The organism is Variovorax sp. CCNWLW235 (assembly GCF_037204085.1).
GTDB lineage: Bacteria > Pseudomonadota > Gammaproteobacteria > Burkholderiales > Burkholderiaceae_C > Variovorax.
The window spans coordinates 57,672-112,330 of sequence record NZ_JBBCBW010000017.1 but is presented as its reverse complement, the minus strand read 5'-3'; the positions used below and the strand labels follow the sequence as shown (position 1 = coordinate 112,330).

Annotated in this window: 54 protein-coding genes (2 of these 54 cut by a window edge); 29 read left to right on the top strand and 25 right to left on the bottom strand. The window is 67.4% G+C overall.

All coding sequences use genetic code 11. From position 1 onward, the window contains the following. A protein-coding gene (locus V9L21_RS18715; RefSeq protein ID WP_337314426.1) for an enoyl-CoA hydratase/isomerase family protein crosses the window boundary here: on the top strand, positions 1-832 show its 3' portion. Its footprint begins 284 nt before the window's first position; the window shows 832 of its 1,116 coding nt (coding positions 285-1,116); its start codon lies beyond the left edge, outside the window; it ends in the stop codon at positions 830-832. Between the two features lie 32 nt (positions 833-864). Then, positions 865-1,758 carry a 3-hydroxyisobutyrate dehydrogenase gene (mmsB, locus tag V9L21_RS18710; protein ID WP_337314424.1) on the top strand — a complete coding sequence of 298 codons (894 nt, stop codon included), beginning with the start codon at positions 865-867 and terminating at the stop codon, positions 1,756-1,758. 56 nt (positions 1,759-1,814) lie between these two features. On the opposite strand, the gene V9L21_RS18705 is transcribed toward mmsB, so the two are convergent. Continuing rightward, positions 1,815-2,741, bottom strand: a complete 927-nt coding sequence (locus V9L21_RS18705) for a LysR family transcriptional regulator (RefSeq protein WP_337314422.1) — start codon at positions 2,739-2,741, stop codon at positions 1,815-1,817. A gap of 102 nt (positions 2,742-2,843) precedes the next feature. On the opposite strand from V9L21_RS18705, the gene metE reads away from it, so the two are divergent. After that, on the top strand, positions 2,844-5,198 hold the full coding sequence (gene metE / locus V9L21_RS18700) for a 5-methyltetrahydropteroyltriglutamate--homocysteine S-methyltransferase (protein WP_337314420.1): 2,355 nt from the start codon (positions 2,844-2,846) through the stop codon (positions 5,196-5,198). Between the two features lie 38 nt (positions 5,199-5,236). Continuing rightward, a complete protein-coding gene (locus V9L21_RS18695) occupies positions 5,237-6,106 on the top strand; it encodes a hypothetical protein (protein WP_337314417.1) in 870 nt (289 codons plus the stop codon). On the opposite strand, the gene V9L21_RS18690 is transcribed toward V9L21_RS18695, so the two are convergent. Further along, complete coding sequence (locus tag V9L21_RS18690) at positions 6,048-7,559, bottom strand: short-chain fatty acyl-CoA regulator family protein (RefSeq protein ID WP_337314415.1); 1,512 nt, start codon at positions 7,557-7,559, stop codon at positions 6,048-6,050. The genes V9L21_RS18695 and V9L21_RS18690 overlap by 59 nt on opposite strands. A 106-nt stretch (positions 7,560-7,665) precedes the next feature. Between V9L21_RS18690 and V9L21_RS18685 the strand changes: the two genes are divergently transcribed. From V9L21_RS18685 to V9L21_RS18660, 6 genes are all read left to right on the top strand, one after another. Continuing rightward, positions 7,666-8,079, top strand: a complete 414-nt coding sequence (locus tag V9L21_RS18685) for an acyl-CoA thioesterase (RefSeq protein ID WP_126746838.1) — start codon at positions 7,666-7,668, stop codon at positions 8,077-8,079. After that, positions 8,076-9,242, top strand: coding sequence for a bifunctional 2-methylcitrate synthase/citrate synthase (prpC, locus tag V9L21_RS18680; protein WP_337314413.1), 1,167 nt, complete (start codon positions 8,076-8,078; stop codon positions 9,240-9,242). Before V9L21_RS18685 ends, prpC begins: the two co-directional genes overlap by 4 nt. A gap of 48 nt (positions 9,243-9,290) precedes the next feature. Further along, the gene (locus tag V9L21_RS18675; RefSeq protein ID WP_337314411.1) at positions 9,291-10,745 is read left to right on the top strand and encodes a bifunctional 2-methylcitrate dehydratase/aconitate hydratase; all 1,455 of its coding nucleotides are present in this window, start codon (positions 9,291-9,293) and stop codon (positions 10,743-10,745) included. 4 nt (positions 10,746-10,749) lie between these two features. Then, entirely contained in the window at positions 10,750-11,628 is an 879-nt protein-coding gene (locus V9L21_RS18670; RefSeq protein WP_337314409.1) for an isocitrate lyase/PEP mutase family protein, read from the top strand. 163 nt (positions 11,629-11,791) lie between these two features. Further along, on the top strand, positions 11,792-12,133 hold the full coding sequence (locus V9L21_RS18665; protein ID WP_337314407.1) for an alpha/beta hydrolase: 342 nt from the start codon (positions 11,792-11,794) through the stop codon (positions 12,131-12,133). Positions 12,134-12,351: 218 nt separating this feature from the next. After that, a complete protein-coding gene (locus tag V9L21_RS18660; protein ID WP_258507437.1) occupies positions 12,352-12,627 on the top strand; it encodes a DUF4242 domain-containing protein in 276 nt (91 codons plus the stop codon). Between the two features lie 9 nt (positions 12,628-12,636). Here the strand turns inward: V9L21_RS18660 and V9L21_RS18655 are convergent, their stop codons facing one another. The 3 genes from V9L21_RS18655 to V9L21_RS18645 all read right to left on the bottom strand — a co-directional run bounded on the left by V9L21_RS18655 (position 12,637) and on the right by V9L21_RS18645 (position 16,736). Next, the gene (locus V9L21_RS18655; RefSeq protein WP_337314405.1) at positions 12,637-13,107 is read right to left on the bottom strand and encodes a cupin domain-containing protein; all 471 of its coding nucleotides are present in this window, start codon (positions 13,105-13,107) and stop codon (positions 12,637-12,639) included. Between the two features lie 66 nt (positions 13,108-13,173). Then, positions 13,174-13,533: a group I truncated hemoglobin gene (locus V9L21_RS18650; RefSeq protein WP_337314403.1), complete on the bottom strand. Its 360-nt coding sequence runs from the start codon at positions 13,531-13,533 to the stop codon at positions 13,174-13,176. Between the two features lie 110 nt (positions 13,534-13,643). Next, positions 13,644-16,736 (bottom strand): helix-turn-helix transcriptional regulator, encoded by a 3,093-nt coding sequence (locus tag V9L21_RS18645; protein WP_337314401.1) that lies wholly within the window; start codon positions 16,734-16,736, stop codon positions 13,644-13,646. Between the two features lie 256 nt (positions 16,737-16,992). Here V9L21_RS18645 and V9L21_RS18640 point away from each other — a divergent pair, with 256 nt between their 5' ends. From V9L21_RS18640 to V9L21_RS18625, 4 genes are read left to right on the top strand one after another with little or no spacing between them, the layout of a single operon-like run. Beyond that, the gene (locus V9L21_RS18640; protein WP_337314399.1) at positions 16,993-17,679 is read left to right on the top strand and encodes a DUF3348 domain-containing protein; all 687 of its coding nucleotides are present in this window, start codon (positions 16,993-16,995) and stop codon (positions 17,677-17,679) included. Then, positions 17,676-19,769, top strand: a complete 2,094-nt coding sequence (locus V9L21_RS18635; RefSeq protein WP_337314397.1) for a DUF802 domain-containing protein — start codon at positions 17,676-17,678, stop codon at positions 19,767-19,769. The genes V9L21_RS18640 and V9L21_RS18635 overlap by 4 nt, the downstream gene beginning before the upstream one ends. Further along, positions 19,769-20,422 (top strand): OmpA family protein, encoded by a 654-nt coding sequence (locus V9L21_RS18630; protein ID WP_337314395.1) that lies wholly within the window; start codon positions 19,769-19,771, stop codon positions 20,420-20,422. Before V9L21_RS18635 ends, V9L21_RS18630 begins: the two co-directional genes overlap by 1 nt. A gap of 23 nt (positions 20,423-20,445) precedes the next feature. Continuing rightward, complete coding sequence (locus V9L21_RS18625) at positions 20,446-21,090, top strand: DUF2894 domain-containing protein (protein ID WP_443305173.1); 645 nt, start codon at positions 20,446-20,448, stop codon at positions 21,088-21,090. Between the two features lie 30 nt (positions 21,091-21,120). Here V9L21_RS18625 and V9L21_RS18620 read toward each other — a convergent pair whose 3' ends face one another. The 7 genes from V9L21_RS18620 to V9L21_RS18590 form a co-directional block, all read right to left on the bottom strand. Next, complete coding sequence (locus V9L21_RS18620; RefSeq protein WP_258507422.1) at positions 21,121-21,432, bottom strand: chaperone modulator CbpM; 312 nt, start codon at positions 21,430-21,432, stop codon at positions 21,121-21,123. A 2-nt stretch (positions 21,433-21,434) separates the two neighbouring features. Beyond that, positions 21,435-22,397, bottom strand: a complete 963-nt coding sequence (locus V9L21_RS18615; protein ID WP_337314391.1) for a DnaJ C-terminal domain-containing protein — start codon at positions 22,395-22,397, stop codon at positions 21,435-21,437. A gap of 44 nt (positions 22,398-22,441) precedes the next feature. Next, positions 22,442-23,083: a histidine phosphatase family protein gene (locus V9L21_RS18610; RefSeq protein WP_258507418.1), complete on the bottom strand. Its 642-nt coding sequence runs from the start codon at positions 23,081-23,083 to the stop codon at positions 22,442-22,444. A gap of 16 nt (positions 23,084-23,099) precedes the next feature. Continuing rightward, on the bottom strand, positions 23,100-23,678 hold the full coding sequence (locus V9L21_RS18605) for a glutathione S-transferase family protein (RefSeq protein WP_337314388.1): 579 nt from the start codon (positions 23,676-23,678) through the stop codon (positions 23,100-23,102). Between the two features lie 29 nt (positions 23,679-23,707). Continuing rightward, the gene (locus V9L21_RS18600) at positions 23,708-24,346 is read right to left on the bottom strand and encodes a CDP-alcohol phosphatidyltransferase family protein (protein ID WP_337314386.1); all 639 of its coding nucleotides are present in this window, start codon (positions 24,344-24,346) and stop codon (positions 23,708-23,710) included. Positions 24,347-24,427: 81 nt separating this feature from the next. Continuing rightward, the gene (locus V9L21_RS18595) at positions 24,428-24,964 is read right to left on the bottom strand and encodes an SRPBCC family protein (RefSeq protein ID WP_337314383.1); all 537 of its coding nucleotides are present in this window, start codon (positions 24,962-24,964) and stop codon (positions 24,428-24,430) included. A 34-nt stretch (positions 24,965-24,998) separates the two neighbouring features. Beyond that, entirely contained in the window at positions 24,999-25,340 is a 342-nt protein-coding gene (locus V9L21_RS18590) for an ArsR/SmtB family transcription factor (protein WP_126746849.1), read from the bottom strand. A gap of 169 nt (positions 25,341-25,509) precedes the next feature. Between V9L21_RS18590 and bla the strand changes: the two genes are divergently transcribed. After that, on the top strand, positions 25,510-26,400 hold the full coding sequence (gene bla, locus V9L21_RS18585; RefSeq protein ID WP_337314381.1) for a class A beta-lactamase: 891 nt from the start codon (positions 25,510-25,512) through the stop codon (positions 26,398-26,400). A gap of 21 nt (positions 26,401-26,421) precedes the next feature. Here the strand turns inward: bla and V9L21_RS18580 are convergent, their stop codons facing one another. The 4 genes from V9L21_RS18580 to V9L21_RS18565 all read right to left on the bottom strand — a co-directional run bounded on the left by V9L21_RS18580 (position 26,422) and on the right by V9L21_RS18565 (position 29,943). Further along, positions 26,422-27,723: a UDP-N-acetylglucosamine 1-carboxyvinyltransferase gene (locus tag V9L21_RS18580; protein ID WP_337314379.1), complete on the bottom strand. Its 1,302-nt coding sequence runs from the start codon at positions 27,721-27,723 to the stop codon at positions 26,422-26,424. 86 nt (positions 27,724-27,809) lie between these two features. Continuing rightward, a complete protein-coding gene (locus V9L21_RS18575; protein WP_337314447.1) occupies positions 27,810-28,250 on the bottom strand; it encodes a helix-turn-helix domain-containing protein in 441 nt (146 codons plus the stop codon). 66 nt (positions 28,251-28,316) lie between these two features. Continuing rightward, positions 28,317-28,937 carry a PAQR family membrane homeostasis protein TrhA gene (gene trhA / locus V9L21_RS18570; RefSeq protein ID WP_337314377.1) on the bottom strand — a complete coding sequence of 207 codons (621 nt, stop codon included), beginning with the start codon at positions 28,935-28,937 and terminating at the stop codon, positions 28,317-28,319. A 97-nt stretch (positions 28,938-29,034) separates the two neighbouring features. Then, positions 29,035-29,943: a LysR family transcriptional regulator gene (locus tag V9L21_RS18565; protein WP_337314375.1), complete on the bottom strand. Its 909-nt coding sequence runs from the start codon at positions 29,941-29,943 to the stop codon at positions 29,035-29,037. Positions 29,944-30,061: 118 nt separating this feature from the next. On the opposite strand from V9L21_RS18565, the gene V9L21_RS18560 reads away from it, so the two are divergent. Genes V9L21_RS18560 through V9L21_RS18545 form a run of 4 tightly spaced genes read left to right on the top strand, consistent with a single transcriptional unit; the run spans position 30,062 to position 34,450 of the window. Next, positions 30,062-30,517 carry a DoxX family protein gene (locus V9L21_RS18560; protein ID WP_337314373.1) on the top strand — a complete coding sequence of 152 codons (456 nt, stop codon included), beginning with the start codon at positions 30,062-30,064 and terminating at the stop codon, positions 30,515-30,517. 24 nt (positions 30,518-30,541) lie between these two features. Continuing rightward, positions 30,542-31,210, top strand: a complete 669-nt coding sequence (locus V9L21_RS18555; RefSeq protein ID WP_337314371.1) for a (2Fe-2S)-binding protein — start codon at positions 30,542-30,544, stop codon at positions 31,208-31,210. Further along, positions 31,203-32,198 (top strand): FAD binding domain-containing protein, encoded by a 996-nt coding sequence (locus V9L21_RS18550; protein ID WP_337314369.1) that lies wholly within the window; start codon positions 31,203-31,205, stop codon positions 32,196-32,198. The genes V9L21_RS18555 and V9L21_RS18550 overlap by 8 nt, the downstream gene beginning before the upstream one ends. 2 nt (positions 32,199-32,200) lie before the next feature. Then, entirely contained in the window at positions 32,201-34,450 is a 2,250-nt protein-coding gene (locus V9L21_RS18545) for a xanthine dehydrogenase family protein molybdopterin-binding subunit (RefSeq protein ID WP_337314367.1), read from the top strand. Between the two features lie 19 nt (positions 34,451-34,469). Here V9L21_RS18545 and V9L21_RS18540 read toward each other — a convergent pair whose 3' ends face one another. The 4 genes from V9L21_RS18540 to V9L21_RS18525 all read right to left on the bottom strand — a co-directional run bounded on the left by V9L21_RS18540 (position 34,470) and on the right by V9L21_RS18525 (position 38,829). Further along, positions 34,470-34,829: a hypothetical protein gene (locus V9L21_RS18540; protein WP_337314365.1), complete on the bottom strand. Its 360-nt coding sequence runs from the start codon at positions 34,827-34,829 to the stop codon at positions 34,470-34,472. A 146-nt stretch (positions 34,830-34,975) separates the two neighbouring features. After that, on the bottom strand, positions 34,976-36,385 hold the full coding sequence (locus V9L21_RS18535) for a GTPase/DUF3482 domain-containing protein (protein WP_337314363.1): 1,410 nt from the start codon (positions 36,383-36,385) through the stop codon (positions 34,976-34,978). Continuing rightward, on the bottom strand, positions 36,382-37,782 hold the full coding sequence (locus V9L21_RS18530) for a DUF2868 domain-containing protein (protein ID WP_337314360.1): 1,401 nt from the start codon (positions 37,780-37,782) through the stop codon (positions 36,382-36,384). The genes V9L21_RS18535 and V9L21_RS18530 overlap by 4 nt, the downstream gene beginning before the upstream one ends. A 426-nt stretch (positions 37,783-38,208) precedes the next feature. Next, positions 38,209-38,829 carry a TetR/AcrR family transcriptional regulator gene (locus V9L21_RS18525; RefSeq protein WP_337314358.1) on the bottom strand — a complete coding sequence of 207 codons (621 nt, stop codon included), beginning with the start codon at positions 38,827-38,829 and terminating at the stop codon, positions 38,209-38,211. A 73-nt stretch (positions 38,830-38,902) separates the two neighbouring features. Here V9L21_RS18525 and V9L21_RS18520 point away from each other — a divergent pair, with 73 nt between their 5' ends. After that, complete coding sequence (locus V9L21_RS18520; protein WP_126746862.1) at positions 38,903-39,331, top strand: VOC family protein; 429 nt, start codon at positions 38,903-38,905, stop codon at positions 39,329-39,331. 7 nt (positions 39,332-39,338) lie between these two features. Here the strand turns inward: V9L21_RS18520 and V9L21_RS18515 are convergent, their stop codons facing one another. The 3 genes from V9L21_RS18515 to V9L21_RS18505 all read right to left on the bottom strand — a co-directional run bounded on the left by V9L21_RS18515 (position 39,339) and on the right by V9L21_RS18505 (position 43,019). Next, complete coding sequence (locus V9L21_RS18515; RefSeq protein ID WP_337314355.1) at positions 39,339-41,198, bottom strand: ABC transporter ATP-binding protein; 1,860 nt, start codon at positions 41,196-41,198, stop codon at positions 39,339-39,341. 99 nt (positions 41,199-41,297) lie between these two features. Beyond that, positions 41,298-41,738 carry a hypothetical protein gene (locus tag V9L21_RS18510; RefSeq protein ID WP_337314353.1) on the bottom strand — a complete coding sequence of 147 codons (441 nt, stop codon included), beginning with the start codon at positions 41,736-41,738 and terminating at the stop codon, positions 41,298-41,300. Positions 41,739-41,861: 123 nt separating this feature from the next. Then, a complete protein-coding gene (locus tag V9L21_RS18505) occupies positions 41,862-43,019 on the bottom strand; it encodes a helix-turn-helix transcriptional regulator (protein WP_337314351.1) in 1,158 nt (385 codons plus the stop codon). A 168-nt stretch (positions 43,020-43,187) separates the two neighbouring features. Here V9L21_RS18505 and V9L21_RS18500 point away from each other — a divergent pair, with 168 nt between their 5' ends. Genes V9L21_RS18500 through V9L21_RS18490 form a run of 3 tightly spaced genes read left to right on the top strand, consistent with a single transcriptional unit; the run spans position 43,188 to position 45,781 of the window. Continuing rightward, positions 43,188-43,973 (top strand): helix-turn-helix transcriptional regulator, encoded by a 786-nt coding sequence (locus V9L21_RS18500; RefSeq protein WP_337314349.1) that lies wholly within the window; start codon positions 43,188-43,190, stop codon positions 43,971-43,973. Between the two features lie 58 nt (positions 43,974-44,031). Beyond that, positions 44,032-44,862, top strand: a complete 831-nt coding sequence (locus V9L21_RS18495; RefSeq protein ID WP_337314347.1) for a DODA-type extradiol aromatic ring-opening family dioxygenase — start codon at positions 44,032-44,034, stop codon at positions 44,860-44,862. Positions 44,863-44,890: 28 nt separating this feature from the next. Then, positions 44,891-45,781 (top strand): alpha/beta fold hydrolase, encoded by an 891-nt coding sequence (locus V9L21_RS18490; protein WP_337314345.1) that lies wholly within the window; start codon positions 44,891-44,893, stop codon positions 45,779-45,781. Positions 45,782-45,802: 21 nt separating this feature from the next. Here the strand turns inward: V9L21_RS18490 and V9L21_RS18485 are convergent, their stop codons facing one another. Both V9L21_RS18485 and V9L21_RS18480 read right to left on the bottom strand, forming a co-directional pair. Continuing rightward, positions 45,803-46,819 (bottom strand): Bug family tripartite tricarboxylate transporter substrate binding protein, encoded by a 1,017-nt coding sequence (locus V9L21_RS18485; RefSeq protein WP_337314343.1) that lies wholly within the window; start codon positions 46,817-46,819, stop codon positions 45,803-45,805. Further along, positions 46,816-47,814 (bottom strand): Bug family tripartite tricarboxylate transporter substrate binding protein, encoded by a 999-nt coding sequence (locus tag V9L21_RS18480; RefSeq protein ID WP_337314341.1) that lies wholly within the window; start codon positions 47,812-47,814, stop codon positions 46,816-46,818. The genes V9L21_RS18485 and V9L21_RS18480 overlap by 4 nt, the downstream gene beginning before the upstream one ends. 166 nt (positions 47,815-47,980) lie before the next feature. Here V9L21_RS18480 and V9L21_RS18475 point away from each other — a divergent pair, with 166 nt between their 5' ends. From V9L21_RS18475 to V9L21_RS18450, 6 genes are all read left to right on the top strand, one after another. After that, on the top strand, positions 47,981-49,435 hold the full coding sequence (locus tag V9L21_RS18475; protein ID WP_337314339.1) for an FAD-dependent oxidoreductase: 1,455 nt from the start codon (positions 47,981-47,983) through the stop codon (positions 49,433-49,435). 79 nt (positions 49,436-49,514) lie between these two features. Beyond that, positions 49,515-50,366 (top strand): IclR family transcriptional regulator, encoded by an 852-nt coding sequence (locus tag V9L21_RS18470; protein ID WP_337314337.1) that lies wholly within the window; start codon positions 49,515-49,517, stop codon positions 50,364-50,366. A gap of 54 nt (positions 50,367-50,420) precedes the next feature. After that, a complete protein-coding gene (locus V9L21_RS18465; protein ID WP_337314335.1) occupies positions 50,421-51,716 on the top strand; it encodes an aconitase X catalytic domain-containing protein in 1,296 nt (431 codons plus the stop codon). Then, positions 51,713-52,168 carry an aconitase X swivel domain-containing protein gene (locus V9L21_RS18460; protein ID WP_337314333.1) on the top strand — a complete coding sequence of 152 codons (456 nt, stop codon included), beginning with the start codon at positions 51,713-51,715 and terminating at the stop codon, positions 52,166-52,168. Before V9L21_RS18465 ends, V9L21_RS18460 begins: the two co-directional genes overlap by 4 nt. Beyond that, a complete protein-coding gene (ilvD, locus tag V9L21_RS18455) occupies positions 52,165-53,868 on the top strand; it encodes a dihydroxy-acid dehydratase (RefSeq protein ID WP_337314331.1) in 1,704 nt (567 codons plus the stop codon). The genes V9L21_RS18460 and ilvD overlap by 4 nt, the downstream gene beginning before the upstream one ends. A 119-nt stretch (positions 53,869-53,987) precedes the next feature. Continuing rightward, positions 53,988-54,659, top strand: partial view of a porin gene (locus tag V9L21_RS18450; protein ID WP_337314329.1) — the 5' portion only. The gene runs 456 nt beyond the window's last position; 672 of the gene's 1,128 nt are visible here — the first part of the coding sequence; it begins with the start codon at positions 53,988-53,990; its stop codon lies off the right edge, out of view.

The window sequence follows — 54,659 nt, the reverse complement described above, 5'->3', positions numbered from 1 at the left end:
CCGCGAAGAGTACGAGCTCGACTACCTGATCCACACCTTTCCCAAGCCGTTTCTCTGCTGGGGCCATGGCATCGTGATGGGCGGCGGCGTGGGGCTGATGTCGGGCTGCTCGCACCGCGTGGTTACGGCGCAAAGCCGCATCGCCATGCCCGAGATCAGCATCGGCCTCTACCCCGATGTGGGCGGCAGCTGGTTCCTGCGGCGCACGCCGGGGCGCACGGGCTTGTTCCTGGCGCTTACCGCCGCCAACCTGAATGCGGCCGACGCCATCTTCTGCGGGCTGGCCGACGTGCTGGTGCCGCATGAGCACAAGGGCCAGGTGCTCGAGGCGATTGCCGCGACGCGCTGGCACGGCGAACAGAAGGCCGATCGTGCAGAGCTTTCGCGAATCCTTGCGCGGGCGGGGGAGGGCGCGCAAATGCCACCATCCAAGGTGCGCGAGCACTACGACACCATCAACGCCCTGATGGCCGGCGACGACCTGCTCGACATTGCGAACCGCCTGCGCAACCTGCCAAGCGACGATGCGTGGCTGCAGTCCGCTTCCAAGACCTTCATGAAGGGCGCGCCGAGTTCGGCCGCGCTGAGCTTCGAGCTGTGGCAGCGCGTGCACCGCATGTCGCTGGCCGAGGTGTTCCGGCTCGAGTACTGGGCTTCGCTGGGCTTCTGTGCCCACAAGGACTTTGCCGAGGGCATCCGCGCGGTGCTGATCGACAAGGACCGCAACCCGCGCTGGAACCCGGCCACCATCGAAGAGATCACGCCCGCGTTCATCGAAGACCACCTGCGCCCGCGCGGCGAAATGCCGGCGGAGCTGGTTACGCTGGTCTGACTCTCTTCCACAAATACAACGGAGACAAAAAAATGAAGATCGCATTCATCGGCCTCGGCAACATGGGCGGCCCCATGGCCATGAACCTGAAGAAGGCGGGCCACGAGCTCAAGGCTTTCGACTTGTCGGCCGAGGCTTGCAAGAAGTACGCAGCCGAAGGCCTGGGCATTGCCTCCTCGGCTGCCGATTCGGTTGCCGGTGCCGAGGTGGTGATCAGCATGCTGCCGGCCAGCGCGCACGTGGAGGGCCTGTTCCTCGGCGGCGCCGGCAAGCCCGGCCTGCTCGAGAGCATCGCGGCCGGCACGCTCGTCATCGACAGCAGCACCATCGCGGCCGCTACGTCGCGCAAGGTGGCCGAGGTAGCCGCTGCCAAGGGCATTGCCATGATCGATGCGCCGGTTTCCGGCGGCACCGGCGGCGCCATTGCCGGCACGCTCACCTTCATGGTCGGCGGGGAAGCAAAGGATCTGGAGCGCGCGCGCCCGGTGCTCGAGAAAATGGGCGCCAACATCTTCCACGCCGGCGCAGCAGGGGCGGGCCAGACCGCGAAGATCTGCAACAACATGCTGCTCGGCATCTTGATGATCGGCACCTCCGAGGCGCTGGCGCTGGGCGTTGCCAACGGGCTCGACCCGAAGGTGCTGTCCGAAATCATGCGCCGCAGTTCCGGCGGCAACTGGGCGCTTGAAAAATACAACCCCATGCCGGGCGTGATGGAAACAGCACCCGCATCGAAGAACTATGCGGGCGGCTTCGGCACCGACCTGATGCTCAAGGACCTGGGCCTGGCGCAAGAAAACGCCACCGCCGTGCGTGCCGCGACGCCGCTGGGCGGGCTGGCGCGCAGCCTGTATGCGGCGCACAGCCTCGCGGGCCACGGTGCGCTCGATTTTTCGAGCGTGCTGAAGCTGGTGCAGAAGGCTTAGTAGCCCGTCTTTTCAGACGGCGGGCACGGCCGTAGCAGCGCGGCTTGTGCCCGTGCTCAGAGCAGCTCGATTCCGGGCAGGCTCTTGAAGCAGCTCTCGCGTGTGATGCGCACGAAGTCCGCCAGCCATGGCTGGGCCGAGGTGCCCTGCGTGCAGGCCATGTACAGCCGGCCCGTGAGGCCCCTGGCGCCCACCCGCCGTGCCGTAACGTAGCCGCGATCCAGGTAGTTCTGCACCGCCCAAAGCGGCAGCGTTGCAACGCCCCGGCCGCTCGCCACCAGCTGCAGCATCGCCACCGTGAGCTCGGTCGTGCGCCGGTGCGCCGGCTCCATACCTGCAGGGGCCAGCACCTGCCGCACGATATCGAGCATTTCGTCCGGCACTGGGTAGGTAATGAGCGTCTGGTCGGCAAAGTGGCGAGCGGTGAGATGTGGCTTGGCCGTGAGCGCGTGGTCGTTGGCCAGCAGTGCGACGATCTCGAAGCGGAACAGCGCGTGGTAGTCCACCGTTTCGTCCGGGTCCTGCTCGGAGACGATCGCCACCTCGGCGCGGTTCTGCATGACGAGCGCGATCGGGTCGGGATGAAACCCCGAGACGATGTCGAGCTCGATCTCGGGCCAGCGCTGGCGAAAGGCGTCCATTGCGGGCATCAGCCAGTCGAAGCAGGTGTGGCACTCGACCACGATACGCAATTGCCCGCTGCGCCCCAACGCAAGCCGCGCCACGTCGCGCTCCGCTTCTTCGACCAGCGGCAGCGCGGTGTCGGCCAGTTGCAGCAGCCGCAGCCCGGTGGTGCTGAACTGCGGCGGCACCGACTTGCGCTCGAACAGCTGCGCGCCGTAGCGGTCTTCGAGCAGCTTGATCTGGTGCGACAACGCGGACTGCGTGAGGTTGAGCAATTGCGCCGCGCGCACCAGGCTGCCGGTGTCGCGCAGCGCGACCAGCGTGCGCAGGTGGCGTATTTCCAGAATCGACTGCAACATGAATGAATTTCAAGTGAAAGGGCAAAACGTTTCGTTTGAATCATATGCTTCAAAGCCCGACCATTGCAGATTCTCAAGATCCAGCGACCGGAACACCTGCAAATGACCACCCGTACCCACACCCTCGGCTTTCCGCGCATGGGCGCCAACCGGGAACTGAAGTTCGCACTCGAAAAGCACTGGCGCGGCGAAATCGACCGCACCGCGCTCGAGGCCGTTGGCGAACAGCTGCGCGAGCGCCATTGGCAGGCCCAGCGCGACGCGGGGCTCGACTACGTGACCGTCGGCGACTTCGCCTATTACGACCACGTGGCCAACCACGTCCAGCTGCTCGGCTGCGAGCCGGCGCGTTTCGGCTTCAAGGGCGACGAGCCCGAACTCTCGCGTTACTTCAAGATGGCCCGCGGCGTCGAAGACGAAGCCGGCCATGTGCACGATGCGGCTTGCGGCCACGGCTGCGAAGGTACGGCGGGCACCTTTGCCCTGGAGATGACCAAGTGGTTCGACACCAACTACCACTACCTCGTGCCCGAGTTCACCGCAGCCACCCAGTTCAAGCTGGCTTCGGCGCGGCTGTTCGACGAAGTGGCGCAGGCGCAGCAGGCCGGGCATGCGGTCAAGGCCGTGCTGCTCGGTCCGCTGAGCTTTCTGTACCTCGGCAAGGAGAAAGAAGCGGGCTTCGACCGCTTCTCGCTGCTCGGTGCCTTGCTGCCCGTTTACGAACAAGTGCTGAACCGCCTGAAGCAGCAGGGCGTGGAGTGGGTGCAGATCGACGAGCCCATCCTCGGGCTGGACTTGCCCGATGCCTGGCGCAACGCCTTCGAGCGTGCCTACTGGCAACTCGCCCGCAGCGCGCCCAAGCTGCTGCTGGCCACCTACTTCTCTCCGCTTTCGGACAACCTGCGCCTTGCCTGCCAGCTGCCGGTGGCCGGCCTGCATGTGGATGCGGTGCGCTCGCCGCAGGAGTTGACGGGCGTGGCTGATTGGCTTCCGGCGCACAAGGTGCTGTCTGTCGGCATCGTCGACGGGCGCAACATCTGGCGCACCGATCCCGATGCCGCGCTTGCCACGCTGCGCCCGGTGGTCGACAAGAACCGTGGCGAACTGTGGATCGCGCCGTCGTGCTCGCTGCTGCATGTGCCGTTCAGCCTGGCGGCGGAAAACAAGCTCGACGCTGAATTGAAGTCGTGGCTCGCGTTTGCGGTCGAAAAGCTCGACGAACTGCGCGTGCTGCGCGCCGTGCTCGAAGGCCGCGAAGGCTCCGTCGCTGAGGAGCTCAAGGCCGCGCGCGCCGCAGTGGCCGCGCGGCGCGGCAGCTCGCGCGTGCACCGCGCCGATGTGGCGCTGCGGTTGGCCCGCAGCGTGGCGGGCGACGACCAGCGCGCCTCTACCTTCACTAAGCGCCAGTCGGTGCAGCGCGCGCGCTTCGCGTTTCCTGCACTGCCGACCACCACCATCGGCTCGTTCCCTCAAACTTCGGAGATCCGCGCCGCGCGCGCCGCATTCAAGCGGGGCGAGCTCGATGCGGCGGGTTACCGCGAGAAGATGCGTGCCGAGATCGCGCTGGCCGTGCGCAAGCAAGAGGCATTGGGCATCGACGTGCTGGTGCACGGAGAGGCTGAGCGCAACGACATGGTCGAGTACTTCGGCGAACAGCTCGATGGGTTTGCGTTTACCGCCAACGGCTGGGTGCAGTCATACGGATCGCGCTGCGTGAAGCCGCCGGTGATCTTCGGCGACGTGGCACGCCCGGCGCCGATGACGGTCGAGTGGACGGCCTATGCGCAGAGCCTGACCCAATTGCCGATGAAGGGCATGCTGACGGGCCCCGTCACCATCCTGCAATGGTCGTTCGTGCGCGACGACCAGCCGCGCGCCACCACCTGCGAGCAGATCGCCTGGGCAATCCGCGACGAAGTGGTCGACCTCGAGGGCGCCGGCATCGGCATCATCCAGATCGACGAGCCTGCAATCCGCGAAGGCTTGCCGCTGCGCCGTGCGGGCTGGCCTGCTTACCTGAAGTCGGCCACGCGCGCGTTCCGCATCAGCGCCTCGGGCGTGCGCGACGAGACGCAGATCCACACGCACATGTGCTATTCGGAGTTCAACGACATCCTGCCCGAGATCGCAGCAATGGATGCCGACGTGATCACCATCGAAACCAGCCGTTCCGACATGGAGCTGCTGCGAGGGTTCGGTGGCGAGAACAGTGCGGACGGCTTCCGCTACCCGAACGAGATCGGCCCCGGCGTGTACGACATCCATTCGCCGCGTGTGCCTTCGGTCGACGAGATCGTGCGCCTGATGCGCAAGGCCGCGGGCGTGGTGCCGCTGGAGAACCTCTGGATCAATCCCGACTGCGGCCTGAAGACCCGCGGCTGGCCGGAGACCGAGGCGGCGCTGTCGAACATGGTGACGGCTGCGAAGCTGCTGCGCGAGGAACTGGCCATCGCCTGAAGCAGAGGGCGGTCGTGGCAAGCGCCAATAATGGCGCCATGACCGCTCTCCCAATCGTTGCCAGACGTTTCTTCTTCGCGCCTTTTCTTGCTCTCCTGCTGGTGTTGGTGCTGGTGCCGGCAATGGCCCGTGCGCAAGACCGCGCCCAGGCTCTGCTGCAATTCGAAGGCGTGCAGGCGCGCTACCAGGCGGCCTATGCGCCGGGCGCGGTGGCGCGCGATGCACGCGAGTTGCTGGAGCCTGCCGACCAGGCCATTGCCGACAATGCACTCAAGGCGCTGGACGGAGCCGCTGCGCGGTCTTTCGATGTGGCGGCTTCCGTTGCCGCCATCCAGCAAGAGGTAGCGGCCGCGGGCAAGGGCGCAGCCGCGCCAAGCCCGCAGGCAGTGGCAGCGGTGGCTCGCTTCGCGCAGCTGCGCGCCGACTACGCCGCGAAAGACCAGGCGGCGAAGTTCGAGTTCTTCAACCGCGAGCGCGCAAAGCCGGCCGACCCTGCGCGCACCGAGTTGCTCGAGCGCATGGCCGTGGCTGACATGCGGGAAGTCGACTTCTCAAGCCAGTTGCTGCTGAGCTCCGTCGTCAAGCAGTTGGCCCGCGGCAATGCCGGCCAGTTCACGTCGTTGCCTGACCGCACGCTCGACATGGCGGTGGACACGCTGTGGTCGCGCGGCGTCACGTCGCCACGCCCGCGCAATCTGTTGACGGTGGCGCGCGAACTTGAAAAGCAGGTGACGCAGGCATTGCTCGCGGCACTGCCCGATGTGGATGTGGTTGCCTTGCTGGCCTGGCGCAACGACCCGCATGCCGCGGCCGAGCGCGAGGCACTGCTGGGTGCTTACCGCGCCGAGGTCAAGGCAAGCGGCGCCGTGGCGATCCGGACGATGGTGCGCGGCTGGCCGCGTTCTTGATCGCGGCGCGCGCGGTGCCGTATTTGTCAGGGGCCGCGGCGTAGGGCATGAAGCGGCTCTGGTTCTCGTCCACATCGAGCGGCCGGCCGACGAACGGAAAGGCGCGCTGCGGGCAGGCTTCGCGTTCGCACACCTTGCAGCCCGCGCCGATGGGTGTCGGCACATCGGGGTCGCGCAGGTCCAGGCCCTTTGAGTAGACGAGCCGCGTCGCGTGGCTGATGTCGCAGCCCAGGCCGATCGAAAAAGTCTTGTTGGGCGAGCCGTAGCCGCGGAACCCGTGCGAGACCGTGCGCGCGATCCAGAGATAGGCGCGGCCGTCGGGCATGCGTGCCAGTTGGGTGAGCACGCGCCCGGGCTGCGCAAAGGCTTCGTACACGTTCCATAGCGGGCAGGTGCCACCGGTCTTCGAAAAGTGGAAGTGCGTGGCCGATTGCCGCTTCGAGATGTTGCCCGCCCGGTCGACGCGAATCAAGAAGAAAGGCACCCCGCGCGCGTCGGGCCGCTGCAGCGAACTCAGGCGATGGCAAATGGTTTCGAAGCCCACGCCGAAGCGCCGCGCCAGCTGGTCGATGTCGTAGCGCAGCTGTTCGGCCGCTTCTAGAAAGATTCCGTAGGGAAGGAGCAGGGCGGCGGCAAAGTAGTTGGCCAGGCCTATGCGCGCCAGAGAGCGCGCGGTGTCGCTGGAGAGCGGCGCATCGGCAACGAGCTGGTCGATCAGGCTGCCCACTTCAAGGAACGCGAGCTGCGTTGCCAGCTGAAATGCATGCTGGCCCGGCTCGAGGTAGCGCGAGAGCCGCAGCACGCGCGTGGCTGGGTCGTAGCGGCGTTGCGCGCCGTCTTCGTCGTCGTCGGCCGGAATTACCTGCACGCCATGCGCTTCGAGCAGCCGCTGCGCGAGCCTGTCGCCCGGGCTGCCTTCGCGCAGCCGCCATTGTGCGGAGAAGGCCTCGGCCGCAGCATCGAGCGGTGCGATGTGATTCTGGTGTGCAAAGAAAAAGTCGCGCACCTCTTCGAAGGGCATGGGCCGCGCCTGTGGCATGCGCGCGAGGTCGCCGCGGCCGTCGCCCAGTTCGGCTGCCAGCGCTTCGAGCCGTTCGGTGGCGTCGCGGTGGCGCTGGTGCAGCGCCACCAGTGCGCGGCCCACGGCCGGCATTTGCGTGGCCACTTCGCGCAGCTCGGCAAGCGCGACGGCATCGCCGCCGGGGTTGTCGGCCAGCGCTTCGCGCAGGCTTGCGACCAGGCGCGCCTCTTCGTCTTCGGAGAAGGCCTGGATGTCGACGCCCAGCGTGGCGTGCAGGCGCAATAACACCGGCACCGTGAGCGGACGCTGGTTCTGTTCGATCTGGTTCAGGTAGCTCGGCGACAGGCCCAGCTGTTGCGCCAGTGCGAACTGGCTCAGGCCGCGCTCTTCGCGCAGGCTTCGCAGGCGCACGCCCATGAAGGTCTTCTTCATTGTCAATCCGTTCTTCGCAAGATTCGCAAAAATGCATGCGAGGTCTTCGCAATCATTCGCCAATTCAGTCCTTCATTATGGGCACGATCTTGCGTAAATTGCGAATATGCAAAGCGCACGCGGCACAGTCCGACTGATCGAGGTGGTGTTCCCTGAACACACCAACCACTACGGCACCCTGTTCGGCGGGCAGGCCTTGCAGCTGCTGTCGAAGGCGGCGTTTCTTTCCGGCCGCGGCTTCGTGCGTGGCGACGTGGTGATGGCGCGCTGCGGCGAGGTGCTGTTCCATGCGCCCGTGCGGCTGGGCAGCACGCTGGTGCTCGACACGCACGTGTCGCGCGTGGGCCGCAGTTCGCTCACCGTGCGCGTGGCCGGCAGCGTGCAAGACGTGGCCACCGATGCGCTCACCCGTGTGCTCGACGGTGAATTCGAAATGGTGGCGGTGGATGCCGCCGGACGACCGGTGCGGCTGGCGAACCCGCCGCACTTTCATGAACAGACATTCGAGGAGACGGTATGACACTGATCGCAGAGAACGCGCCCGCCGCCGGCTTCAGGCCGAAGAAATCAGTCGCGCTTTCGGGCGTGACCGCGGGCAACACCGCGCTGTGCACCGTGGGGCGTACCGGCAACGACCTGCACTACCGCGGCTACGACATTCTCGACATTGCCGACGTTTGCGAGTTCGAGGAAATTGCGCATCTGCTGGTGCACGGCAAGCTGCCGACCGCTTCGGAGCTGCGTGCCTACAAGGGCCGGCTGAAGGCCATGCGCGGCCTGCCCGCGAGCGTGAAGGAAGCGCTGGAGCGCCTGCCCGCCAGCGCGCACCCTATGGACGTGATGCGCACCGGCGTTTCCGCACTCGGCTGCGTGCTGCCCGAGAAAGACGACCACTCGCTGCCCGGTGCGCGCGACATTGCCGACCGGCTGATGGCATCGCTCGGCTCGATGCTGCTCTACTGGTATCACTGGTCCACGCAGGGCAAGCGCATCGAGGTGGAGACCGACGACGATTCGATCGGTGCGCACTTCCTGCACCTGCTGCACGGCCGCTCGCCTTCGGCAAGCTGGGAGCGCGCAATGCACACATCGCTCAACCTGTATGCCGAGCATGAGTTCAACGCATCGACCTTCACTGCGCGCGTGGTGGCGGGCACGGGCTCCGATGTGTATTCGGCCATTACCGGCGCCATTGGTGCGCTGCGCGGGCCCAAGCACGGCGGCGCCAACGAAGTGGCCTTCGAGATCCAGAAGCGCTACGACACACCCGACGAGGCCGAGGCGGACATTCGCCGCCGCGTGGAAGCCAGGGAGGTCGTCATCGGCTTCGGCCACCCGGTCTACACCGTGTCGGACCCACGCAATGCGGTCATCAAGCGGGTGGCAAAACAACTCTCGGAAGAGGTCGGCTCCACCCGCATGTTCGATATTGCCGAGCGCATCGAAAGCGCGATGTGGAACGCCAAGAAGATGTTTCCCAACCTCGACTGGTTCAGCGCCGTGAGCTATCACATGCTCGGCGTGCCCACGGCCATGTTCACGCCGCTGTTCGTGATTGCGCGCACCAGCGGTTGGGCCGCCCACATCATCGAGCAGCGGCAAGACAACAAGATCATCCGGCCCAGCGCCAACTACACCGGCCCTGAAGACCTGGCCTTCGTGCCGATTTCAGACCGCCGCTGAAGGCTTGCGCAACAGCTACGCACCGTTTACCCGCAACAGAGAAGAACCATGGCCGCTCACATCAGCAACGTCCGCCCCGAACCCGACCAGGTGCTGGTCGACATCGTCGACTACGTGCTAGACCACCAGCAGATCACCAGCGGGCTGGCCTACGAAACAGCGCGCCACTGCTTGATCGACACGCTCGGCTGCGGGCTCGAGGCGCTCGAGTACCCGGCCTGCACCAAGCTGCTCGGTCCGGTCGTGCCGGGCACGGTGGTGCCGCATGGTGCCAAGGTGCCCGGCACGCCCTACCAGCTCGACCCGATCCAGGCGGCCTTCAACATCGGCACGATGATCCGATGGCTCGACTTCAACGACACCTGGCTCGCGGCGGAGTGGGGCCATCCGAGCGACAACCTCGGCGGCATTCTTGCCACGGCCGACTGGCTCAGCCGCAACGCTGTGGCGGCGGGGCGCAAGCCGCTCGTGATGCGCGACGTGCTCACCGCAATGATCCAGGCGCACGAGATCCAGGGCTGCCTTGCGCTGGAAAATTCGTTCAACAAGGTCGGGCTCGATCACGTGGTGCTGGTAAAGGTGGCTTCGACGGCCGTGGTGGCGCGCCTGATGGGGCTCTCGCGAGGCGAGATCGTCAACGCCGTGTCGCTGGCCTGGGTCGACGGGCAAAGCCTGCGCACCTACCGCCATGCGCCCAACACGGGCAGCCGCAAGAGCTGGGCCGCGGGCGACGCCACGAGCCGCGCGGTGCGCCTTGCGCTCATCGCCAAGACCGGAGAGATGGGCTACCCCAGCGTGCTCACGGCCAAGACCTGGGGCTTCTACGACGTGCTGTTCAAGGGCCAGCCTTTCAGATTCCAGCGGCCGTATGCAAGCTATGTGATGGAGAACGTGCTGTTCAAGATCAGCTTTCCGGCCGAGTTTCACAGCCAGACGGCGGTGGAGGCGGCCATGGCGCTGCATGCGCAGCTGAAGCAGGCCGGCAAGACGGTGGAGGACATCGAGCGCGTAACCATCCGCACGCACGAGGCCTGCATTCGCATCATCGACAAGAAGGGGCCGCTCGCCAATCCTGCGGACCGCGACCATTGCATCCAGTACATGGTGGCAGTGCCGATGATCTTCGGCCGTCTTACGGCCGGCGACTACGAAGACAACGTGGCCAGTGACCCGCGCATCGATGCGCTGCGCGAGAAGATCGTGTGCGTGGAAGACCCGCGCTTCACGGCCGACTATCACGACCCCGAAAAGCGCAGCATTGCCAACGCGCTGACCGTGACCTTCAAGGACGGCACCGGCTTTTCAGAAGTGGTCGTCGAATACCCCATCGGCCACAGGCGCCGCCGTGCGGACGGCATTCCGCTGCTCGAATCCAAGTTCCGCACCAACCTGGCACGCCGCTTCGCGCACAAGCAGCAGCAGGCCATCCTCGATGTGTCGCTCGATGCGAAGAAGCTCGAGGCGATTCCGGTGCACGAGTACGTCGATCTGTACGCGGCCTGATCCGATGCAAGCGAACACTGAATCCACCAAGCGGGTGCTGCGCCGCCTGGCCGAGGCGCGCCGCGGCGTGCTGGTGCCGGGGGCGTTCAACGCGCTCTCCGCCCGCGTGATCGAAGACCTCGGCTTCGAGGCGATCTACGTCACCGGCGCCGGCGTCACCAACATGCACTTCGGCCTGCCCGACCAGGCCTTCATGGGCCTGCATGAGATAGCGGAGCACACCGCGCGCATTCGCGATGCGGTGAGCCTGCCGCTGCTGGTCGATGCCGACACCGGCTTTGGCAACGCGCTGAACGTGCGGCATGCGGTGCGTGTGCTCGAGCGGGCAGGGGCCGACTGCATCCAGCTCGAAGACCAGGTCAGCCCCAAGCGCTGCGGCCATTTCGCGGGCAAGGCGGTCATCGACACGGCCGAAATGCTCGGCAAGATCAAGGCCGCGGCCGATGCGCGCACCGATACCGACATGCTCATCATGGCCCGCACCGATGCGGCGGCGGTGCACGGCTTCGAGGCGGCTGTCGAACGCGCGCAGCTGTTCAGCGAGGCGGGCGCCGACATCCTTTTTGTGGAAGCCGTGACGCAGGCCGACGAAGTGCGCGACTTGCCGCGGCGGGTGGGCAAGCCGCAACTCATGAACATGGTGATCGGCGGCAAGACGCCGACCTTCGGTGCCGAAGAACTGGGCGCGCTCGGCTATGGGCTGGTGCTGTACGCCAATGCTGCATTGCAGGGCGCGGTGGCTGGTATGCAACGTGCGTTAACGGTTTTGCGTGATACTCGCCGCCTCGACGAAGACCCGTTGCTGGTGGCTTCGTTTGCCGAACGGCAGCGCCTGGTCCGAAAACCCGAGCTCGACCAGCTAGAGAAAAAATACGCAGGTTGAGCTAAATTTCTTAAACGAGATGTGCACTTTTGCCCTCTCGTCGGAAAGTTCCCCGTCATTGTTTCAGTTTCATGAACACTGCGATTCGATTGGCTAGGGTTTTCCCTTGTAATCGTGGTGCAAACTTCAGGGCATCCAAAGCCCAATCAAGAAGGAAATTGAAATGAAGACCTCGAACATCCTCGCCGCCGCCGCTCTCTCCCTGCTCGCCGCCGCTGGCGCCCACGCAGAAACGTACGAAGGCGTGCAGCCCCTGACGTCCGGTTACAGCCGCGCCGACGTGGCACCCCAGGCCGCCGCCGCAGCCCGCGAAGGCAACGTGTACAGCGACGCCTCTTCGGCAACCGTGGCTCCCGTGCTGTCTGCTTCGGCCGACCGCGCCGCAGTTCGCAGCGAAGCCGTTGCCGCCGCTCACGCACCCGGCCAGAACCTGCGCCGCGAAGCCTTCGCAGGCAGCGTGGTTCCCTCGCAAGCTCGCAGCTTCACGCGCCAAGCCGGCCTGTAAATCACGCCAGGCACGGAGCAGCGGCACAACGCCGCTTGCTCCCGCCAAGACAAAAAGCCGGACGATGCCTAGCGCACCGTCCGGCTTTTTGCTTTGTGGCTTTGAACGGCATGGGTAGGCCGCAGGGTAGTCCGAACGGCCAGGGCGGGGCAAACACATGCGCCGCCGGCGGCTGCCAGTTCTAGGATGGCTGTTCCATCCCCCACGAAGGAGCTGCCATGCCTCTCTACCTGATCGAACGCACCTTTGCCGATCAACTCGAGGTCTCGCCCGAGGGGGCGGCCAGCATCATGCGCATCAACGACGATGTCGGGGTTCGTTGGCTGTACTCGTTTTTGAGCGCGGACAAGAAGAAGACCTACTGCCTGTACGAGGCGCCCAGCGCCGAGATGATCCGCGAGGCGGCGCAGCGCAACGGGCTGCCCGCCGACGTGGTGATCGAGGTCGACGAATTGCGTCCGCCGGCCGTGCAGGGCCAGGCCGTTGCGGCCTGAACCCTGGGCCTACTTCGACCGCGGGTCGTCCGCCGGATTGACGTAGGTCACGCCCCAGGGGCCGGTGCCGTGAAGCTGCACCACCGTTTCTTCCTGCGTCCATGCAAAGTGGGGCGTCTTGGCCTGAAGAATCATCATGCCGCCGGCGGTCACGGGCATCGACTTCTGCATGTCGAGCTTGTCGCCCAGGCCCATGTGGAAGGTGCCCGAGAGCACGGTCACCCGCTCGACAGCCGGATGCCAGTGCGACGGAATCCGGTAGTTGGCCGGCACCCTGATGCGCACCGTAAAGGGCACGGCTTCGCTCATCGGCCCTTCGAGCACAGCGAGTTTCGCGCCCGGCGGCAGCGAGGGAACGTCGGCCCATTTCAGGTCGGCCGGTGAAATCATCCGGTGGTCGGGTGTCTGGGCCCAACTCGTCGCAATGGCGGCAAGCAGCGTGGCACCGATGGCCCAGGCGACAAATGGTTGGCGTGTCATGGTCTTTTCCTTCTCGTGTGACCGGCGAAAGCGCCGCCGGGGCGCGGACGTGGAGCGCGGCCTTGCCTACAGCCGCACCACATCGCCCTTGAGCGAATAAAGAATGGCGACCACTTCGTTCTTCTCGGCTTGGTCGTAGCCGTTCTTCGCCATCGCCTGGAGGATGTCGTCGATGGCGGCGACCAGCTCCTGCTCGTTGATGTTCATGCCCTTGTGCGCGGTCACCAGGTCCTTGCCGGTGTAGCACTGCGGGCCGCCGCTGCCGGCGCAGAGAAACTCGAACACGTGGCGCTCGACCTCGGGGCGGTTGCTGTTGGCGAAGCGGGCGCGAATGAGCGGGTTGCTGTAGTGGTTCTCGACCACGTCGGTGACGAGCCGCTGGATGCGCTCCTCACCGCCGAGCCGTTCATACAGGGTTGCGGGCATACGAAGCACTCCTTCCGGTTGTCGACCCGGCGGCGCCGGGCCTGGGACAGACCATAGGACGGGCCGGGCGTGCACGCATCGCCCGAATTGACCATTTGCGGTGCGCGCGGCTACTGGCCGGCAGGTGCCGCCGAGCCTGCGGACGCGACGCGATGGCGGTGCGCCCAGGCCGCGGCTTCGGTGCGGCTGCGGCAGTCGGTCTTGGAAAGAATGTGCCGAACATGGTGCGCCACCGTGTGCGGGCTGATGAACAGGCGCTCGGCAATGGCCTGGTTGGTGTGGCCGGCGCTGAGCAGCCGCAGCACGTCGACCTCGCGCCGGCTCAGGCCCTCGGGTGCGGCGGGCGATGCATCGGCGCCGCCTTCGAACTCCCGCTGCAGCGCTTCGCAGCGCCGGGCGAGGCCGGCCATGCCGAGTTCGCGCGCTATCGCCAGCGCCGCGTCGAGCTGTGCAGTGGCGGCGGCCATGTCGCCGCCGTTGCCGCTGCGCCGGCCCAGCCACCGCGCCCATTCGAAGCGGCTGTGCGCGAGCCACGGCCGGCTGCCGCCTTGTTCGTCCAACGCGGCCGCGGCCGCGAAATGGGCCGCGGCTTTTTCGTCGTCGCCCATCAAGGCGGCCAGCATGCCGCGGTAGCGGTCCACCGCGCCGAAGCAGGCAATGTTGGTGCCGGTGACCACGTTGCGCCCCGCATAGGGCGCGAGCAGCCGGTAGAGCGCTGGTGCGCGGGGCAGGTCGCCAAGCCGTGCGCAGACCTCGGCGGCAAAGACGATGTTGGTGAGCCACATGCCGTCGCGCGCAATGCCGGCAAAGCCGTCGCCCGCGAGTGTTTCGTAAGCCTCGCGGGCGGGCTCGTGAAGATCGAGTTCGGTGCAGATCAGCGCGAGACCGGGCTGCCACAGGCTATTGCGCGGCACGCTGCCCACCAGCCCGCGCAGCACCGGCAGCACCTCGCCAAGCCGGCCTTGCTGGCGCCGCAGCACGAAGATCTGCAGGCTGTAGGCACCTTGCGCATTGCCCGAGAGAAAGCGCTGCCCGAGCGTGAAGGTTTCGCCGGCCAGCCGTTCGGAGTCTGCAAAGCGGCCCTCGTAGGCGGCAAGCAGGGTGAGGCTGGCCAGCCCCATGGCCTGCATGAAGGGCTGGCGGATTGCGTCGGCCACCCGCGCGTGCACCTGCGCAAGCGAGCGGGCCGCGTCGAGCGACCCTTGCTCGACCAGGTCGCCGAAATACCAGCCGGTGAGCGCGTCCACCCATTCGAGATGGCCCGCGCGTTCGGCCACGTCGAGGGCCTCGCATGCGCAGCGCAGGCGCTCGTCGAGCTGCTCGGGGTAGCCGCGCGCCGGCAGGATCGCGGCCAGCGCCTTGAAGAGCGGCTGCGGCATGGCGAGTTCGCGCGCCAGTGCCACCGCGCTGCGCTGCGCCGCGTTGGCCTGCTCCTGCCGGCCGCAGAAGATGCAGGCGCGGCACAGCGCGGCAAGCAGGTCGACCCGCAGTGCGGCGTCGAAGCGATCGCCGGTCGCCAGCGCCTCTTCGAGCAGGGCGGCCGCCTCTTCGCCAGGGCGGCTGATGCGCCAGCCGTTGTTCTCGAAGCCGAGCGCCGCCCGCGCGAACAACTCCGCGTCGCCGAGCGAACGCGCCAGCGTGGCGGCCTCCATGAAGGTGGCGGCACCGGCGTCGTTCTCGCCGGCGTGCATCTGCACCGCCCCAAGTGCCAGCAGCAGCGCGCCGTGCCGCGCGCGCTCGGCCGGCAACCAGCGCTCCTGCAGCTGCAGCGCGAGGCGGTAGCAGCGCAAGGCCTCTTCGTATGCCATCACCGTCACGGCCTGCGCCGCGGCGCGTTGCGCGATGTCCAGCGCGCGCGCGGGGCTGCCCACCGGCAATGCCGCGGCCGCGTGGTAGGCCAGGGGTGCCAGCATGGCGTCCGGAGCGCCGGCGTGCCGCGCCTGGAGCGACTCGGCAATGCGCCCATGCAGCGCGACCCGGCGCGTTGCGGGCAGTTCGTCGTAGAGCACTTCGCGGATCAGCACGTGGCTGAACTGGTATTGCGCGCCGGAAGGCGATACCTCGATGATGCAGTGCGCCAGCGCTTCGTCGAGCCTGCCCAGCAGCTCGGCCTCGCCGCCGAGGCCGGCCAGATCGGCCAGCAGCGGCAGGTCGAAGTCGCGGCCGATGCAGGCGGCGATCGAGAGCAGGTCGCAGCAGGGCGCCGAGAGCTGGTTGAGCCGCCGGCCGATCACCGCGCGAATGCCGCCCGGCACGGTTTCGACCAGCGCTGCCGCTGCATGCGGATCGTTTCCGCAGGGGCCCTGGAGCAGAAAGCGCAGCGTCTCCACCAGGTACAGCGGGTTGCCTTCGGTGCGCCGGTGCATGGTGGCGATGACTGCAGTGGGCGGTGTCACCGTGCTTGCCGCGGCGACCATCCGCTCGGTTTCTTCCAGGCTCAGGCCCTGCAGGGGCAGGCGGCAGAACTGCCGTGTGTTCAACAGCTCGGCCAGCGTTGCGGCCAGGGGGTGCTGGCGCGACACGTCCACTTCGCGGCAGGAGCCGAGCAGCACGATGCGGCTTTCGGCGAGCTCCTGCCCGATGAACGCCAGGAGCCGCAGCGACGACGCATCGGCCCAGTGCAGGTTGTCGAGAATCAGCAGCAGCGGGCGCACGGTGGCCACCTGGCGCCAGAAGTGCGCGACCGCGGCAAACAGCCGAAAGCGCGCCTGGTCGCCTTCGCCGATGGCCGGCACCGCGGTGCCCGGGGGCAGCCGTTCGGCGAGTTCGGGCGCAATCTCGGCTGCCGCGGCGGCGTCGCGGCCAAGCAGTGCCGGCAGGCGCTCGTCGCGGCAGGCCCGAAGGCAAGCCTGCATTGCGCGCGTCCAGGGCAGGAAGGGCGGCGCGCCCGGTTCCTCGAGGCAGCGGCCCCACAAGGTCAGCATGCCGCGCCGCACGGCCAGCGTTGCCGCTTCCTGCGCCAGCCGGGTCTTGCCGATGCCGGCCTCGCCGCTGAGCATGACCACGCGCCCGCGCCCGGCAAGAGCGCCGCCGAGCGCGTCGTGCAGCAACTGCAGCTCGCTGCGGCGCCCGACGAAGGGCTCGGTCGCGCCTGCCGCCGCGGGCCTCGCCACCCGCGCCGCGCCGCAGCCGGGGCATGGCGCATCGGCATGCAGGCAAATGCGCCCGCAGCGGTGACAAGCAATCCGGTCCAGCGTGGCCATGCCGCTCCTTGTGCTTTTTTCCGGCCATGGGCCGGTATGGGCGAGTCTGCGCGCGGCTAGCGCCGGTAGAACTTGGGACTTACGCCACACCGCAAGGAAAGCCGGCTGTCGATGCAAGGGCAGGGCTCTGTTTCGACGCCGAAAAACGCCCGGTTACCACCAGCCGTGTTACTGGAAGTTTCACTGTGCGGCAGGGCCCGCGCAGGCGTCCAGGGAGGGTGGCCGGTGTAGACTGCCAGGTTTTTCGTTCTGGGGTATGGCGCACGTTTCACAGCGCACAGTTTTCAATGGTTCGGCGCTTGTTCGCTTGCTTTCGCGACTGGCCGATACGGACTTGCGCGAACCCCGGCAAGCAACCGCGGACCGATTGAGCCAATGGTTCGGCTGGACCGATGCCATTTCACTGTCCGCGGCGCTGGACGGCATTCCGGCGGCTGCTTCTTCCCGGTTGCGGCCCGGCGCCAACGCCGAGGAGCGGGAGTGCGCCGGTGCGCGCACCGCGCTCGCCAAGGCCATTGCCGACGACGTCGCCTTGGCGGCAGCGACCGAGTTCGCGCCGTTTCGCCGCCGCTACCTCGCGTTGCAGCAAGCCATGGAAGCCGGCATCGGCCCTTTGCGCGGGCGCCTGCGGGCCGCGCTGGCGGCCAGGTCGCCGGCCATGGCCCGGCTGGCCGCCGTGGACGTGGTCATGGAGCAGGTGCTGGCTGCGCGCGAGCACAGCCTTCTGGCCGGCGTGCCCGCCCTGCTCGAAAAACATTTCACCCGCTTGAGCGAGGACGGCCTGTCGACGGCAGCCGAACCCGCCAGCGAGGCCCAGGCCGGCGAGTGGCTGCATGTGTTCCGCAAGGACATGAAGAACGTGCTGCTCGCCGAACTGGACTTCCGATTTCAACCCGTCGAAGGGCTCCTTGAAGCCTTTCGCGAGGCAACCAGAGTGCCATGACTAGATTTCTTCAATACGCTGTTTTTGCCGCCGGCCTGGCCGCGGTCTGCTGGGTGGGCGCGGGGTACGTCGGGTCCAACCATCCGCTGGCGCTTTCGATCACGGTGCTCGTCGGTGCGTTCTACCTGATGGGGGTGGTGGAGTTGCATCGCTTCAGGCAGGCCACCTCCACCCTGGCCGGTGCCGCGGCGCGGTTGACCGAAGCCCCGGCCAACCTGGGTTCGTGGCTGGAGCAGCTGCATCCGTCGCTGCGCAACGCGGTGCGCCTGCGCATCGAGGGCGAGCGCGTCGGCTTGCCCGGCCCCTCGCTCACGCCGTACCTCGCCGGACTGCTGGTGCTGCTGGGCATGCTGGGCACTTTTCTCGGCATGGTGGTGACGCTGAACGGCACCGGCATGGCGCTGGAAAGCGCAACCGACCTGCCGGCCATCCGCGCCTCGCTCTCCGCGCCCGTGAAAGGCCTGGGGCTGGCGTTCGGCACCTCGGTGGCAGGCGTGGCCGCGTCGGCGATGCTGGGCCTGGCCTCTGCGCTGTGCCGGCGCGAGCGGCTGCAGGCCGGGCAACTGCTCGACACGAAGATTGCGACCAGCTTGCGCGTGTACTCGCTGGCGCATCAGCGCGAGGCGTCGTTCCAGCTGCTCGAGCGGCAGGCCCAGGCCATGCCTGTGCTGGTCGACCAGCTGCAAGCCATGCTGGCCGCCATGGAGCGGCAGAGCCAGGCATTGAACGAGCGCCTGATCACCAGCCAGGAGCACTTTCACAGCAAGGCCGAGGCGGTGTACGCCGGCCTGGCCTCATCGGTGGATCAATCGCTGAAGCAAAGCCTGACCGAAAGCGCCCGCATTGCCGGCGCAACGATCCAGCCAGTCGTCGAAGCCACCATGGCCGGCATCGCCCGCGAGACGGCTTCGTTGCACGGCACGGTCGCGCACACGGTGCAGCAGCAGCTCGAAGGGCTTTCGAGCCGCTTCGAGGCCACCACGGCCACCGTGGCAGATACCTGGAAGGCAGCGCTGGCCGAACACCAGCGCAGCAATGAGGCGCTGGCCAGCGACTTGCGCGTTTCGCAGGAGCGCTTTGCTCAAACCTTCGAGCAGCGCTCGGCCTCGCTGGTGGAGAGCGTGTCCGCGCGGCTCGAGAGCACCGTGGGCAGCGTCTCCGACACATGGGGCAGTGCGCTCGCAGAGCACCAGCGCGCCAGCGAGAAGCTGTCGGGCGACACGCAACAGTCCCTCGCGGCGGCCGCGGCCACCTTCGAGCAGCACTCCGCATCGCTGCTGCGCACGGTCGACCAGGCCCATGCCAGCCTGCAAACCGACATGGCATCGCGCGACGAGCAGCGGCTGTCGGCATGGACCGAGGCGCTCTCGTCAATGGCTGCATCGCTGCAGCAGGAGTGGCAGCAGGCCGGCGCGAACACGGCCAGCCAGCAGCAACAGCTCTTCGAAACGCTGGCGGAAACTGCGCGCGACATGTCGGCGCAGGCGCAAGCGCATGCGAAGGGCACGGTCGAAGAAATCGCCCAGCTGCTGCAAGCCGCTTCAGAAGCGCCGCGCGTTGCGGCCGAAGTGGTGGCTGAGCTGCGGCAGAAGCTCTCGGACAGCATGGCGCGCGACAACGCAATGCTGGAAGAGCGCAGCCGCATCATGGAAACGCTCGGCACCCTTCTCGACGCCGTGAACCACGCCTCCACCGAGCAGCGCTCGGCGGTCGATGCGCTGGTCGGCGCCTCGGCCGACGTGCTCGAACGCGTGGGCAGCCGCTTCACCGAAAAGGTCGAGGCCGAAACCGGAAAGCTCGAGAGCGTCGCCGCGCAAATCACCGGCAGCGCGGTCGAGGTGGCAAGCCTTGGCGAAGCCTTCGGTTTTGCGGTGCAGCTCTTCAGCGAATCGAACGACAAGCTGGTGGCGCATCTGCAGCGCGTTGAAGGCGCGCTGGGCAAGTCCATTGCGCGCAGCGATGAGCAACTGGCCTACTACGTTGCGCAGGCGCGAGAGGTCATCGACCTGAGCATCATGTCGCAGAAGCAGATCGTCGAAGACCTGCAGCAGATTGCCAGCCGGCAAGCCGCCGTGGGCAGCGAAGCATGATGAGTGAAGAAGCCGACGGCGGCCTGGAGCCGACCGTTCCGGTATGGGCGGTGTTCGGCGACCTGATGGCGGGGCTGGTCGGTGCCTTTGTGCTAATTCTCGTGGGCGCGCTCGGCATGCAATTGGATCTTGCCGCCAAGCTCGAGGCCGAAGTGCAGCAGCGGCAGGCCGAAACGCAGCGCCGCGAAGCACTCGAACAAGCCCTGGCCGGGCCGCTCGCGGCGGGCCGCGTCACGCTGAACAACGGGCGCATCGGCATCAGCGGCAGCGTGCTGTTCGCTTTCAATTCCGCCGATCTTCAGCCCGAAGGCCGCCAGCTGCTGAAGAGCCTGGCCGCGCCGGTGGCGGCCTACCTCAAGGCGCGGGACGAGGTGCTGATGGTGAGCGGCTTCACCGACGACCGGCAGATGCGGCAGTCGAAGGACGGCAACCGCCCCTTCGCCGACAACTGGGAGCTCTCGGCCCAGCGCGCATTGACGGTCACGCGGGCGCTCATCGAAGAGGGCATTCCCTCGTCGTCGGTGTTTGCCGCTGCGTTCGGCTCCGAGCAGGCGGTCGCGTCCAATGCCGATGCCGAAGGCCGCTCGAAAAACCGGCGTGTGGAAATGGCGCCCACGCCAAGGCAATCCAACGCCACCACGAAGCGGCCGTGAGCGAGCCCATTGATCCCATCGAGATGATCGGCACCTGGCGTGCGCAGGGGCGGCATCGCGCGGACCCGGTGCGCTTTCATTTCATGGAGGCGCTGGCCCGGCGAGCGGTCGCCCACCAGGGCGAGGCGAGGCGCATCCTCGATGAGAAGCTCGTCAGCCTGACTGCGGCCTACGGCAAGAATCTTGAAAAGGCCCAGGGTACCGACGGTCCCCCGGCGCTCGCTGCCGCGAAACGACTGCCTGCAGGCGCACCCGCTCGCGGCGCGCTGGCGGAGCTGGTCGACCATATTGCGCGGCATGCACCGGACATCGGCGGCAGCACCGCGGCGCCGGCAGAAGACACGCTGCACGGCCTTGCGCCGGCGCCCGCCGAACTGAAGACCCTCAAGTTCTTCAAGAGCACCTGGTCGCGGCTCAGCGCCGAGCGGCGGCTGACCCAGTCGCTCGCCAAGGTGCCCGACAACGCCGGCCCGCTCAACTCGCACCACCTGGTGCACCGGTCGCTGCTGTTGATGCGCGATTTGTCGCCGGAATACCTCAACCGCTTCATGACCTACGTCGACACCCTGTTGTGGGTCGACCAATTGAACGGTGCCGGCGCCGCGGCGCCCGTGAATACGCCGCGCGCCGAGGCCTCGAAGAAGACCGGGCGCGGCAAATCCGCCTGACGCCGAGATTGAGGCTGAGGACGCTGCCGGCTAGCGCAAGCCGTGCGCGCGAATCACGGCCTTGAGCCGCCGCACCTCGTGCTGCAGGTCGAGAATCAGCGCGGCGGCGTCCAGCCCCACGCCAAAGTCGCGCTCCAGCCGGCGCGCCTCGAGCGCGCACTGCAGGTCGCTGCTCGAAAACTGCCAGCGCTCGGGCGGCGCCTCGGCGGTAGAAATTTGCACGATGCCGACCTCGACGAGTTGCACCACCCATTCGGTGTCGGCGCCGCAGGCATGGGCCAGCTCGCTCGCGGCGAGCGGCTGCGACGCGCTGATGGCTGTTGTGACGGAAACGGTCGCCATGCTCACACTCCCAGATGATGGCGTGGGTTGAACGAAGCCGATGCCTGCGCCAGTTGCTCGTAGGCCTTGCGGGCGGCCTCGCTGTCGGCCGGGGGCAGGGCAATGTCGAGCAGCAGGTACAGGTCGCCGGGCTGCTTGCCGCCCAGGCCGCGGCCTTTGAGCCTGAGCTTGAGGCCGCTGCGCGCGTTGCGCGGCACGGTCACTTCGACCGCACCGCCGGTGGGCACCGGCACCTTCACCTGCGCACCAAGCGCGGCTTCGGCCGGGGTGACGGGCAGCGTCATGTAGAGGTCGCGCTCTTCGACGCGGTAGAGCCTGTGCGGCGCAATGCGCACTTCCAGGTACAGGTCTCCGGCCAGCTCGCCACCATGGCCGGGCATGCCCCGTCCGGCAAGCCGGATGAACTGCCCCGGATGCATGCCGGGCGGGATCTTGACGCTGAGCGTGCGCGTCTTGAGCGCGGGGCGGCCCTGCGCGTCGATTTCCTGCGCGCGCAGCGTGATCTCGCGCTCGGCGCCGTTGAGCGCGTCTTCAAGGGAGATCTCGATGGCCGCATGATGGTCTTCGCCGCGCGCGCGGTAGTTGCGCCTTGCGGCGCCGCGCCGCTCGGCTTCGCCGAAGAGCGATGAGAAGAAGTCGCTGAACTCCGCGTGGTCGGCCGGCCCTTGCCCCGGGCCGCGGTGAAATTCGAAGCCCGTGTCCCAACCCGGCGGCGGCTGAAAGTCGCCCTCGGGGTGCCCGCCGCGGGCCACGCGGTCGGCCAATGCGTCGTAGGCGGCGCGCTTTTCCTTGTCGCGCAGCACGTCGTTGGCTTCGTTGATGTCGCGCATGCGCTTCTCGGCGTCGGCTTCCTTGCTGACGTCCGGGTGGTACTTGCGCGCGAGCTTGCGATAGGCCTTGCGCACCTCGTCTTCCGACGCGGTGCGGTCGATGCCCAGGGCGCTGTAGTAGTCCTTGAATTCCATGGCTGTCGGTTGGTGTGAACGCCGAACAGTGTGCGCCCGGCCGTCTACGCCAGGGCGGAATCCCCGTCGGCATGCCGCAGCAGCGGCGTTACAGCCCATGTAGGGCCGCTGCGCGAAAAACGCAATGGCTGCGCATTGCCGAGCAGGCCCAGGTCGATGGGCACGCCGATCAGCGCGGCCAGCGCGTAGAGCGTGCCGCCGTGGGCCACCACCAGGACCGGCGCGGGCTGCGCCAGCGCTTCGTCGAGCGCCTGCCTTTTGCGCGCCACGAACTGCGCAAGGGTTTCGCCGCCGTCGGGCTCGCAGGCCCAGTCGATGTTGACCGACGAGGTGCCGATGAGTGCGCCGAAGTTGCGCTCGCGCAGTGCGGCCTGCGGCGTGGGCTCGATGCGGAGCACGGCGGCAACGGTATGCGCCGTGTCATGGGCGCGCCGCGCGTCGCTGCAGACGATGGTGCGGATCGGCTCACCGGCCAGCAGCTGGGCGGCGCGGGCCGCCTGCTGGAGCCCGAGCTCGCTCAGCGGCTCGTCCACGGCCTGGAAAATGCGCTGCGCATTGCGGCCGGTCTGGCCGTGGCGCAGAAAGTAGAAGTGATCGCAGGCCGGCGCCAGCGGCTGCGCGGCGGCAATGCTCACCAGCTGGTCGAGGCCGGCGGTCGCGCCATGGGGGAATTGTGCTTGTGCCATGCGGTGTGAATCAACCTCAGCCGAACTTCATGCCCTTGGGCCGGGCCTGGAGCCGGTTGATGTAGGCATCGATCTTCGGCCGGTTGGAGCGCCCGCCGAAAGCACGGTGCCAGATGAACATCGAGCCGATCATCACGTCTGCCGCGGTGAACCGCGCACCGAAGAGATACGGGCCTTCGCCCAGCTCGCGCTCCACCGCGTCCTTGGCCTGCTCGAAGTTGGTCCAGCCGCGCGCGCTGTTGTTGCTGCGCACCCCCAGCATGCTGTCGCCCATCGAGGGTTCCAGCTGCGCCGTCGAATAGACCATGAGCGACAGGTAGCGGCCGCGGTCGGGCGAATCCAGGGGCGGCGCCAGCCGTGCCTGCGGAAACTTGTCGGCCACGTACATGCAGATGGCCGCGTTCTCGAACACGCGCGTGCGGCCGTCCACCAGCGCCGGCAGCTTGCCCGCGGGGTTGATCTTCAGGTATTCGGGTTTCTTGTGGGCCTTTTCGCGGATGAGGGTCGGCACGATCTCGTATTCCACGCCGGCTTCGTCGAGCATCCACTTCGCCACCTGGGAGCGGCTTTGCGGATCGAAATACAGCTTCAGCATTGAAGGGTCTCCTTTCAGCGGATGGAGGGTCAGAACTTGGGAATGCGCAGCGTCTTGCTGATCATCAGCGTGCCCGACAGCGCGAAGAGCAGCGTGAGCGGATGCAATTGCCACGGGCCGAGCACCCATGCGCCGCCCCACACCGCATCCCCGATGCGGCCTTGCCAGGCAGCCAAGGCCAGCACGCCGACGAGCACCACGCTGGTGGGAATGGGCGTGCCTTCGAAGTACTTGACCTTGTCGGCGCCCGCGGAAAGCGCTTCGGCCGTGACGTTGTAGCGTGCGAGCCGGCTCACGCCGCAGCCGACGAAGTAGATCAGCAGCACGCAGTCCCAGCCGCCGTCCAGGCCCGCCGCGAAGGCGAGCGCGGCGGGCGCCACGCCGAACGAGATCACGTCGGCCAGCGAGTCGAGCTCGCGCCCCAGGGCGGAGTGGGTTTGCCGCCAGCGCGCAATGCGGCCGTCGAACACGTCGAACACGAAGGCGGCGGGCGCGAGCGCAGCGGCCCACAGGAACTGCGCAAGCGACTGGCTCGCCATGAAGGCCATGGCGAGGAACACCGCGCCCACGCCGCACGCGGCATTGCCGAGCGTGAACGCATCGGCCAGGTGAAAGCCGCGGATCATCGAGAAATGCTTGCGGGCCGGTGCGGAGGAGGGGGTGGTCATGGGGGTGCTTCGGAGTCTGCGAATGCACCGCACCTTAACGCAAGCGGGGCCGCTTGCCTGTAGTCGCCATCCGACTCCGGTTCAGGCCGGAAGACGGGCCTCGTAGGCTTTTTCGAGCGCCGCGTGGTTGCTCCAGAACCCCCGGGGCGTGCGCTTGTGCAGCACGTCGTCGAGCACGTCCAGATGCGCGTGCCAGCCGCTCGAAACGCTGAGTGTTTCCTTGCGGTCGGGCAGGCGGCGATGGGTGAGCACGAGGTGCGTTGAATCGCCCCGGGGCGTGAACTCGAAGCTCACCTCGGATGCGGTGGCGCTTTCGCTGCCCCAGCTGATGGTCAGGCGCTTCAGTGGCTCGAGCGCCACAAGCCTCGATTTCTGGGAGATGGGGCTGCGGCACTCGGCGAAGCGATCGGGCGCCACTTCGCCGGAAAGGCTGGTGTGGTCGAAGCGCAGTTCGAACACGCCGCCGCTTTTCTCGGCCATGGTGCCGCCGGCCAGCCACTTCGCGCGCTTGTCGGGGTCGACGAAATAGGCCCACACGCGCTCTACCGGCGCGGGCAGCGTGCGCTCCATGCGCACGGTGCCGGGTTCGATCAGGGTTCCGAGGCTGCTTGTCGTCATCGTTTGCTCCTTGAAGAAGGGAAGGGAAAGAACTTCACTTGCGGGATGCGTTGTCGCGCCGCAGCTCCTGCTCCAGCGCGTCCAGATGGCTGTTCCAGAAGCCTTCGTAGTACCGCAGCCATGCGTTGGCCGATGCGAGCGCCGCCGGCTCCAGCCGGCAGACGTGCGCGCGGCCCTGCACCGTGCGGGAGACCAGGCCGGCGCGCTCGAGCGCCTTGACGTGCTTGGAGGCGCCCGCAAAGGACATTCGAAACGGCGCCCCGAGTTCGCCCACGCTGCACTCGCCCTGCGCCAGCAGCTGCAGCATCGTGCGCCGCGTGCTGTCGGCCAGGGCATGGAACACGGCGTCGAGCCGTTCGTCGTCTAGTTCAACCATGAGGTTGAATATAATCGCCCCGCAAAAGTTATTCAACCAAAAAGTTGAATGAATTGTGCCGTTACACCCGATACAGGAGAGACGCGGTTGCGCCGCCTGCCGCTGGAGCTTGCGAGGTGGCGCTCCTACGATTCCCCTCGTTCCATCCACTCGCTGAAAAAACAGACAAATGAAACTCTCCGCCAATCGCCGCATCTTCCTGCTTGCCGCATCCGCGCTGCCGCTGGCCAGCGCCTGCACCGCCTGGTCTGCGAAAGTGCAGCAGGCCACATCGGCCGAGGCGCAGCTCGCGGCGCTCGAAAGCTCCGTGGGCGGGCGGCTCGGCGTGGCCGCGCTGGACACCGGCAGCGGCGCGCGCGTGCAGCACCGCGCAACCGAACGCTTTGCGCTGTGCAGCACCTTCAAGACCATGCTGGCCGCAGCCATCCTCGCGCGCAGCGCGCGTGACGGCAGCCTGCTGGAGCGCCACGTGCGCTACGGCAAGAGCGACTTGTTGCCCAATTCGCCCATCACTGGCAGGCACCTGGCAGAGGGCATGACGGTTGCAGCCCTGTGCGCGGCCACCATGCAGTACAGCGACAACGCCGCCGCCAACCTGCTGATGAAGATTCTTGGCGGGCCTGCCGCGGTGACCGCGTTCGCGCGCTCCATCGGCGACCAGACCTTCAGGCTCGACCGCTGGGAGACCGAACTCAACAGTGCCATTCCGGGCGACCTGCGCGACACGACCACGCCGGAGGCGATGGCCGCAAGCCTGCAGCGGCTGGTGCTGGGCGACGCGCTCGGCGCTGCGCAACGCAGCCAGCTCGAAACCTGGCTGCTGGGCAACACCACCGGCGCGACCCGCATCCGCGCCGGCGTGCCGGCCGACTGGAAGGTGGGCGACAAGACCGGCCTCGGCTCCTACGGCAGCAACAACGACACCGGCGTGCTGTGGCCGCCCTCGGGTGCGCCGGTGGTGCTGGCGGTGTACCTCACCTTTCCCAAGGAGGATGCGCCGGCGCGCAACGACGTCATCGCATCGGCGGCGCGCATCGTGGTGAACGCGCTGCGGGGCTGAGCCCGGCGCTTGTTCACGTACTTATTCTTCGCTCGTCCACTCGACCTGCACGCCCAGGCTGCGCAGGTTCTCGACGAAGCGCGGGTGGGCGCGGCGAATGGGCGCGGCGTTGCGGATTTCGGAGCGGCCTTCGATGCTGGCCGCCACCATGAAGAGCGCAATGGCCACGCGGATGATGTAGGGGCTCTCGACCACGGCCGGCGTCAGCGGGCTGCCGCCAAAGCTGATGAGCCGGTGCGGGTCCGACGAGAACACATGCGCGCCGAACTTGGAGAGCTCGCTGGTCCAGCCCAGGGCACCGTCGTACACCTTGTTCCAGAACATCGCATTGCCCTGGGCACGCACGCCCAGCGCAATGAAGATGGGCAGCAGGTCGACCGGAAAGTAGGGCCACGGCGCGGCCTCCACCTTGGTGAGCACGTTGCTCGTGAAGGGCGTTTGCACCTTCAACGGGCCGGTGCAGGTGGCGCGCGACCAGCCGTCCTGGTGCGTGACCGTGACGCCGAACTTGGCGAAGGTGCGATCGATCAGCGGAAAGTTTTCGGGTGCGCTGTTGCGCACGACCACGTCGCCTCCGGTGATGGCGCCCAGCGCCAGGAAGGTGGTGATCTCATGAAAGTCTTCGTCGAAACGGAACTCTCCGCCGCCGAGGTCATTGCCGCCGTGCACCGTGAGCCGCGAGGTGCCGATGCCCTCGATGCGCACGCCCAGCATTGTCATGAAGCGGCAGAACTCCTGCACATGCGGCTCTGACGCTGCGTTGGTGAGCGTCGACGTGCCCCTGGCCGCCGCCGCGCACAGCACGAAGTTTTCGGTGGTGGTGACCGAGGCGTAGTCGAGCCAGTGCTCGGTGGGCGCCAGAGGCCCCTCGCACCGCACGAGCAGCGAGCCGCTGGCGCGCTCCACCTTGCCGCCGAAGCGGCGGAACACATCCACGTGCGGATCGATCTCGCGCACGCCCAGCGTGCAGCCTTTGACGTTGTCTTCAAGACGCGCAATGCCGAAGCGCGCCAGGAGCGGAGGCACCAGCATGATCGACGAGCGCATTTCCTCGGGCAGCCGGTCGCGTGAGGCATCGAACGCCGTGTCGCGGTGGTGCAGCTCCAGCGTGCCGGTGGCGTGGTCCATGCGCGCTTCGCTGCCCAGGCTGCGGAAGATGTCGAGGATCTTGCGCACGTCGGTGATGTCGGGCACGCCGTGCAGCCGCAGCGGCTCACGCGTAAGCAGGGTGGCGCACAGCACCGGCAGCACGGCGTTCTTGTTGGCGGAGGGAGTGATGCGGCCGCGAAGCGGCGTACCGCCGTGCACGATGAGATTGGACATGGGAATACGGGGCGGAAACGAACCGGAAAAATGAGTGCCGGAACTGTACCCGCCGGGCGGCTTGCGCTGTAGCGCGCGAAAGTGAACTATTCCGCGTTCAGCTGTTCCGCCACTTCGCGCCGGCCCAGGCCCCGCACCGATGCCAGGCCCTCCAGTTGTGCCTTGCGCGGCCGCGCCTTGCCTTGTTCCCACTTGTAGATGGTCTGGCCGGTAACGCCCACCAGCTTTCCATAAGCCGCCGCCGAGAGGCCGAGCTTTTCGCGGTGCGCGGCCAGCCGGGTGGCGCTGAACCGGCGCGACGGGCCAGATTCGGCGCCATCGTCCGAATCACCCGCGGTGGGGGCACTCGAAGACATCTTCAGCGCGCGCCGCAGTTCCTTCTCCAGCTTCTCGACCTGTCGGCGCAGAGCGGCGATCGAGGCGCGATGGTGCGTGGAAGCTTTTTTCAGCGTTTCGATCTCTGTGCGAACTTCCTTGCGGGCGACACGGGAAATCTCGGTTTTGAGGATGGAGGCAATATTTGGCATGGGCGCATTTTGCACACCTTGCGCCAAGCTGGACCGGAAGGTAATGAAAAATGCTTATTTTCTTGGTCAGAGAACGTACCGGCCCACCGAGATGAAATGGCTCACCGTGCCCGCCAGCACGAACAGGTGCCAGGTGCCGTGCGCATGCCGGAAGCCGCGCCGGTTTCGGTAGAACACCGTGCCCACCGTGTAGAGCACGCCGCCCGCCAGCAGCCAGGCCAGGCCGCCGCCGTCGAGCCGCGCCGCCAGGGGCGCGGCAGCCAGCACGCCGAGCCAGCCCATGCCGATGTAGAGCGCCAGCGGGGGCTTGGAAACCGCGCTGTCCGGCTGCAGCAGTTCGCGCCCGATGCCGAAGAACGCGGCGCTCCACACCGCGGCAAGCAGCAGCCAGCCCCAGATGCCCTGCAGCGTGACGAGTGCAAAGGGCGTGTAGGTGCCCGCAATCAGCAGGTAGATGGCGCAGTGGTCGGCCCGCTCCCAAAAGCGCTTCAGCGGCCCGCGCGTGCTGTGGAACAGCGTGGATGCGGCATACAGCAGCACGGCCGAAAGCGAGAACGCCAGCGCACCGCCAATGCGCGCGGCATCACCCGTGGGCAAGGTCTTGGCAAGAAAGAGAACGGTGGCCACAAGGGCAAGCACCAGGCCCAGCAGATGGCTGTACCCATTGAGACGTTCGCCGGGGTACATCGCGTGGAGTGCAGCAGTCCTGGTCGGAAAAGGGGGAGGCAGAGGCCAGCGGGATGCTAGGTCGCCCCTATGACCGCACGGTGACTCCGATGCGTGTTCACGCGGCCGTGCCGAAGCGCTCCGCATAGAGCTGCGCAATCCAGTCGATGAACACCCGCACCCGCGGCGACAGCTGCCGGTGGTGCGGGTACAGCACCGAATAGACCATGGGCGGGCAGGGCGTGTGCGCCAATATCTCGACCAGCGAGCCCTCGTGCAACTGGCGCTCCACGCTGAAGCGCGGCACCTGGATGATTCCGCAGCCCTGTTCGGCGCAGATCTTGTAGAGGTCGGCGTTGTTCACGCTGATCCAGTCCTTGAGCATGTACGTTTCGAGCTTGCCGTCCACCATGAACTCGTACGGAAACACCTCGGGCCTCGAAGCCGAGAAGAAATTGACGCCCAGGTGCCTCGCAAGCTCGGCTGGCTGCGTGGGCGTGCCGTATTCGGCCAGGTAGCCCGGGCTTGCGCAGGTCACTTGCGGCAGCAGCGCCAGGCGGCGGGTAACAAGCGATGAATCCTTGGGTTCGCCCGCGCGCACCACGCAGTCGACGCCCTCGCGCAGCAGGTCCACCAGCCGGTCGCCGCTGCCCATGACAAGCTCGATGTGCGGATAGCGCTCGTGAAACTCCCGAATGCGCGGCAGCACGATGGCTTGGGCCGGCGCACCGTGGATGTCGATGCGCAGGCGCCCGCGCGGGTTGACCGCCAGCTCCGACAGCGAAGACTCCGCGTCTTCCAGTTCGCGCAGCAGATGGCGGCAACGCTCGTAGAAGGCCTGGCCGTCGACTGTGGTGCGCACCTGCCGCGTGGTGCGCTCCAAGAGGCGCACGTGCAGCCTGGCTTCCAGCTCCTTGATGGCATGTGTGGCCGTGGCACGCGGAATGTCGAGCGCTGCCGCGGCCTGGGTAAAGCTGCCCAGATCGACGATGCGGGTGAACAGTTGCATGGCGTCGAAGCGGTCCATGGGTCTCTTCGATTGTTGAGTCTCCTTGAATTGTATTGGCGAGATTTGCGTATTTATTCGCCCCGGCAGAACAGAGAGACTTTCCGCTCACCCCTTCGACATTCAAAGGAGCGACCTCATGCAACTGATCTTTCCCCGGCTGCGCGGTGTTTACGACCGGCTGGAGCCGTTGAGCTATGCGCTGCTGCGCATCGCGTTCGGGCTGATGCTCATGACCCACGGCATTCCCAAGCTGCTTGGCCGCAGCCACGGCAGCATGGCCGACCCGATGGCCGGCTCGGTCAACCTCATTGCCAACGTGCTGCACCTGCCCGGCGCACCGCTGATCGGGTGGTTCATCGCGCTGCTTGAAGGCGTGGGCGGGCTGATGCTGGCGCTGGGCTTCCTGACGCGCATCGTCGCGCCGATGGTAGTGGTGCAGATGCTGGTCATCTGCTACCTGCTGGCGCCAACCTTCCCCTGGATCGACCGTGGCTACGAATACCCGCTGATGCTGGTCTTCGCCGCGCTTTGCATCGCTGCGCGCGGCGGCGGGCCGGTCTCGATCGATGCGCGCCTCGGGCGCGAATTCTGAAGACCGACAAAAAAGAGAAGCCCCATGAACCAACTCCAGCAGAACGCGGCAGGCCCGGTGCCAGCCCTCAATACCCTCAACCGCCGAACATTCATGATGACCACCGCGGCCAGCGCGGGTGCCGCCGCTTCGGCCGCCACTGGCACGGCTGCGGAAACCGGCAGCGCGGCACCGCCCTCCGGCGCCGGCTCCCAGGAGACCCGCGTCACCATCAACGGCACGCCCCATCAACTGAAGCTGGAGCCGCGCGCGTCATTGCTCGACGTGCTGCGCGAGCAACTTGGCCTTACGGGCGCCAAGAAGGGCTGCGACCACGGCCAGTGCGGCGCCTGCACAGTGCACGTGGACGGCCGCCGCGTCGCCTCGTGCCTGACGCTGGCCGTGAAGACCGACGGCTGCGCCGTGACCACCATCGAGGGCATCGAGCCGACCGACGGCACGCTGCACCCGATGCAGCAGGCCTTTCTCGACCACGATGCGCTGCAATGCGGCTACTGCACCCCCGGCCAGATCATGGCGGCCATTGCCTGCGTGCGCGAGGGCCACGCCACCAGCGAGGCGCAGATCCGCGAATACATGAGCGGCAACATCTGCCGGTGCGGTGCCTACACCGGCATCGTCGAAGCAATCCGCGAGGCGGCGCCGCAAGTGCTTCGCATCGAAGGCCGCATGGAGGGCCGCCGCCATGCATGACTTTGCCTACCTCCGCCCGCGCAGCACCGGCGAAGCCGTGCAACTGCTGGCCCGGCACCAGCCCGGCGCACGCTACTTCGCAGGCGGCACCACGCTGTTCGACCTGATGAAGCTCGGCGTGGAAGCGCCGGCCACCGTGGTCGACATCACCCGCATCGAAGGGCTGCGCGAAGTCGATACGTCGAGCCGCGGCGAACTGCGCATCGGCGCGCTCGCGGTCATGAGCGACGTGGCCGAGAACGCCACGGTGCAGCGCGAATTCCCGGCCTTGTCGGAATCGCTCTGGAAGGCCGCCTCGCAGCAACTGCGCAACATGGCGACGGTGGGCGGCAACCTGCTGCAGCGCACGCGCTGCGCCTACTTTCGCGGCGGGCCCGAATTCGCTTGCAACAAGCGCGTGCCCGGCAGCGGCTGCGCGGCACTGGGCGGCCAGAACCGCGGCCATGCGGTGCTTGGCGGCAGCGAAGCCTGCGTGGCCGTGTATCCGGGCGACTGGGCGGTTGCGCTGGTGGCCTTCGATGCGCTGGTCGACACTGTGAGCCCGCGCGGCGAACGCACGGTGCCGGTGCGCGAATTGCATCGCGCGCCGGGGACCACGCCGCACCTGGAAACGGTGCTCGCGGTCGACGAACTGATCGTGCGCATTCGCATACCGCGCGGGCCCATCGGCCGCGGCTCCACGTACCACAAGATCCGCGACCGCGAGTCCTATGCCTTTGCACTTGCATCGGCAGCGGTTGCACTGGAGATCAGGGGCAACCGGGTGGCCGACGCGCGCATTGCGCTCGGCGGCGTGGCCACGCATCCGTGGCGCGCCGTGCAGGCGGAGCGCAGCCTGGTCGGCCAGCCGTTCACGCGGGCCGCCGCGCGGCGTGCCGCCGAGCTTGCCTTCGAGGGCGCAAGGCCGCTCGAGCACAACGCATTCAAGGTGGCGCTAGGCATCGAAACGGTGACCGATGCGCTGATGCTGGCCAGGGAAAGGAATTGAAGATGGCAACCCACCTCAAGACAGCGCCACGGAACACGCCTCGCGCGGGTGCCGAGCGTGTCGACGCGCGCGACAAGGTGCGCGGCGCCACGCGCTATGCGGCGGACGATGCGCGCGCCGGGCTGCTGCACGCTGCGCTGGTGCCTTCGCGCATTGCACGCGGCACCATTACCGGCATCGACACTGCCGCGGCGCAGCGCGTGCGCGGTGTTCGGCAGGTGTTCACGCACGAGAACGTCGGCACTTTCGACACAGGGGGCTTCCTGATGGGCGGTGGCTTCGGTTTCCAGAGCTTCTATCCGCTGCGCTCGCCGCAAATCGCCTACCGCGGCCAGACCGTAGCGATGGTGGTTGCCGACACGCTGGAGGCTGCGCGCGAGGCTGCTGCTCTTGTGGTCGTGACCTATTCAGCCGTGCCCTTCGTAGCCGGCATTGATGCGCCCGATGCCCAGCCGCAGGCGCAATCGGCATTGCTGCCGCAGCCGATGTTCGCGGACCGGCGCGCAGGCGATGCGGAGGCTGCGCTCCAGGGCGCTGCATTCACGGTGGACGCGTCTTACGAATTGCCGACCCAGCACCAGAACCCGATGGAGATCATCGCGACCGTGGCCGAGTGGAGCGCCGACGGCGTGCTGACCGTTCGCGAGCCCACCCAGAATGCCGAAGGCGTGCGCCACGGCCTCGCCAAGCAGCTCGGCATCGAGCCCGCCAAGGTGCGCGTGCTGTCGCCCACCGTGGGCGGCGGCTTCGGCCAGAAGAACTCGCTGCAATCGCACACCGCGCTGGTCGCGATGGTGGCGCGTGCGCTGGGGCAGCCGGTGAAGCTCGTTCTCTCGCGCAGCCAGCTGTTCCACAACGCGAGCTTCAGGCCGGCGAGCCGCCATCATGTGCGCTTGGGCGCGGACCGCAACGGCAAGCTGACGGCGGCCATCCACGAGATCGACCAGCAGACCTCGCGGCACGACCTGTTTCCGTCGAGCGGCACCGAGATCACCTCGCGGCTCTACGGCATCGGCAACTTCCTGGGCCGCGAGCGGCTCGTGCGCACCGATGTGCAGACGCCCGGCTACATGCGCGCGCCGTTCGAGCATCCGGCCGCCTTTGCATTCGAAAGCGCGGTCGACGAGATGGCCTATGCGCTCGGCCGCGATCCTGTCGCGTTCCGCCTCGCGAACGATGCGGCTGCAGACCCGATCAGCGGCAAGCCCTTTTCTTCGCGCCACCTGGCCGAATGCCTAATCAAGGGAAGCACCGCCTTCGGCTGGGCGCGCCGCACGATGACACCGCGCTCGATGCGCGCGGCCGACGGCAGCCTCATCGGATGGGGCGTAGCGGCCGGTGCCTACAAGGCGGCCATCGCACCGGCTGTTGCCAAGGTGCGGCTGAGCGCCAACGGCACGGTGAGGGTGGCCGTGGGCGGCCACGAGATGGGACAGGGCATTCGCACCGCCATTGCGCTGACGGTGGCGCGCACGCTCGGCGCGCCGGTGGCGGCGGTGGAAATTGTGCTGGGTGACACCACCGCCGCGCCCCAGCACCTGACCGCCGGCTCCTGGGGCACGGCCACGGCGTTGCCGCCTGTGCAGGAAGCCGCCCAGCGGCTCATGGAAGACCTGCGGCAGAACGCCGGAGCGCAAGCAGGAGCGCAAGCAGGTGTCAATGGCGCCACGGCAGTAGCGCTGCTGCGCGCCTCCGGCCGCCCCTTTGCCGAGGCCGAAAGCCGGATGCGTGCGCCGGGCCAGCCCGAGCAGGTCTTCGGCCGGCTCACCGGCGGCCTGCCCGCGGCGGCGGGGCCGGTGTATCCGGATTTCGTCGCCTTCAGTTTCATTGCGCACTTTGTCGAGGTGCGGATCGAACCCACCACGCGCCGCATTCGCGTACCGCGCGTGCTCAGCGTGGCCGATTGCGGCACCGTGGCCAGCCTGCGCACCGCGCGCAGCCAGGTCGAGGGTGGCGTGGTCTGGGGCATAGGCGCCGCATTGCGCGAGGCGAGCGAGGTCGATCCGCGCTACGGCGGATTTCTCAACGCCGATCTTGCGGAATACGTGCTGCCCGTTGCGGCGGACATCGGCCGCATCGACGTCGACTTTGTCGGCAAGCCCGACACGCGGCTCAATGCCATGGGCGTGAAGGGCCTGGGCGAAGTGGCCATGGTGGGCGTGGCACCCGCCATCGTGAATGCGGTGTTCCACGCCACCGGCAAGCGCTTGCGCCGGCTACCGCTGCGGCTGGAAGACCTGCTGGAGAGCTGAAAAGCTGGGCCTTTTGGCGCTACTTGCCTGTCCCGAATGAATTGACATGTACCTCGACGATGTCCACGAACTCCGGCAGCTCCAGCAGGAACTCGGGGTCGCGTGCCAGCGGAGCCACGCGCAGCGGATCGCCGCGCTGCGCGTGCATGGCGTGCATGTGTTCGATCGATTGCCAGTAAGACACGGTCCGGAATTCGGCGATGTCGCCGTTCAATTTGCGAAAGTACTGCACGCCCAGGCATTCGGGTTTCTTGGCGATCTCCTGGATGCCGTGCTCGAAGCTGTAGCGCAGGTATTCGTCGGCCCGCGCAATCGGCGTGCGGCCTTGCCACACGCGTCCGATCAAAGGGGTGGCGAGCAGTTTGCATTCGACGGACATGGGTGCTCCTTTTTCTTGAGGGCGACAAAACAAACGGCACCCCGTGTGCCGTCGATGTCGTGAAAAAGACTGGCTCTCGCGCCAGCGCGGGTGCGTAGGAAGCCGTCGCCTTCCTCTGCAAGTGAAGGCAAGCGAAGGCTGGGCGCTCAGTTTTCGAATGCGCCTTGGAGCGTGCGAGCCAGCTCGGCCGCGAGCGCCTCGCGTTGCGGCGCGGGGCGCCAGAAGCCGCGCGTCGCCACGCCCTTCGATTCCCACTCCGGATGATTGCGCGCCGGACGCGCCGCGCGAACGGCAGCCGCGGTGGCGCGTGTCGGCGCGTCCTGCGTTGCGCTGGTTTCGGCCGCGATGCGCCCGGTGGCCGCGTGCCCGCGCTGCTCCAGCGCCCGCGTGAGCTTCAGTTGCCATGCCACCACCGCGAACAGCACGCCGTCTTCGATGGTGAGCTCGTGCACGTCGCGCAGCTTGTTCACCAGCTTGCGCCCGAAGGGGCCCCAGCCCTGCGAGACGGCACCGCCGATGGCACCACCCACCGCGGCACCGGCGCCGAGTGAAATGCCGGCCACGGCAAGGTCCGCCACCACGCCCACCGCGGCACCGATGACCGCGCCCTTGCCGAGCCGCAGGCCCGCGTCCTTCATCGCCTCGGGGCTGAAGAAGTCCAGCGTCCAGCGGCCTTCGACGAGCGGCAGCGGCGCTTCGCCGGCATCGTCCTGGCGAAAGCCGTAGAGCGCGAGCAGGTCGTCGGTGCAGCGCTGCGCCTTGTCGAACACGTCTCTCTGCAGTGCGGCGACAAGCGCCTTCCGGCGCGCGGTGTCCGCGAATTCTTCGGCCGGCACGGTGCGGCGCAGTGCCGCGGCATCGACCAGCAGTTCGGCGATGCGCGCGCAGGCCGAGCGGCGCCGGTCGGCGGCTTCGGCGGCCAGCGAATCCACCACGCTGTGCAGCAGCTCGCGCCGGTCGCGCAGCAGTGTCGAAAGATCGTTGTAGAGCTCGCGCTCGGCGCCGACGAAGGGCGCGGCGGCATCGAAGCGCACCTGCACGTGGAGGCCATAGGCCGAGAGCAGCTCTTTCCAGGCGGGCTCGCGGCTTGCCGCATCGCGCACGAAGTTCAGCACCGGCAGCACGGGCCGCGCGCAGGAGTTGAGCAGTTCGATTTCGTCGCGAAACTTCGGCAGCACCGGTTCTCGCACGTCGATGACGAGAAAAGCCGCGTCGATGTCCAGCATGGTGCGCAGCACCTTGGCTTCCTGCTCGAACACGCCGTGCGCCTCGGGGCCCTGGAGAAAGGCGCGGATGCGCTCGGGCGGCGTGGCCTGCGGATCGAACCCGGCCAGATGCTCGCGAAGGGCCACCGCATCTTCGAGCCCCGGTGTGTCGAAGAAGCGCACGGCAGCCTGGCCGTTCACTTCGAGGTCGGCCGATTCCACGTGGCGCGTGGTGCCGGGGCGCTGCGACACCTCGCCGAAATTCGCCCGCCGCGTGAGCGTGCGCAGCAGCGAGGTCTTGCCTGCGTTGGTGTGGCCGACAACGGCAATGCGAATGGGTTGCTGTGTCATGGTGCCGTGCCGAGTTGCTGCAAGGCGTCTTCAATCCGGTGCGTGGCCGCGACGCGTTGCAGGCCGGTGCCCTGCAGCCAGTCGACCCAGCGCTGGGCCAAGCCGGCGTCAGCCGCGTCTTCCGCCGCATGGGCCGGCCACAGCCGGCATTCACCGCAATGGGCGAGCACTTCGCGCAAAAAGCGCTCGGTGCCGCGGTCGGGGCTCGATGCGGCATGGCACACCAGCAGCACCGCACGCGGGCGTGCCAGCGCCAGCTGGTCGAGCAATGCGCGGCGGGCCGGGGCGCTGCCGTCGATCCGCTGCACCTGCGCGGCGGGCAATCCCGCGGGCGGCCATGCCAGGTCGGCAGGCAGCTCGAAACCGATGACGAAGAGCGCGTCCTGCAGTTCCGAAGGCGCGAGGCCGGCAGGTGAGGCGCTCGGTGCGCGGCCGGGGTCGGCATCCACGATGGCCGGCGGCGCGAGCGCGGCGAACCTGGCCATCAGCTTGCGGTAGTAGGGTTCACTCCAGTCCGGCTGCAGTGCGGCCTTGCGCCTGTGCCACACCGCGGCGCTCAGCAATACCAGCGCCACGCGCGGCAGCAGCCCGTACACGGCAATGCAGCCCGTGAGCCACAGCGCCCATGTGCGCTGGCCCGCGGCGCCGGGGGTGGCCGAGAGAATGGTCGCGGCATCGGGAACCGGAAAGCCGAGTTGCGCCGGCGCCCAGCCCAGCGCGTGGACCGCGCGCACGAAAAAAGCCGGCTCGAGAATCGTCGTTTCCCAACTCAGCGTATAGCTGCGGAATGCAAGCGCGAACAGCAGCGCGGCCAGCACCACCGCGAAAGACAGCGCCCAGATGCCGTGGCTCACGAGCCCGAACGCCCAGGGCAGCAGCCGGGCCCGGCTCAGGAGGCCGGTGGCCGCCCGCAGCAGCACCGGGGCCTGGCCCCGCTTGCCGCCGGCCACGCGCGCGGTGAGCGAAAGCCATATCCATCCGAGCGAGCTTGTATTGAAGGAGCCGAGGGGAAGCCACAGGCCGGCCAGCCACAGCAGCAACGTGAGCAGGTGAATGCCCAGCAGGCTCACGAGCGCGACGATCACATTGATGTGCCGTTCGCCGCCGCCGACCACGTTGCCCGCCAGGCTGAGGCCCGCAACGACGACCAGCGCTACCAGGCCAAGCAGCACCCACGGGCCCCATTGCCGGGCGCGTGCCAGTTCAGGCTGAAGGCCGATGCGTTCACCAAGCCGGAGCGCACGCGCCGTGATGCGCGCATGTGCATCAGCTGAGCGGGAGGCGGCGGTGCGCATGGCTTGCGCATCGGCGAGTGGACCTTTCTCTTCGGTCCATCGGATCGCCTCGGTAATGACCGCGTCCGGAAAAGCAGATTCGCGCAACGCGGTGTTGGTCAACAGGGTCCCTTCGCAAGTGGCGTTCCGCGATGGCGGAAGGCGCGCAAATTATGCCCGGCGCGCTGCGAAGGACTCTATGCGAACGACTGGAAGAGGGACCGCAAGCGATCCCTTTCGTGGAACACCGCGGAACCGGCTTTGCCGGGCCGCAGGTGTTGCCCCCGGCGAGGGGGAGGGAGTAGCGACGCGAAGCGCGCGAAGCCTGGGGAGTGGCTGGATCTAGCGAAGGCCGAAGAACGAAAGCACGGCCACTACAACCACGACCAGACCGACGATGTAGATGATTGAATTCACGCGAGGACTCCTCGTTGTTGACGACAGCTTCAGCATCGCGCCAGAGGGGGCTGGTTACTGTCGGCGAGGGGCGGCCTGTGCTGTAGGACTCGCCAAGACCCGGGCGAGCGCATGTGCCCCGCCGGCGCAGCCTCAAGCCGCGGGCTTGCGGCGCGGCTCGGGGCCCAGCGCCTGCTCCAGCAGCCAGCGCATTGCCGAATGGATTTCTTGCGCGTCGGCGCCTGCATCCATCTCGAGTGCCGCCCGGTCGAAGGCTGCGGAGAGCAGCCGGGAGAGGGCGTCGAGCGAGACTTCTCCCTTGCCCAGCCCCGCTTTTTCCAGCCCCTGGCGCAGCGAGCCGGCCGAGGTCGCTTCGTCGATGGCCATGATTTCTTCCAGGCCCAGCACGGCAGGGCCTTCGATGAGCAGCAGCCGTGTGCGGCCCGGCACGCTCATCGCACTCAGGTAGGCCTGGCTTCCCTCCAGCAGGGCTTCGCGCGGCGTCATCTGCCGTGGCGTGGCCGCCTCGATGTCGGCCGCCACCGTTTCGGCTTCGCGCACCAGCACCTGCCTGAACAGGTCGCGCTTGTCCGCAAAGTGGTGATACAGCGCGCCACGGGTGATACCGGCGGCAACAGCAATCTCGGGCGTCGAGGTTTCGCCATAGCCCTTGCTGAAGAACAGCGCGCGTGCAGCGTCGATGAGCGCGAGGCGCGTGGCTTCCGTGCGTTCCCGGTTGGTTCTGGATTGAGAGTCGGCAATGGATTTAGGCATTTACATACAGACTGTCTGTAGATTAATATCCAACTTACATACAGGCTGCATGTTAATTGAAAGGACCGATGCCATGAAAGTGACAAGCTACTACCCGGTGATCATGACCAACGACGTGGCCGGGACGGCCGGCTTCTACCAGGCGCATTTCGGCTTCACGCCGCTGTTCACCAGCGAGTGGTACGTGCACCTGCAGCTGGCAGAACATCCATCGGTGAACCTTGCCGTGCTCGACGGCCGGCACGAGACCATTCCCGCACCCGCGCGCGGCCAAGTCGCGGGCGGGCTGCTGCTCAACTTCGAGGTGGACGACCCCGACGCGGTTCACGACCGGCTTGCCGCGGCCGGCTTGCCGATTCTCTTGCCGCTGCGCGACGAAGACTTCGGCCAGCGCCACTTCATTACCAGCGACCCGAACGGCGTGCTGATCGACATCGTCAAGCCGATTCCGCCGAGCGCCGAGTTCGCGGCGCAGTACGAGGCCGGCGCGTTGCCGACCTGAAGCCCGCTCAGGCCCGCAGCGCTTCGTCTTCTTCGTCGAGCGAGTCGCCGAGGAAGCCGCCACTCTGGTGGGCCCACAGCCGCGCATACAGGCCGCCTTGCGCCATCAGCGAGCGGTGGTCGCCTTCTTCCACCACGCGGCCTTCGTCGAGCACGATGAGCCGGTCCATCGCCGCAATGGTCGAGAGGCGGTGCGCAATGGCAATCACGGTCTTGCCTTCCATCAGCCGGTACAGGCTCTGCTGGATGGCGGTTTCCACCTCGGAGTCGAGCGCGCTGGTGGCTTCGTCGAGCAGCAGGATCGGCGCGTCTTTCAGCATCACGCGTGCAATGGCCACGCGCTGGCGCTGCCCGCCCGACAGTTTGACGCCGCGCTCGCCCACGTGCGCCTCGTAGCCGCGCCGGCCGGTGGCGTCGCCCAGCGTTTGTATGAATTCGTGCGCCTCGGCGCGCTTGGCGGCGGCCTCGATCTGTTCTTGCGTGGCGTCAGGGCGGCCGTAGGCGATGTTGTCGGCCACCGAGCGGTGCATGAGCGAGGTGTCCTGCGTGACCATGCCGATGTGGCTGCGCAGCGAATCCTGCGTCACATGGGCGATGTCCTGCCCGTCGATCAGGATGCGGCCGCTTTCCAGGTCATGAAAGCGCAGCAGCAGGTTGACCAGCGTCGACTTGCCCGCGCCCGAGCGGCCGACCAGGCCGATCTTTTCACCGGGCCGCACCACCAGGTTCAGGTCGTCGATGACGCGGCGGCCGGCATCGGCATAGCGGAAGCTCGCATGCTCGAAGCGCACCTCGCCGCGCGGCACGTGGAGCACGCCGGCATCGGGCGCATCGAGCACGATGCGCGGGCGCGACAGCGTCTTCATGCCGTCCTGCACGGTGCCGATGTTCTCGAACAGGCTGGTCATCTCCCACATGATCCAGTGCGACATGCCCTGCAGCCGCAACGCCATGGCGGTGGCCGCGGCCACCGCCCCCACGCCCACGGTGCCGTTCGACCAGAGCCAGAGCGCCGTGCCGGCCATGCCCGCCGTCAGGCCCATGCTGAGCGTGTGGTTGACGATCTCGAAGGCGCTCACGAGCCGCATCTGCCCGTAGCCGGTGTACATGAACTCGCGCATCGCCTCGCGCGCAAAGCCGGCCTCGCGCTGCGTGTGCGAGAACAGCTTGACGGTGGCGATGTTGGTGTAGGCGTCGGTCACGCGGCCGGTCATCAGCGCGCGCGCATCGGCCTGCGCCTTGCCCACCTTGCCCAGCCGCGGCACAAAGTACATCAGCGAAACCGCATACAGAACCAGCCAGACGATGAACGGCACCACCAGCTGCACGTCGAGAACGCTCACCAGCACGATGATGGTCACCACATACACGCCCATGGCCACCACCACGTCGGCCAGCACGAAGAGCGTGTCGCGCACCGCGAGCGCGGTCTGCATCACCTTGGCCGTGATGCGGCCTGCAAATTCGTCCTGGTAGAAGGCCATGCTCTGGCCCAGCATCAGCCGGTGAAAGTTCCAGCGCAGGCGCATCGGCAGGTTCACCGCCAGCGTCTGGTGCTTGACGATGGTTTGCAGCGCGACCACGCCGATGCTGATGACCAGCAGCGCGGCCAGCCACATCAGCGTGTCGCCGCGGTCCGCCCACAGCCGCGACGGCACCTGGCCGCCGAGCCAGTCGACCACGCGCCCGAGCACCGCGAACAGCAGCGCCTCGAAGGTGGAGATGGCCGCGGTGAGCGCCGCCATGGCGGCCATCTTGAGACGCAGGCCCTGCGTGCAGGCCCACAAGAAGGCAAAGAAGCCCGTGGGGGGAAGCGCCGGTTCGGCAGCGGGATAGGGGTGGAGGAGTTTTTCGAAAAAACGGAACAAGGCGTGCAGTCTCCAGGGAGAAGCTGCGACTTTATCCCGGGGCGGTATTCCTTGCCCCGAAAGGGTGCGTTCCGGCGTTGCGCTCTGCAGTGGCCCGCGTTATTCGCCCAGAACACAGAACCAGTGCCATCGCACCACGTGGTGCCCGCAGTAGCGGTCGACGACGCGCGCAGCCAGTTCCTGGTTGGCGTACATGTCCGAACGCCTGTCGACCCACACCATGGCCTCGTAGAGGTCGTCCGAGTCGCCGGTCAGGTCGAACTTGTCTAGCAGCGCATTGGCGAGCGCCCAGTTTGAAAATTCGTCGCCGCTCGCCGCCTGGTTGCGCAGCAGGTCGAGCCGGGACTGCGCCACGGCGGGCCGTGCAGGTTCGATCCGCGGCGTGACACTGACGGCCGGACTGTTCATTGCGAAGGTCAGCAGAACGCCGGAGACCACCGCCCCTGTAGCGAAGGAGCCGATGAGCTGCGTCCGCTGCGAGAGCCGAAGCATGATTGCGCGTTTTGCTGCGGACAGGCGCCGAACGGTGCGGTCGAACATGGCAAACCCTCTTGTTGTAGATATTGGTGCGCGAGCGTAGGCGTCCACCGCAGCCGCCGCGTCATCGGAAGCGATGACGCGGCGGCATACATCGTTCGCGTCAGGCCGTTCGTTCGAGGCCGCTCAATCCGCCAGGCGCGTCTGGTGCCGCGTCGGAGGTGTCGAGTGGTGCAGCAGGCGAAGCAGATCCCCTTGTCTCGACGTGCCGGTCTTGGAGTAGATCCTCTGCAGGTGGGTGCGAATGGTCGGCTCGCCCACGCCCAGCATGCCGGCGGCCTCGGTGCCGCCCAGGCCTTGCGACAGCGCCATCAGCACGCGCAGTTCGCCGCCGGTGAGCCCATGCAGCCGTCCAAAGGCCTCCCCAGGCATCAGCGGCGGCTGCACAGGGTCTTGCATGAACACGGCAACACTCGCCGCGAAGGGTGCGAGGACGCCGGCGCGCCGGCCATCGGCAATGGGCAGCAAGGTGGCGACGTAGCCCCCGCCGGTTCCATCGGGGATTCCGATCGCATGATCCATGGCGTGCATGTCGGCACCCTCGCGGCCTGAATCCCGGATCGCCTGCGTCAACGCGGCACGAGCCGCCGGATACACCGGGGACAACCGGTTGTCGACCAATCGCATTGCCGTGCCCGACCTGACCTGCCGCTCGGCCGCAGTGTTCATGTAGACCACGTGGCCATCGCGCGCCGCCAGGAAAACGCCCGCTGCCAGCCCGTCGAGGGTTCTCTTCAGCACATCGGAATTCAGCACCTGGATGTCGAGCGCATCGGAAATCGCCAGAGCGCGGCAGACATGCGGCGCAAGAAGCTTGAACAGGCCAAGGTCGCCCTGCTGGTAGTGCAGCGACTTGTCGCCGCGCGACGCGTGCAGGGAAGCCATGCGCTCGCCGGTGCGCAGCGCCGGAAACCACATGATGTCGAGCACGCCGTGCGGCTGCAGTACCTCGCGGTAGAAGCCGCTGTCATGCAGATGGAAACGCTCCATCGACAGCGCGCTCACGTCCCCGAGGTTCGAGAGGACATCCGCCGCGGCCATCGGGCTATCGGCGTACCGGGCGCCGAGCTTCTGCAGAAATTCCGGCTCATAGCCGAAGACGTACAACTGGTCGTTCTGGGTCTGCTTCAGGTCGTGCATGCAGATGCCGCCCGCAGCGCTGTCACAACGCTGCGCGATCATTTCGCATGTTGCAGCCCACCGCTGCGGATCGAGGGAGCAGTCGTAGATCGCACCGATCAGCTCCGACAGCTCGGCGGCGGGAATCTGTTCCGCGGCCGTCATCGCCCAGGGTACCTACACCACGCCCGCACCGGGAGCACAAGGTCCGTCAAATGCCATACGATGCGGGGCTGATTCATCGACGAATCGTAGGCAGGCGGGCTGCGTCGCGTAATAACCTAAACAGGTGATCAATTGAACGCAGGAGTTGAGCCCCCCGCCCAGCCTTCAATGCCCGATTGCACCGAGCAGATCTACGCGCTGTGGGACAAGCTCGCGAACTACCCCATCGGCGATGGCGATGAAGCGCTGGAGCACCTGCTCGGCAGCCTCTGTTCGATCTTCGGCGCGCACAACGCACTCTGGTCGGTGGTCGTGCGGCTGTCCAGCCCCGCGGTGGGCGACGCGCTGAACGGCTGGCGTCCGCTATACGTCCGGCTTTTGCGGCCCTTGCCGACGATGGCTGCTTCGGTGCAGGAGCAGTTCGACACCTTGTGGTCGCCGTCTATCGACCTCTCGCAGATCCTTGCGGTGGCCGGCGAGGAACCGTTCCGCACACAGTTGCTGTTTGAAGCGCTGCCTCCCGAGTGGTTCAACGGCCCCCACTACCAGCGCCACTACCTGGACGTCGGGCACGCGGACAGCATGTCGATGCGCTGCGCGATCAACGCCGATGTGCGGGTGCATCTTTTCATTTTCCGAAGCACGGAAGCTCCCCGGTTCTCATCGGCGGACAAGAAGCCTTTCGGCCTGGCGCTTCGCGGGCTGCGGTGGTTCTATCGCCAGCAATTGCTCAGCCACGGGCTCCTCATCGCGAACGCGCCGCTCACCGCAACGGAGCGCAGGGTCTTGCTGGGGCTGCTCGAAGGAAGGGCGGAGAAAGTGATCGCAGCCAATCTGGGCCAAAGCCCGAACACGACGCACATCCACGTGAAGTCGATCTATGCCAAGTTCGGCGTGCACAACCGGGCGGCGCTGACATCGCTCTGGCTCGGGCGCCTGCCCGAAGCCCGCTGATCCACATAGATCGATAGCTGCAGCTAAAGTCGATGCAACGCTTTCAAGGAGCATCGGCTTGACCCACGACGACAATACCTCCCGCCTGCCCACGTACTTCATCTCGCATGGCGGCGGCCCCTGGCCCTGGATGAAGAAAGAGATGGGCGGCGTCTACGACCGGCTGGCCGCCTCGCTGGCCGACATGCCGCGCCAGATCGGCCGCACGCCCGGCGCCATCCTCATGGTGTCGGCCCACTGGGAGGCGCCGGTTTTCACCGTGCAGGGCAACCCGCGCCCGCCGATGATCTACGACTACGGCGGCTTTCCGGCCCACACGTATGAAGTGCGCTACGACGCGCCCGGCTCGCCCCAGCTCGCGCAGCGCGTGCAGTCGCTCCTGACTGCGGCCGGGCTGCCGGCGGCCATCGACCCCGAGCGCGGCTTCGACCACGGCATGTTCTCGCCCATGGCGGCCATGTACCCGGACGCCAGCGTGCCGGTGGTGCAGCTCTCGCTCAAGCGCGGGCTCGACCCGGCGGAGCACCTGGCGCTCGGCCGCGCGCTCGCGCCGCTGCGCGGTGAAAACGTGCTCATCGTCGGCAGCGGCCTCAGCTATCACAACCTGCGCAACTTCGGCCCGCAGGCGCACGGCGTTTCAAAGGCATTCGGCGACTGGCTCGACGACACCTCCGTGCAGGCATCGCCGCAAGAGCGCGTGCAGCGGCTGCAGGACTGGGCTTCGGCCCCCTCGGCGCGCATGGCGCATCCGCGCGAGGAACACCTGATTCCGCTCATGGTGGCGGTCGGCGCGGCCGAGCAGGAGGCCGGCGAACGCATCTATCACGAAGACGACTTCATGGGCGGGCTCGTGGTGTCGAGCTATCGCTTTGGCGCGGCCGCCAGCTAGAAGAACCGCCAGTTGGCAGAATCGGGCGATGCCTTCCATCTCCGATTCGAATTCCACTCCAGAGTCAGACGCAGAAGCCCGCCTGCTCATCGAACGCATCGCCGCCGCCGGCACGCGCCACGACGTGATGCACGGCGGCGTCCGCGTCTGCTGGCGCCGCTTTGGCGCCGAAGAAGAAAGCGCCCATCCGCCGCTGGTGCTGCTGCACGGCGGCCACGGCAGCTGGATGCACTGGCTGCGCAACGTCGAGGCGCTTTCGGCCGGCCGCACGCTGTGGCTGCCCGACATGCCCGGCTTCAACGATTCGGATGCGCCGCCTCGCGCAGTCCCCGGCGAAGACCCGCTCGGGCCCTTGCTCGATGCGCTGGGCGGGTCGCTCGACCAGCTGATCGGCGCCGGCACGCCCATCGACCTTGGCGGCTTCTCCTTCGGCGGGCTCACCGCCGCGCGCTTTGCCGTGCGGCGCGGTGCCATCCGGCGCCTGGCGCTCGTCGGCAGCGGAGGCCACGGCACCATGCGGCGCATGGCGGTGCAAATGATCAACTGGCGCGCCGCACCCAACCGCGAGGAAGAACGCGCCGCGCTGCTGCACAACCTGGCCGCGCTCATGCTGCACGACAAGGCCGCCACCGACGCGCTGGCTTTCGAGATTCACGACATCTCCTGCCACGGCACGCGCTTTCGCAGCAAGGAGGTGTCGCAGGCCGGCGGGCTGCAGGCGGCGCTCGAATCCATCGGCGGGCCGCAACTGCTGCTGTGGGGCGAGTACGACGTCACCGCCGATCCGCGCCCGCTGGTGGCGCAACTCACGGCCGGGCAGCCTCAGCGCGAAGGCGTGGTGATCGACGGGGCAGGGCACTGGGCGCAGTACGAGCGCGCCGACGAGTTCAACCGGCTGCTGCTGCACTTTCTGGGCTGAGCGCTCGCAGCCGACGCCCCGCTATTGCTTCACCAACCCCAGCTTGCGGATCATGTCGCCCCACTGGTCGTAGGTGGTACGCGTGAGCTCGGCCAACTGCGCGGGGCTCGATGACTCGGCTTCGTAGGCACCCTGGCGAAAAAAGTCGCGCGTGGCGGGCATCGCCAGCACCTGCGCCAGCGCGGCGTTGAGCTTGGCGACCACGGGCGCCGGCATGCGCGCGGGCCCGAAGAAGCCGAGCCAGCTTGGCATGTCGACGCCGGCAATGCCTTGCTCGGTCATGGTGGGCACGTCGGGCAGCATTGCGCTGCGCTTTGGCGCGGCCACTGCCAGCATGCGGACCTTGCCGGTGGCGGTGTTCTGGATGGCGTTGGGCGCCGCATCGAAGTAGTACTGCACGCGGCCGGCAAGAAAGTCCTTCGCGGCGTCGGCGCCGCCCTTGTAGGGCACATGCACCACGTCCAGCCCCGCCTTCTGCGCGAAGGCCTCGCCGTAGATGTGCGACGAGGTGCCGGTGCCGAAGGACGCATAGCTCATCTTGCCGGGGTTGGCCTTGATGTAGGCCACGAGCTCCTGCACCGTGCGCGCCGGCACGCTCGCATGCACGGTCAGCACCAGCGGCCCGCGTGCGCCGAGCGAGATGGGCGTGAGGTCCTTGAACGGGTCGTAGCGCACCTGCGCCAGCGTCTGCGGGTTCTGCGCCACCACGGAAGAGGGCGCGTACATCATCGTGTAGCCGTCGGGGGCGGCGCGAATCACTTCCTCGGTGGCGAGGATGAAGCTCGCACCTGGCCGGTTCTCGACGATGACGGGTGTCTGCAGCACCTCGCCAAGCTTGTTGGCGACAAAGCGCGCTTGTGCGTCTGAGGCGCCACCTGCCGCAAGGCCGAGCACGATGCGGATGCTGCGACCCTTTTCAGGGAAAGCGGCGGGCTCGGCCGCGAGCGCGCCGGTCGGCACTGCAATTGCGCCAAGTGCGATGCCGAGGCCAAGGCACGCGGCCATGCGGCGGCGGATGAAGACGGGCGAGCGGTTCATTGCCTGGCCAACCCCACTTGCTGCACCATCGCGCCCCAGCGCTCGTAGCTCGACCGCGTGACGCTTGCAAACTCCTCCGGCGTGGAGGCGCCGGCTTCGTAGCCGCCGGAGCGATAGAACTCGCGCACCTGCGGCATCGCCAGCACCTGCGTGAGTGCGGCGTTGAGCCTGGCAACCACCGGGGCCGGCATGTGCGCCGGGCCATAGAAGCCGAGCCAGCTGGGCAGGTCGAGGCCCGTCACGCCTTGCTCGGCGAAGGTGGGCACGTCGGGCAGGGCGGCAATGCGCGCATTGGCGGCAATCGCCAGGATCTTCACCTTGCCGGTGCCCGCGGTGATGAGGGCCGACGAGGCCGAATCGAACATGTACTGCACGCGGCCGCCGATCAGGTCCTTGGCCGCGTCCGAGCCGCCCTTGTAGGGAATGTGCACCGCGTCGATGCCGGCCTTCTTCACAAAGGCCTCGCCGTAGATGTGCGACGAGGTGCCCGCGCCGAAGGAGGCGTAGCTCACCTTGCCGGGGTTGGCCTTCACGTAGGCGATGAGTTCCTTCACGTTGGCGGCCGGCACGGTGGTGCTCACCGACAGCACCAGCGGGCCGCGGCCGCCCATCGAGATGGCGGTGAAGTCCTTGAACGGGTCGTAGGGCACCTGCGAGAAGGTGTGCGGGTTCTGCGCCATGGTGGAAGAGGGCGCGTAGAGCAGCGTGTAGCCGTCGGGCAGCGCGCGCGCCACCTCGCTTGCGGCGAGCATGGTGCTGGCACCGGGCTTGTTGTCGACGATCACGCCGGTGCCCAGCACCTCGCCGAGCTTCTGCGCCACGATGCGCGCCTGCGCATCGGTGCCGCCGCCGGCGGTAAAGCCCACCACGATGCGTATCGGCTTGCCGCCGCGCACCGGAAAGTCTTGCGCCATTGCCAAGGGCGACAGGCCCAGCAGGGCCGCCGCGCCGAGCGCAGCGCCGAACGCACGGCGGGTGCCGCAGGATGTCTTCATCGATGTCTCCGTTTGGAATGTTCTTCTTATATTGATTTAGAAAACCAGAAAAATCCACATACTCTAGGGAATACCCCGAAGAAGTGCCATTTTTCGCGTTTTGAGTTTGACAAAATGAACATCGAAATCAAAATACGACGAAACAGCCCATCCAAGACACTCATCCATGAAAACTGTCGTCCGCACCGACGAGCGCATCCTCAGCTCCGACATCTTCGACCGCGACAGCCGCGTCAAGCGCCCTGACCACGGCACTTGGGCGGAGCCCGGCAAGAACATTCCGGTCTACCACCGTTGCGGCGTGCTGGTGGTGGGCGGCGGGCCTTCGGGCACGGCGGCGGCCGCGGCTGCCGCGCGTGCCGGTGCCGACGTGGCGCTGCTCGAGCGCTACAACCACCTGGGCGGCCTTTCCACCGGCGGCCTCGTGATCTGGATCGACCGCATGACCGACTGGGAAGGCAAGCTGGTGATCCGCGGCTTTGCCGAAGAACTGTTCGACCGCCTGCCGGCCGACGCCATTGCCGGACCGGCGCGCGAAGACTGGGGCTCGCAAGACGCGGCCAAGGCCGCGCACTGGTCGCAGCGCACGGCCGCTTATCACGGCGTGGTCACCTGGTCGCCCACCATCGACCCCGAGCGGCTCAAGCTGCTCTCGCAAGAGATCGTGCTGGAGCGCAAGGTCAAGCTCATCTACCACTCGTGGGCGGCCATTCCCATCGTGCAGGACGGCGCCGTGAAAGGCGTGGTCTTCGAGAGCAAGGAAGGCCGTATGGCGATCATGGCCGACGTGGTGGTCGACGCCACCGGCGACGGCGACCTGTTCGCGCGTGCCGGCGCCGCCTACGTGAACGACATCGAAGAGGCCGACGTGCACCACTGCATGAACACCTCGTGGCTCTTCGGCGGCGTGGACATGAACCGCTGGATCGAATTCAAGGCAGGCCAGCCCGAGGCGTTCACCGCCTTCATGGCACGCGGTCGCGAAGTGTGCGGCCTGTTCGAGCGGCCCTTCGTCTCGTGGCGCAACGACGTGGCGCTGTTCATGGGGCCGCGCCAGTCAGGCTACTCGGCGCTGGATGTGGACGACCTCACGGCCGTGGAAGTGCGCTCGCACCGCGCGATGGCCGCGCACCTGGACTACTTCAAGGCGCACGCGCCGGGCTTCGAAGATGCCTACCTGATGCTCAGCGCGCCGCAGATCGGCGTGCGCCATGCGCGGCGCCTCTCCGGCGTGGGCGCGGTGCTGCGCAGCCAGTGGCCCGACGGCGTGGCGCTGGCCGACGAAGTGGGCGTGACGCCCGCGGTGTCGCCCAAGTTTCCGAACATCTCCATTCCCTACGGCGCGCTGGTGCCGCAGCAGCTCGACGGCCTGGTGGCTTGCGGGCGCCATATTTCATGCGACCGCAACTCGCACGGCTTCATGCGCGAGATTCCGCAGTGCTGGATCACCGGGCAGGCGGCCGGCGTGGCGGCGGCGCTGGCCTCGCAGGGCGGCATCGAGCCGCGCTTTGTCGATGTGGGCGCGCTGCAATCGGCGTTGCTGGCGCAGGGCGTGTACCTGCGCGCCGGTGCCGGGCAGGGCGTGCATGCGCCGGTAGCCGCAGCCGAAGCCGGCGCCTGAATGCCCCGCCATGAGCCCAGCCGACCTGTCCCGCGAGCCTCTACATTGCAGAGTCTTGAGTCTTGCAACGGGTTCTTCCATGTCCACTGAAAAAAACGACACCTCTTTTTCCGCATCCGAAGCCGCCGCCGATGCGCGCGGCGACCGCTCCGACACTGTGAGCGCGCTGGAGCGCGGCATCTCGGTGCTGCGCTGCTTCAGCGAAGAGCGGCCCGTGCTGGGCCACGCAGACATCGCGCGCATGACCGGCATTCCGCGGCCCACGGTCAACCGGCTCGTCGCCACGCTGCTCTCCATGGGCATGCTCAAGGCCGCGCAGGTGGCCGACCGCTTCATGCTCGGCCCGGGCGTGGTTTCGCTCTCGCGCGTGTTCCTCGGCAGCCTCGACGTGCGCGCCGCGGCGCGGCCCAGCATGCAGGCCATGGCGGAGGAGGTGGGCGCCTCGGTTTACCTAGCGATACGCGACGGCATGGAGATGGTGCTGATTGAAGCCTGCCGGCCGCGCTCGTCGATGCTCTCGGCCCGGCTCGACGTGGGCTCGCGCGCACCGCTGGCCAATTCAGCATTGGGTCGTGCGTACCTTTCGGCGCTGCCCGAGGCGCAGCGCAACCAGCTCATCGATTCGATGCGCCTCTTGCGCGGCCCCGAGTGGGACAGCATTGCGCCCGCCATGACGCGCGCCATCGGCGAAGCGCGGCGGCTGGGCTACTGCCTCTCGCTCGGAGAGTTTCATCGCGAGATCAATTCGGTGTCGGTGCCCCTCATTGGCCCCGACGGCGAAGTGATGTCGCTCAACGGCGGCGGTGCGGCCTTCGTGTTTACCGAAGAGCGCCTGCGCAACGAACTGGCACCGCGCCTGCACGACATTGCGCTGACCATTGCGCGCGACATCGGCGGGCATGTGCCGACGCCTACGCCTTCACCGGGTTAGCAGGGCCGGCGCGGCCCGACCCCCCACGACAACACAAGAACGGAGACACAGGTCATGTACCTGAGCGATGAAGAAAAAGCCATGATGGACGGCCATGACGGACCGGCCGTGCAGAAGGCGATGGACCTCTTGATGCGCTACGGCGAAGCGCTGGGCGCCGAGCGCCTGGTGGAAACGCGCAACGTCTGCGCCACCATCACCTCGACGACGCCGTTCCAGCGCGACTTCGCGCTTGCCAAGGGCGGCGGCATGGATGCGGTGTTCTCCGAGTTCAGCCTCGACAGCCAGGAGACCGTCGAGATTCCGAAGTTCAAGGTCTTCACCAGCCACCTGCAACTGGGCTTCGACCCCGGCCAGCCCGAACGCATGGGCGTGAGCGAGGAGATCGTGCAGTTCTACAACAAGAGCGAGCGCCATGCGGCGGGGCTCGGCGCGCAGATCATGAACACCTGCACGCCCTACCAGGTGGGGAACATTCCCACGCGCGGCGAGCACTGCGCGTGGATGGAATCGTCGGCCGTGGTGTATTGCAACTCGGTGCTCGGCGCGCGCACCAATACCGAAGGGCGCGAGAGCACCGGCGCGGCCATGCTCACGGGGCGCATTCCGTATTGGGGCTACCACCTCGACGAGAACCGCCGCGCCACCCATGTGGTCGAGCTCGACGTCGAGGTCGAATCGGTGCAGGACTGGGGCTTGCTCGGCTACTACATCGGCGAGCATGTGCAAGAGCGCGTGCCGGTGGTGCACAGCAAGCGCGGCATTGCCCGCGTGCCCAACCTGCCGCGGCTCAAGCACTTTGGCGCGGCGGCGTCGTCTTCAGGCGGCGTGGAGATGTACCACATTGCCGGCGTTACGCCAGAGGCGCTCACGCTGGAGCAAGCGCTCGGCGGCCGTGCGCCGGTGGAGGTGCTGCGTTTTGGCGAGGCCGAGCGACGCGCCACCTACGAGAAGATCAACTCGACGGGCAAGGAGGCCGAGGTGCAGTACGTGATGCTCGGCTGCCCGCACTACACCATCGAGCAGATCTGGGAAGCCGCGCAGCTGATCGAAGGGCGCAAGGTGCACCCGGATTGCGAGCTGTGGATCTTCACGCCGCGCGCCATAAAGTCGCTGGCCGACCGCAACGGCTACACCAGGATCATCGAGGACGCGGGCGGCATCATCATGTCGGACAGCTGCTCCGCCATGAGCCGCGCCGTGCCCAAGGGCACGAAGACCGTGGCGCTCGACTCGGCCAAGCAGGCGCACTACCTGCCCGCCATTCTTGGCGTGCAGGCGTGGTTCGGCAGTACGGCGGAATGCATCGATGCGGCGTGCACCGGGCGGTGGAATGGAGGCTACGCATGAACGATGCAGCCATCACCGAACAAGTCATCGTCATCCGCGGCCGCAAGGTAGTCGGCGGCGTGGCCGAAGGCGAGGCCCTGGTCACGCGCGACCGCATTTCGGGCTGGGGCGGCATCGATCCGCGCACCGGCACCGTCATCGAAACGCGGCACGAGCTGCGCGGCCAGAGCTTTGCGGGCAAGGTGCTGGTGTTTCCGGGGGCCAAGGGCTCGTCGGGCTGGTCGGCCATGTTTCACATGACGCGGCTCATGAACTCCGCGCCCGCGGCCTTCTTGTTCAACGAGATGACCACCAAGATGGCGCTGGGCGCCGTGGTCACGCACTCGCCTTCGATGACCGATTTCGAGCGCGACCCGCTCGAGTGCATCGAGACCGGAGACTGGGTGCGCGTGGACGCCGACCGCGGCGTAGTCGAGATCACCAAGAAAAAAACCCCCGGAGACCGCCCATGACCACCCGCCCCCTGCGCAGCAACTTTCCGCGCGGCTCTTATCTTTGGTCGGTGCGCAATGCGCACTGGCGCGCGCTCGGCATTCCGGAAGAAGACTGCGAGAAGCCGAAGATCGCCATCGTCAACAGCTCGTCGGAACTGGCCGCATGCTTCAGCCACCTCGACAAGGTGGCAGCGGAAATCAAGACCGCAATCCGCGCCGCGGGCGGCGTGCCGTTCGAGATTCGCACGGCAGCGCCCAGCGACTTCATCACCGGCGCGGGCGCACGCGGCGCCTACATGCTCGGTGCGCGTGACCTGGTCACCAACGACATCGAGGTGGCCGTGGAGGGCGCACAGCTCGACGGCATGGTGTGCCTCACCTCCTGCGACAAGACCGTGCCGGGCCAGCTCATGGCAGCCGCGCGGCTCAACATTCCGACATTGCTCGTGCCCTGCGGCTACCAGCCCAGCGGCGAGTACCGCGGCAAGCACATGGACATCGAGGAAGTGTTCATCGGCGCGATGCACGCGGTCACGGGCCACCTTCCGGTCGAAGAACTCGTGGGCATGAGCCGGGAGGCAATTCGCGGGCCGGGCGTGTGCTCGGGCCTGGGCACGGCCAACTCGATGCACATCGTCTGCGAAGCGCTCGGCCTGGCCTTGCCGGGCAGCGCGCCGGTGGCCGCGCTGAGCCCGAAGATGATGGCCGACGTGCGCGCGGCCGGCACGCGCATCGTGCAGATGGTGTGGGACGACCTCAAGCCGCGCGACATCCTCACGCCCGGCGCCTTTGCCAACGCGGTGCGTGCGGTGCTGGCCATCGGCGCCTCGCTCAACACGGCCAAGCACTTGCAGGCGGTGTCGACCGAGGGCGAGTGCGGCGTCGATGTGTACGGCCTGTTCGAAAGCCTCGGCCCCACGACGCCGGTGCTGGCCGGCGTGCGGCCGATCGGCGAGCACAGCATCGAAGCCTTCGAGGCGGCGGGCGGTTGCCGCGCGCTGATGAAGCAGCTTGCACCGTTGCTCGACACGAGCGCGCCCACCGTTACGGGTGGCACCGTGGCCGACAACCTGCAGAGCGTTGAAGTCGCCGACCCAGAGGTGATTCGCCCCATCGATCGCCCGGTCGCGCCGCATCCCGCCATCGTGCTGCTGCGCGGCAACCTCGCGCCCGAGTCCGGTCTCATCAAGACCGGCATCGTGGAACGCAAGGTGCGCAGCTTCACAGGCCCGGCCGTGTGCTTCTGGACCTCGGACGCCGCCATCGCCGCGCTGAAGAAAGGCGAGATCGTGCCGGGCCAGGTGGTTGTGATGCGCGGCGCCGGTGCCTGCGGCGGACCGGCGATGGGCGGCGGCGCGTCGCGCGTGGTGTTTGCCATCGACGGCGCGGGCCTGGGCGACCAGGTCGCGATCCTGACTGACGGGCACCTTTCGGGCCTGGTCTGCAAGGGACTCGTGGTGGCCGAGGTGTCGCCCGAAGCTGCGCTCGGCGGCCCGCTCGGGCTGGTGCGCGATGGCGACATGATCACCATCGACCTGGACGCGCGCCGCCTCGACATTGCATTGACCGATGCGGAACTGCAGGCGCGCCGCGCCGACTGGCAGGCGCCGCCGCCCGCCTTCGATACCGGCTGGCTGCAGCAGTACCGGCGCAATGTGAGCCCGCTGTCCAAGGGCGCCGTGCTCGTGCGCACCGAACGGCCCCAGCCCTCGAGCTAGCAACACTTTTACCCCGGCCTTCGCCGACCGGCGCGCACCCCCGTGCGCACCCGGTGGCGCAGCCCTGCGCGCGTTCCGAGTTTTTCAACCAAAGAGAAGAAGCAGGAGACAAGAGAACCATGAAGAAGATCTTGATGTGGTCAGCGCTGGGGCTTGCGAGCAGCGGCGCCGCGCATGCGCAATCCACGGTGACCGTGTTCGGCGTGATGGACCTCGGCATCCAGTACACCAATGGCGATGGCGGCGGCTCGGTCAAGGCGCTGTCCAACGGCGGCCTCTCGACCAGCCGGCTCGGATTTCGCGGCACCGAAGACCTGGGCGGCGGCCTGCGCGCGGGCTTCTGGCTCGAAGGCAGCCTGAACCCCGACACCGGTACCGGCCGCGCGAGCAACAGCAACAACCAGACGAGCGGTGCGGGAACGGCCGGGCCGATCACCTTCGACCGCATGTCTTTCGTGAGCCTTTCGCACCAGAAGGTGGGTGAACTGCGCCTGGGCCGCGACTTCATTCCCACGCACTACAACAGCATCTACTTCGATCCCTTCAATGCCAACGGCGTGGCGCGCGCGGGCAACCTCACGTTTGCCGGTGCGGGTACCGGGCCGCTGCCCACCGGCATCACGGGCAGCAACACGGTGAGCTACTGGCTGCCGGCCAAGCTCGGCGGCTTCTACGGCATGGCGATGATCGGCACGGGGGAGAACAACTCCACCGCGCCGAATCGGGACGACGGCAACTTTGCCGGCGCGCGCTTCGGCTTTGCCTCGGGCGCGTTCGACATTGCCGCCGCC

Bases quoted from the DNA above. Each gene is read 5' to 3' on its own strand.
- mmsB (WP_337314424.1), top strand. From the start codon at position 865: ATGAAGATCGCATTCATCGGCCTCGGCAACATGGGCGGCCCCATGGCC.
- V9L21_RS18705 (WP_337314422.1), bottom strand. From the start codon at position 2,741: ATGTTGCAGTCGATTCTGGAAATACGCCACCTGCGCACGCTGGTCGCG.
- metE (WP_337314420.1), top strand. From the start codon at position 2,844: ATGACCACCCGTACCCACACCCTCGGCTTTCCGCGCATGGGCGCCAAC.
- V9L21_RS18695 (WP_337314417.1), top strand. From the start codon at position 5,237: ATGACCGCTCTCCCAATCGTTGCCAGACGTTTCTTCTTCGCGCCTTTT.
- V9L21_RS18690 (WP_337314415.1), bottom strand. From the start codon at position 7,559: ATGAAGAAGACCTTCATGGGCGTGCGCCTGCGAAGCCTGCGCGAAGAG.
- V9L21_RS18685 (WP_126746838.1), top strand. From the start codon at position 7,666: ATGCAAAGCGCACGCGGCACAGTCCGACTGATCGAGGTGGTGTTCCCT.
- prpC (WP_337314413.1), top strand. From the start codon at position 8,076: ATGACACTGATCGCAGAGAACGCGCCCGCCGCCGGCTTCAGGCCGAAG.
- V9L21_RS18675 (WP_337314411.1), top strand. From the start codon at position 9,291: ATGGCCGCTCACATCAGCAACGTCCGCCCCGAACCCGACCAGGTGCTG.
- V9L21_RS18670 (WP_337314409.1), top strand. From the start codon at position 10,750: ATGCAAGCGAACACTGAATCCACCAAGCGGGTGCTGCGCCGCCTGGCC.
- V9L21_RS18665 (WP_337314407.1), top strand. From the start codon at position 11,792: ATGAAGACCTCGAACATCCTCGCCGCCGCCGCTCTCTCCCTGCTCGCC.
- V9L21_RS18660 (WP_258507437.1), top strand. From the start codon at position 12,352: ATGCCTCTCTACCTGATCGAACGCACCTTTGCCGATCAACTCGAGGTC.
- V9L21_RS18655 (WP_337314405.1), bottom strand. From the start codon at position 13,107: ATGACACGCCAACCATTTGTCGCCTGGGCCATCGGTGCCACGCTGCTT.
- V9L21_RS18650 (WP_337314403.1), bottom strand. From the start codon at position 13,533: ATGCCCGCAACCCTGTATGAACGGCTCGGCGGTGAGGAGCGCATCCAG.
- V9L21_RS18645 (WP_337314401.1), bottom strand. From the start codon at position 16,736: ATGGCCACGCTGGACCGGATTGCTTGTCACCGCTGCGGGCGCATTTGC.
- V9L21_RS18640 (WP_337314399.1), top strand. From the start codon at position 16,993: ATGGCGCACGTTTCACAGCGCACAGTTTTCAATGGTTCGGCGCTTGTT.
- V9L21_RS18635 (WP_337314397.1), top strand. From the start codon at position 17,676: ATGACTAGATTTCTTCAATACGCTGTTTTTGCCGCCGGCCTGGCCGCG.
- V9L21_RS18630 (WP_337314395.1), top strand. From the start codon at position 19,769: ATGAGTGAAGAAGCCGACGGCGGCCTGGAGCCGACCGTTCCGGTATGG.
- V9L21_RS18625 (WP_443305173.1), top strand. From the start codon at position 20,446: ATGATCGGCACCTGGCGTGCGCAGGGGCGGCATCGCGCGGACCCGGTG.
- V9L21_RS18620 (WP_258507422.1), bottom strand. From the start codon at position 21,432: ATGGCGACCGTTTCCGTCACAACAGCCATCAGCGCGTCGCAGCCGCTC.
- V9L21_RS18615 (WP_337314391.1), bottom strand. From the start codon at position 22,397: ATGGAATTCAAGGACTACTACAGCGCCCTGGGCATCGACCGCACCGCG.
- V9L21_RS18610 (WP_258507418.1), bottom strand. From the start codon at position 23,083: ATGGCACAAGCACAATTCCCCCATGGCGCGACCGCCGGCCTCGACCAG.
- V9L21_RS18605 (WP_337314388.1), bottom strand. From the start codon at position 23,678: ATGCTGAAGCTGTATTTCGATCCGCAAAGCCGCTCCCAGGTGGCGAAG.
- V9L21_RS18600 (WP_337314386.1), bottom strand. From the start codon at position 24,346: ATGACCACCCCCTCCTCCGCACCGGCCCGCAAGCATTTCTCGATGATC.
- V9L21_RS18595 (WP_337314383.1), bottom strand. From the start codon at position 24,964: ATGACGACAAGCAGCCTCGGAACCCTGATCGAACCCGGCACCGTGCGC.
- V9L21_RS18590 (WP_126746849.1), bottom strand. From the start codon at position 25,340: ATGGTTGAACTAGACGACGAACGGCTCGACGCCGTGTTCCATGCCCTG.
- bla (WP_337314381.1), top strand. From the start codon at position 25,510: ATGAAACTCTCCGCCAATCGCCGCATCTTCCTGCTTGCCGCATCCGCG.
- V9L21_RS18580 (WP_337314379.1), bottom strand. From the start codon at position 27,723: ATGTCCAATCTCATCGTGCACGGCGGTACGCCGCTTCGCGGCCGCATC.
- V9L21_RS18575 (WP_337314447.1), bottom strand. From the start codon at position 28,250: ATGCCAAATATTGCCTCCATCCTCAAAACCGAGATTTCCCGTGTCGCC.
- trhA (WP_337314377.1), bottom strand. From the start codon at position 28,937: ATGTACCCCGGCGAACGTCTCAATGGGTACAGCCATCTGCTGGGCCTG.
- V9L21_RS18565 (WP_337314375.1), bottom strand. From the start codon at position 29,943: ATGGACCGCTTCGACGCCATGCAACTGTTCACCCGCATCGTCGATCTG.
- V9L21_RS18560 (WP_337314373.1), top strand. From the start codon at position 30,062: ATGCAACTGATCTTTCCCCGGCTGCGCGGTGTTTACGACCGGCTGGAG.
- V9L21_RS18555 (WP_337314371.1), top strand. From the start codon at position 30,542: ATGAACCAACTCCAGCAGAACGCGGCAGGCCCGGTGCCAGCCCTCAAT.
- V9L21_RS18550 (WP_337314369.1), top strand. From the start codon at position 31,203: ATGCATGACTTTGCCTACCTCCGCCCGCGCAGCACCGGCGAAGCCGTG.
- V9L21_RS18545 (WP_337314367.1), top strand. From the start codon at position 32,201: ATGGCAACCCACCTCAAGACAGCGCCACGGAACACGCCTCGCGCGGGT.
- V9L21_RS18540 (WP_337314365.1), bottom strand. From the start codon at position 34,829: ATGTCCGTCGAATGCAAACTGCTCGCCACCCCTTTGATCGGACGCGTG.
- V9L21_RS18535 (WP_337314363.1), bottom strand. From the start codon at position 36,385: ATGACACAGCAACCCATTCGCATTGCCGTTGTCGGCCACACCAACGCA.
- V9L21_RS18525 (WP_337314358.1), bottom strand. From the start codon at position 38,829: ATGCCTAAATCCATTGCCGACTCTCAATCCAGAACCAACCGGGAACGC.
- V9L21_RS18520 (WP_126746862.1), top strand. From the start codon at position 38,903: ATGAAAGTGACAAGCTACTACCCGGTGATCATGACCAACGACGTGGCC.
- V9L21_RS18510 (WP_337314353.1), bottom strand. From the start codon at position 41,738: ATGTTCGACCGCACCGTTCGGCGCCTGTCCGCAGCAAAACGCGCAATC.
- V9L21_RS18505 (WP_337314351.1), bottom strand. From the start codon at position 43,019: ATGACGGCCGCGGAACAGATTCCCGCCGCCGAGCTGTCGGAGCTGATC.
- V9L21_RS18500 (WP_337314349.1), top strand. From the start codon at position 43,188: ATGCCCGATTGCACCGAGCAGATCTACGCGCTGTGGGACAAGCTCGCG.
- V9L21_RS18490 (WP_337314345.1), top strand. From the start codon at position 44,891: ATGCCTTCCATCTCCGATTCGAATTCCACTCCAGAGTCAGACGCAGAA.
- V9L21_RS18485 (WP_337314343.1), bottom strand. From the start codon at position 46,819: ATGAACCGCTCGCCCGTCTTCATCCGCCGCCGCATGGCCGCGTGCCTT.
- V9L21_RS18480 (WP_337314341.1), bottom strand. From the start codon at position 47,814: ATGAAGACATCCTGCGGCACCCGCCGTGCGTTCGGCGCTGCGCTCGGC.
- V9L21_RS18475 (WP_337314339.1), top strand. From the start codon at position 47,981: ATGAAAACTGTCGTCCGCACCGACGAGCGCATCCTCAGCTCCGACATC.
- V9L21_RS18470 (WP_337314337.1), top strand. From the start codon at position 49,515: ATGTCCACTGAAAAAAACGACACCTCTTTTTCCGCATCCGAAGCCGCC.
- V9L21_RS18465 (WP_337314335.1), top strand. From the start codon at position 50,421: ATGTACCTGAGCGATGAAGAAAAAGCCATGATGGACGGCCATGACGGA.
- V9L21_RS18460 (WP_337314333.1), top strand. From the start codon at position 51,713: ATGAACGATGCAGCCATCACCGAACAAGTCATCGTCATCCGCGGCCGC.
- ilvD (WP_337314331.1), top strand. From the start codon at position 52,165: ATGACCACCCGCCCCCTGCGCAGCAACTTTCCGCGCGGCTCTTATCTT.